Origin of the sequence: Aeromicrobium sp. Root472D3, from assembly GCF_001426485.1 — a bacterium.
Classification (GTDB): domain Bacteria; phylum Actinomycetota; class Actinomycetes; order Propionibacteriales; family Nocardioidaceae; genus Aeromicrobium.
Genome location: NZ_LMET01000001.1, coordinates 332 through 54,464 on the forward strand (window position 1 = coordinate 332; position 54,133 = coordinate 54,464).

61 protein-coding genes and 1 tRNA gene (1 of these 62 only partly in view) are annotated in these 54,133 nt (G+C 72.3%); 34 read left to right on the forward strand and 28 right to left on the reverse strand.

Translation table 11 applies throughout. The features are described 5' to 3' along the window. From ASD10_RS00005 to ASD10_RS00020, 4 genes are all read left to right on the forward strand, one after another. Positions 1-286 (forward strand): hypothetical protein (locus ASD10_RS00005; protein WP_200938104.1); only part of this gene is annotated, 286 nt, incomplete at its 5' end. A 150-nt stretch (positions 287-436) separates the two neighbouring features. Beyond that, a complete protein-coding gene (locus ASD10_RS00010; RefSeq protein ID WP_056602833.1) occupies positions 437-2,242 on the forward strand; it encodes an Ig-like domain-containing protein in 1,806 nt (601 codons plus the stop codon). A 74-nt stretch (positions 2,243-2,316) separates the two neighbouring features. After that, positions 2,317-3,060, forward strand: coding sequence for a response regulator transcription factor (locus ASD10_RS00015; RefSeq protein ID WP_056609716.1), 744 nt, complete (start codon positions 2,317-2,319; stop codon positions 3,058-3,060). Next, positions 3,053-4,291 (forward strand): HAMP domain-containing sensor histidine kinase, encoded by a 1,239-nt coding sequence (locus tag ASD10_RS00020; RefSeq protein ID WP_082555915.1) that lies wholly within the window; start codon positions 3,053-3,055, stop codon positions 4,289-4,291. The genes ASD10_RS00015 and ASD10_RS00020 overlap by 8 nt, the downstream gene beginning before the upstream one ends. A 9-nt stretch (positions 4,292-4,300) precedes the next feature. Here ASD10_RS00020 and ASD10_RS00025 read toward each other — a convergent pair whose 3' ends face one another. Both ASD10_RS00025 and ASD10_RS00030 read right to left on the reverse strand, forming a co-directional pair. Then, positions 4,301-4,729 carry a VOC family protein gene (locus ASD10_RS00025; protein ID WP_056602839.1) on the reverse strand — a complete coding sequence of 143 codons (429 nt, stop codon included), beginning with the start codon at positions 4,727-4,729 and terminating at the stop codon, positions 4,301-4,303. 73 nt (positions 4,730-4,802) lie between these two features. Further along, positions 4,803-5,630: a class I SAM-dependent methyltransferase gene (locus ASD10_RS00030; protein WP_056602842.1), complete on the reverse strand. Its 828-nt coding sequence runs from the start codon at positions 5,628-5,630 to the stop codon at positions 4,803-4,805. 47 nt (positions 5,631-5,677) lie between these two features. On the opposite strand from ASD10_RS00030, the gene ASD10_RS00035 reads away from it, so the two are divergent. Next, the gene (locus ASD10_RS00035) at positions 5,678-6,235 is read left to right on the forward strand and encodes a helix-turn-helix domain-containing protein (RefSeq protein WP_056602845.1); all 558 of its coding nucleotides are present in this window, start codon (positions 5,678-5,680) and stop codon (positions 6,233-6,235) included. Positions 6,236-6,238: 3 nt separating this feature from the next. Here the strand turns inward: ASD10_RS00035 and ASD10_RS00040 are convergent, their stop codons facing one another. Continuing rightward, complete coding sequence (locus tag ASD10_RS00040; RefSeq protein WP_056602847.1) at positions 6,239-6,649, reverse strand: DUF1761 domain-containing protein; 411 nt, start codon at positions 6,647-6,649, stop codon at positions 6,239-6,241. Positions 6,650-6,741: 92 nt separating this feature from the next. Here ASD10_RS00040 and ASD10_RS00045 point away from each other — a divergent pair, with 92 nt between their 5' ends. The 3 genes from ASD10_RS00045 (at position 6,742) to ASD10_RS00055 (ending at position 8,853) form a co-directional block, all read left to right on the forward strand. Beyond that, complete coding sequence (locus tag ASD10_RS00045; RefSeq protein WP_056602850.1) at positions 6,742-7,716, forward strand: YafY family protein; 975 nt, start codon at positions 6,742-6,744, stop codon at positions 7,714-7,716. A 121-nt stretch (positions 7,717-7,837) separates the two neighbouring features. After that, positions 7,838-7,913: transfer RNA gene (locus ASD10_RS00050), tRNA-Lys, on the forward strand. Between the two features lie 265 nt (positions 7,914-8,178). Continuing rightward, positions 8,179-8,853, forward strand: a complete 675-nt coding sequence (locus ASD10_RS00055) for a GAF and ANTAR domain-containing protein (RefSeq protein WP_056602852.1) — start codon at positions 8,179-8,181, stop codon at positions 8,851-8,853. 17 nt (positions 8,854-8,870) lie between these two features. Here ASD10_RS00055 and ASD10_RS00060 read toward each other — a convergent pair whose 3' ends face one another. The 4 genes from ASD10_RS00060 to ASD10_RS00075 all read right to left on the reverse strand — a co-directional run bounded on the left by ASD10_RS00060 (position 8,871) and on the right by ASD10_RS00075 (position 13,516). Further along, entirely contained in the window at positions 8,871-9,485 is a 615-nt protein-coding gene (locus ASD10_RS00060) for a trimeric intracellular cation channel family protein (protein WP_056602855.1), read from the reverse strand. 67 nt (positions 9,486-9,552) lie between these two features. Continuing rightward, positions 9,553-10,989 carry a carboxyl transferase domain-containing protein gene (locus tag ASD10_RS00065; RefSeq protein ID WP_056602858.1) on the reverse strand — a complete coding sequence of 479 codons (1,437 nt, stop codon included), beginning with the start codon at positions 10,987-10,989 and terminating at the stop codon, positions 9,553-9,555. Further along, positions 10,986-12,194, reverse strand: coding sequence for a CaiB/BaiF CoA-transferase family protein (locus tag ASD10_RS00070; protein WP_056609718.1), 1,209 nt, complete (start codon positions 12,192-12,194; stop codon positions 10,986-10,988). The genes ASD10_RS00065 and ASD10_RS00070 overlap by 4 nt, the downstream gene beginning before the upstream one ends. Positions 12,195-12,199: 5 nt before the next feature. Further along, entirely contained in the window at positions 12,200-13,516 is a 1,317-nt protein-coding gene (locus ASD10_RS00075) for an SLC13 family permease (protein ID WP_056602861.1), read from the reverse strand. A 118-nt stretch (positions 13,517-13,634) separates the two neighbouring features. Between ASD10_RS00075 and ASD10_RS00080 the strand changes: the two genes are divergently transcribed. Beyond that, positions 13,635-14,345: a FadR/GntR family transcriptional regulator gene (locus ASD10_RS00080; protein WP_056602864.1), complete on the forward strand. Its 711-nt coding sequence runs from the start codon at positions 13,635-13,637 to the stop codon at positions 14,343-14,345. Positions 14,346-14,354: 9 nt separating this feature from the next. Continuing rightward, positions 14,355-15,125: a sulfite exporter TauE/SafE family protein gene (locus ASD10_RS00085; RefSeq protein ID WP_056602866.1), complete on the forward strand. Its 771-nt coding sequence runs from the start codon at positions 14,355-14,357 to the stop codon at positions 15,123-15,125. A gap of 309 nt (positions 15,126-15,434) precedes the next feature. On the opposite strand, the gene ASD10_RS18535 is transcribed toward ASD10_RS00085, so the two are convergent. After that, positions 15,435-15,914 (reverse strand): hypothetical protein, encoded by a 480-nt coding sequence (locus tag ASD10_RS18535; protein ID WP_056602869.1) that lies wholly within the window; start codon positions 15,912-15,914, stop codon positions 15,435-15,437. Continuing rightward, positions 15,905-16,483 (reverse strand): RNA polymerase sigma factor, encoded by a 579-nt coding sequence (locus ASD10_RS18160; protein WP_235501722.1) that lies wholly within the window; start codon positions 16,481-16,483, stop codon positions 15,905-15,907. Before ASD10_RS18160 ends, ASD10_RS18535 begins: the two co-directional genes overlap by 10 nt. Before the next feature lie 151 nt (positions 16,484-16,634). On the opposite strand from ASD10_RS18160, the gene ASD10_RS00100 reads away from it, so the two are divergent. The 9 genes from ASD10_RS00100 (at position 16,635) to ASD10_RS18540 (ending at position 19,809) form a co-directional block, all read left to right on the forward strand. Then, positions 16,635-17,129: an Asp23/Gls24 family envelope stress response protein gene (locus tag ASD10_RS00100; protein ID WP_056602872.1), complete on the forward strand. Its 495-nt coding sequence runs from the start codon at positions 16,635-16,637 to the stop codon at positions 17,127-17,129. Further along, positions 17,119-17,421, forward strand: a complete 303-nt coding sequence (locus ASD10_RS00105) for a hypothetical protein (protein ID WP_056602874.1) — start codon at positions 17,119-17,121, stop codon at positions 17,419-17,421. Before ASD10_RS00100 ends, ASD10_RS00105 begins: the two co-directional genes overlap by 11 nt. Then, positions 17,418-17,705: a hypothetical protein gene (locus tag ASD10_RS00110; protein ID WP_056602877.1), complete on the forward strand. Its 288-nt coding sequence runs from the start codon at positions 17,418-17,420 to the stop codon at positions 17,703-17,705. Before ASD10_RS00105 ends, ASD10_RS00110 begins: the two co-directional genes overlap by 4 nt. Positions 17,706-17,721: 16 nt before the next feature. Then, entirely contained in the window at positions 17,722-17,898 is a 177-nt protein-coding gene (locus tag ASD10_RS18165; protein WP_082555917.1) for a DUF2273 domain-containing protein, read from the forward strand. Further along, positions 17,891-18,283, forward strand: a complete 393-nt coding sequence (locus tag ASD10_RS00115; protein WP_056602880.1) for an Asp23/Gls24 family envelope stress response protein — start codon at positions 17,891-17,893, stop codon at positions 18,281-18,283. The genes ASD10_RS18165 and ASD10_RS00115 overlap by 8 nt, the downstream gene beginning before the upstream one ends. Then, complete coding sequence (locus ASD10_RS00120) at positions 18,280-18,807, forward strand: DUF6286 domain-containing protein (protein WP_056602883.1); 528 nt, start codon at positions 18,280-18,282, stop codon at positions 18,805-18,807. Before ASD10_RS00115 ends, ASD10_RS00120 begins: the two co-directional genes overlap by 4 nt. Then, a complete protein-coding gene (locus tag ASD10_RS00125) occupies positions 18,797-19,384 on the forward strand; it encodes a hypothetical protein (RefSeq protein ID WP_056602886.1) in 588 nt (195 codons plus the stop codon). Before ASD10_RS00120 ends, ASD10_RS00125 begins: the two co-directional genes overlap by 11 nt. Before the next feature lie 30 nt (positions 19,385-19,414). Beyond that, positions 19,415-19,588 carry a CsbD family protein gene (locus ASD10_RS18170; protein ID WP_082555918.1) on the forward strand — a complete coding sequence of 58 codons (174 nt, stop codon included), beginning with the start codon at positions 19,415-19,417 and terminating at the stop codon, positions 19,586-19,588. Between the two features lie 80 nt (positions 19,589-19,668). Then, positions 19,669-19,809, forward strand: coding sequence for a hypothetical protein (locus ASD10_RS18540; protein WP_157432389.1), 141 nt, complete (start codon positions 19,669-19,671; stop codon positions 19,807-19,809). An 18-nt stretch (positions 19,810-19,827) separates the two neighbouring features. Here the strand turns inward: ASD10_RS18540 and ASD10_RS00130 are convergent, their stop codons facing one another. From ASD10_RS00130 to ASD10_RS00140, 3 genes are read right to left on the reverse strand one after another with little or no spacing between them, the layout of a single operon-like run. After that, positions 19,828-20,922: an NADH:flavin oxidoreductase/NADH oxidase gene (locus tag ASD10_RS00130; protein ID WP_056602889.1), complete on the reverse strand. Its 1,095-nt coding sequence runs from the start codon at positions 20,920-20,922 to the stop codon at positions 19,828-19,830. Positions 20,923-20,953: 31 nt separating this feature from the next. Beyond that, positions 20,954-22,003, reverse strand: coding sequence for a 3-hydroxyacyl-CoA dehydrogenase (locus ASD10_RS00135; RefSeq protein WP_082556226.1), 1,050 nt, complete (start codon positions 22,001-22,003; stop codon positions 20,954-20,956). 2 nt (positions 22,004-22,005) lie between these two features. Continuing rightward, positions 22,006-22,944 carry a dihydrodipicolinate synthase family protein gene (locus tag ASD10_RS00140; protein WP_056602892.1) on the reverse strand — a complete coding sequence of 313 codons (939 nt, stop codon included), beginning with the start codon at positions 22,942-22,944 and terminating at the stop codon, positions 22,006-22,008. 58 nt (positions 22,945-23,002) lie between these two features. On the opposite strand from ASD10_RS00140, the gene ASD10_RS00145 reads away from it, so the two are divergent. Then, positions 23,003-24,166, forward strand: a complete 1,164-nt coding sequence (locus ASD10_RS00145) for an FAD-binding oxidoreductase (RefSeq protein ID WP_162248805.1) — start codon at positions 23,003-23,005, stop codon at positions 24,164-24,166. 39 nt (positions 24,167-24,205) lie between these two features. Here ASD10_RS00145 and ASD10_RS00150 read toward each other — a convergent pair whose 3' ends face one another. The 6 genes from ASD10_RS00150 to ASD10_RS00175 form a co-directional block, all read right to left on the reverse strand. Beyond that, positions 24,206-24,442 carry a hypothetical protein gene (locus ASD10_RS00150; protein ID WP_056602899.1) on the reverse strand — a complete coding sequence of 79 codons (237 nt, stop codon included), beginning with the start codon at positions 24,440-24,442 and terminating at the stop codon, positions 24,206-24,208. A gap of 138 nt (positions 24,443-24,580) precedes the next feature. Next, entirely contained in the window at positions 24,581-26,320 is a 1,740-nt protein-coding gene (locus ASD10_RS00155; RefSeq protein ID WP_082555920.1) for an FAD-dependent oxidoreductase, read from the reverse strand. Further along, positions 26,317-27,870 carry an aminomethyl-transferring glycine dehydrogenase subunit GcvPB gene (gene gcvPB, locus ASD10_RS00160; protein ID WP_056602904.1) on the reverse strand — a complete coding sequence of 518 codons (1,554 nt, stop codon included), beginning with the start codon at positions 27,868-27,870 and terminating at the stop codon, positions 26,317-26,319. Before gcvPB ends, ASD10_RS00155 begins: the two co-directional genes overlap by 4 nt. Continuing rightward, a complete protein-coding gene (gcvPA, locus tag ASD10_RS00165; protein WP_056602909.1) occupies positions 27,867-29,261 on the reverse strand; it encodes an aminomethyl-transferring glycine dehydrogenase subunit GcvPA in 1,395 nt (464 codons plus the stop codon). The genes gcvPB and gcvPA overlap by 4 nt, the downstream gene beginning before the upstream one ends. Positions 29,262-29,292: 31 nt before the next feature. After that, positions 29,293-30,468 (reverse strand): ATP-NAD kinase family protein, encoded by a 1,176-nt coding sequence (locus ASD10_RS00170; RefSeq protein WP_056602912.1) that lies wholly within the window; start codon positions 30,466-30,468, stop codon positions 29,293-29,295. A gap of 2 nt (positions 30,469-30,470) precedes the next feature. Next, entirely contained in the window at positions 30,471-31,832 is a 1,362-nt protein-coding gene (locus tag ASD10_RS00175) for an aminotransferase (protein ID WP_056602915.1), read from the reverse strand. Positions 31,833-31,933: 101 nt separating this feature from the next. Here ASD10_RS00175 and ASD10_RS00180 point away from each other — a divergent pair, with 101 nt between their 5' ends. The 3 genes from ASD10_RS00180 (at position 31,934) to ASD10_RS00190 (ending at position 35,041) form a co-directional block, all read left to right on the forward strand. Beyond that, positions 31,934-33,406: an NAD-dependent succinate-semialdehyde dehydrogenase gene (locus ASD10_RS00180; RefSeq protein ID WP_284148564.1), complete on the forward strand. Its 1,473-nt coding sequence runs from the start codon at positions 31,934-31,936 to the stop codon at positions 33,404-33,406. Further along, a complete protein-coding gene (locus tag ASD10_RS00185) occupies positions 33,403-34,167 on the forward strand; it encodes an SDR family NAD(P)-dependent oxidoreductase (protein WP_056602919.1) in 765 nt (254 codons plus the stop codon). The genes ASD10_RS00180 and ASD10_RS00185 overlap by 4 nt, the downstream gene beginning before the upstream one ends. A 70-nt stretch (positions 34,168-34,237) precedes the next feature. Further along, a complete protein-coding gene (locus ASD10_RS00190) occupies positions 34,238-35,041 on the forward strand; it encodes an IclR family transcriptional regulator C-terminal domain-containing protein (RefSeq protein WP_056602925.1) in 804 nt (267 codons plus the stop codon). Positions 35,042-35,053: 12 nt separating this feature from the next. Here the strand turns inward: ASD10_RS00190 and ASD10_RS00195 are convergent, their stop codons facing one another. Beyond that, positions 35,054-35,854 (reverse strand): amino acid ABC transporter ATP-binding protein, encoded by an 801-nt coding sequence (locus ASD10_RS00195; RefSeq protein ID WP_056602927.1) that lies wholly within the window; start codon positions 35,852-35,854, stop codon positions 35,054-35,056. After that, positions 35,854-36,822 (reverse strand): amino acid ABC transporter permease, encoded by a 969-nt coding sequence (locus ASD10_RS00200; RefSeq protein WP_082555921.1) that lies wholly within the window; start codon positions 36,820-36,822, stop codon positions 35,854-35,856. Before ASD10_RS00200 ends, ASD10_RS00195 begins: the two co-directional genes overlap by 1 nt. A gap of 239 nt (positions 36,823-37,061) precedes the next feature. Here ASD10_RS00200 and ASD10_RS00205 point away from each other — a divergent pair, with 239 nt between their 5' ends. From ASD10_RS00205 to ASD10_RS00220, 5 genes are all read left to right on the forward strand, one after another. Then, entirely contained in the window at positions 37,062-38,015 is a 954-nt protein-coding gene (locus ASD10_RS00205; RefSeq protein WP_082555922.1) for a transporter substrate-binding domain-containing protein, read from the forward strand. A 71-nt stretch (positions 38,016-38,086) separates the two neighbouring features. Beyond that, a complete protein-coding gene (locus ASD10_RS00210; protein ID WP_056602936.1) occupies positions 38,087-38,854 on the forward strand; it encodes an SDR family NAD(P)-dependent oxidoreductase in 768 nt (255 codons plus the stop codon). Positions 38,855-38,955: 101 nt separating this feature from the next. Continuing rightward, positions 38,956-40,401, forward strand: a complete 1,446-nt coding sequence (locus ASD10_RS00215; RefSeq protein WP_056602939.1) for an LCP family protein — start codon at positions 38,956-38,958, stop codon at positions 40,399-40,401. A gap of 125 nt (positions 40,402-40,526) precedes the next feature. Further along, entirely contained in the window at positions 40,527-40,655 is a 129-nt protein-coding gene (locus tag ASD10_RS19465; RefSeq protein WP_255355077.1) for a hypothetical protein, read from the forward strand. Then, positions 40,652-41,026, forward strand: a complete 375-nt coding sequence (locus tag ASD10_RS00220; RefSeq protein ID WP_056602942.1) for a VOC family protein — start codon at positions 40,652-40,654, stop codon at positions 41,024-41,026. The genes ASD10_RS19465 and ASD10_RS00220 overlap by 4 nt, the downstream gene beginning before the upstream one ends. A 20-nt stretch (positions 41,027-41,046) precedes the next feature. On the opposite strand, the gene ASD10_RS00225 is transcribed toward ASD10_RS00220, so the two are convergent. Then, complete coding sequence (locus tag ASD10_RS00225; protein WP_056602945.1) at positions 41,047-42,675, reverse strand: amidohydrolase; 1,629 nt, start codon at positions 42,673-42,675, stop codon at positions 41,047-41,049. 66 nt (positions 42,676-42,741) lie between these two features. Between ASD10_RS00225 and ASD10_RS00230 the strand changes: the two genes are divergently transcribed. From ASD10_RS00230 to ASD10_RS00250, 5 genes are read left to right on the forward strand one after another with little or no spacing between them, the layout of a single operon-like run. Next, positions 42,742-43,701, forward strand: a complete 960-nt coding sequence (locus ASD10_RS00230; protein ID WP_056602948.1) for a sensor domain-containing diguanylate cyclase — start codon at positions 42,742-42,744, stop codon at positions 43,699-43,701. Positions 43,702-43,747: 46 nt separating this feature from the next. After that, positions 43,748-44,410, forward strand: coding sequence for a lysoplasmalogenase (locus tag ASD10_RS00235; protein ID WP_056602951.1), 663 nt, complete (start codon positions 43,748-43,750; stop codon positions 44,408-44,410). 9 nt (positions 44,411-44,419) lie between these two features. Beyond that, on the forward strand, positions 44,420-45,181 hold the full coding sequence (locus tag ASD10_RS00240; protein WP_235501723.1) for a 1-acyl-sn-glycerol-3-phosphate acyltransferase: 762 nt from the start codon (positions 44,420-44,422) through the stop codon (positions 45,179-45,181). A 25-nt stretch (positions 45,182-45,206) separates the two neighbouring features. Then, entirely contained in the window at positions 45,207-46,052 is an 846-nt protein-coding gene (locus ASD10_RS00245) for an alpha/beta fold hydrolase (RefSeq protein WP_056602954.1), read from the forward strand. After that, a complete protein-coding gene (locus tag ASD10_RS00250) occupies positions 46,049-46,600 on the forward strand; it encodes a hypothetical protein (protein ID WP_056602957.1) in 552 nt (183 codons plus the stop codon). The genes ASD10_RS00245 and ASD10_RS00250 overlap by 4 nt, the downstream gene beginning before the upstream one ends. On the opposite strand, the gene ASD10_RS00255 is transcribed toward ASD10_RS00250, so the two are convergent. Next, positions 46,590-47,429, reverse strand: a complete 840-nt coding sequence (locus ASD10_RS00255; protein WP_082555923.1) for an exonuclease domain-containing protein — start codon at positions 47,427-47,429, stop codon at positions 46,590-46,592. The two genes, ASD10_RS00250 and ASD10_RS00255, sit on opposite strands and share 11 nt — an antisense overlap. 107 nt (positions 47,430-47,536) lie before the next feature. On the opposite strand from ASD10_RS00255, the gene ASD10_RS00260 reads away from it, so the two are divergent. Continuing rightward, on the forward strand, positions 47,537-48,070 hold the full coding sequence (locus tag ASD10_RS00260) for a hypothetical protein (RefSeq protein WP_157432390.1): 534 nt from the start codon (positions 47,537-47,539) through the stop codon (positions 48,068-48,070). Between the two features lie 33 nt (positions 48,071-48,103). Here ASD10_RS00260 and ASD10_RS00265 read toward each other — a convergent pair whose 3' ends face one another. The 6 genes from ASD10_RS00265 to ASD10_RS00290 all read right to left on the reverse strand — a co-directional run. Continuing rightward, positions 48,104-48,817 carry a gamma-glutamyl-gamma-aminobutyrate hydrolase family protein gene (locus tag ASD10_RS00265; RefSeq protein WP_056602965.1) on the reverse strand — a complete coding sequence of 238 codons (714 nt, stop codon included), beginning with the start codon at positions 48,815-48,817 and terminating at the stop codon, positions 48,104-48,106. Beyond that, on the reverse strand, positions 48,814-49,581 hold the full coding sequence (locus ASD10_RS00270) for a 3-oxoacyl-ACP reductase (protein ID WP_056602968.1): 768 nt from the start codon (positions 49,579-49,581) through the stop codon (positions 48,814-48,816). The genes ASD10_RS00265 and ASD10_RS00270 overlap by 4 nt, the downstream gene beginning before the upstream one ends. Before the next feature lie 44 nt (positions 49,582-49,625). Then, the gene (locus ASD10_RS00275; RefSeq protein WP_056602971.1) at positions 49,626-50,978 is read right to left on the reverse strand and encodes an aldehyde dehydrogenase; all 1,353 of its coding nucleotides are present in this window, start codon (positions 50,976-50,978) and stop codon (positions 49,626-49,628) included. A gap of 121 nt (positions 50,979-51,099) precedes the next feature. Beyond that, positions 51,100-52,470: a glutamine synthetase family protein gene (locus ASD10_RS00280; RefSeq protein WP_056602973.1), complete on the reverse strand. Its 1,371-nt coding sequence runs from the start codon at positions 52,468-52,470 to the stop codon at positions 51,100-51,102. Between the two features lie 58 nt (positions 52,471-52,528). Then, the gene (locus tag ASD10_RS00285; RefSeq protein WP_056602976.1) at positions 52,529-53,251 is read right to left on the reverse strand and encodes a FadR/GntR family transcriptional regulator; all 723 of its coding nucleotides are present in this window, start codon (positions 53,249-53,251) and stop codon (positions 52,529-52,531) included. A 54-nt stretch (positions 53,252-53,305) separates the two neighbouring features. Further along, positions 53,306-54,133, reverse strand: the 3' portion of a protein-coding gene (locus tag ASD10_RS00290; protein ID WP_056602979.1) for an amino acid permease. It continues 708 nt past the right edge of the window; the window shows 828 of its 1,536 coding nt (coding positions 709-1,536); the start codon falls outside the window, past its right edge — the gene reads right to left on this strand; its stop codon occupies positions 53,306-53,308.

Here is a 54,133-nt window from a genome sequence, read left to right on the forward strand (position 1 = left end):
CTTCTCGCTGACCGAGACCTCGTCGGCCAACGCCTTCACGGCCACCAACCTGACGATGACGATCACCAACACGACGACCAACAAGGTCGTCTACACCGGCACCTTCGGCGGCCTCGTCGACGGCACCAAGAACGACCTCGGCCTCGTGGCCCCCGGCGTCTCGAACGACTACACGTTCAGCGTCAAGCTCGACCAGGCCACCCCCAACACCGACCAGGGCAAGACCGCCTCGGCCGCGTACCAGTGGGACTCGGTCCAGGCCGACGCCACCACGACCAACCAGTAGCCCCAGACCTGCCGGCCTCTCCCAGGCCGGCGCGGACCGTGCCGTCGACCTCCCCCGGGTCGGCGGCACTTCTGCGTCCGTCCGCAGTTGTGGAGGAGATCGGGAGATCGTGTGGAGATCGCGTGGATCGGCTCTTCCTAGGCTTGAGCCATGAAGTCGACGACGCCCCGGCACCGTGAGGTGGCAGCCCGCACGCACCGGCTGCCGCTGCTGGTCGTCGCGCTGCTCGTCGTCGTCGCCGCCGTCGCCATGACGGGCTCGTCGTCCGCCTCGTTCGTCGCGAGCACCGGCTCCACCGGCACCGTCAGCGCCGCCGCCGACTGGACGCCCCCGACCGTCGCCGTCACCGCTCCCGCCGCGGGCACCGCCGTCAAGGGCACCGTCTCGGTCACCGCCTCCGCGACGGACGCCGACTCCGGCGTCGCGACCGTCACCGTCCAGCGCGCCGCCGCCGGCACCTCGACCTGGACGACGATCTGCACCACGTCGACCGCGCCGTACACCTGCAGCTGGAGCACGACGGCGCTCGCCGACGGCGGCCACGACCTGCGCGCGGTGGCCGTCGACAAGGCGGGCAACTCCGCCACGTCCGCGTCGGTCCGCACCACGGTCGCCAACAACCTGACCGTCGTCCTGGCCCGTCCGGGCGACATCCTCCGCGGGAACGTCACCACCACGACGACCGTCAGCGACGCGGGCTCGCTCACCCCCTCGGTGCGCGTCGAGTACGCACCGGCCGGCACGACCACCTGGACGACGCTGTGCACCGCGGCCTCCGCCCCCTACACCTGCTCGGCCAGCACGACGTCGCTGGCCAACGGCACCTACGACCTGCGATCGGTCGCGGTGGCCGGTGGCACGACGTACGCCTCGGCCACCGTCGCGGGCGTCGTCGTCGACAACCTCGCGCCGTCGGTCACGATGACCGACCCGGGCTCGCCCCTCAAGGGCACCAAGACGTTCGCCGCGAGCGCGTCCGACGCGCACTCCGGTGTCGCGAAGGTCGTCGTCCAGGCCTCGACCGGCTCGGGCTGGTCCGACCTCTGCACCGTCTCGAGCGCGCCCTACTCCTGCTCGGTCGACACCACGACGCTGACCAACGGCACCTACTCCTTCCGCGCCGTCGCCACCGACCGCGCCGGCAACAGCACGACGTCGGCCGTCGTCGCCAACCGCGTCGTGCAGAACACCGTCTCGTCGGTGACGCTGACGGCACCCGGCGCGTACCTGAAGGGCAGCGTCACCCTGAACGCGACCGCCACGTCGACCGGGACGATCGCCTCGGTCAGGATCCAGCGATCGGTCGCCGGCGCCGGCACCTGGACCGACATCTGCACCGACACGACGTCGCCCTACTCGTGCTCGTTCGCCACCACGCAGGTCGCCGACGGCACCTACGACCTGCGCGCCGTGGTCACCGACTCCGACGGGCTCACCACGCCGTCCGCGGTCGTCACGAACCGCGTCGTCGACAACACGCCGGGCAAGGGCGTCGACATCCAGACGACCAACGGCGGCACCGCAGGACGCATCGACGCCGGCGACACGGTGGTCTTCACCTTCAGCGAGCAGATGGACCTCAGCTCGATCTACAGCGGCTGGTCCGGCTCGGCGACGTCCGGGACGCAGCGGGTCCGCGGCGGACTGTTCAGCACGGACGTCATGGACATCAGCGCACCGACAGGTGTCCGCCTCGGCACCGTCGACCTGAACGCCAACTTCGCGACGATCTTCGCCGACGCCCTCAGCGACGTCTCGATCTCGGCGGCCACGGTCACGGTCGACGGTGTCGCCCGCACCGTCGTCACCGTCCGGGTGCTCACGTCGAGCGGCCTGCAGGCCACGACGCCGGCCAACCTGGTGTGGCGACCGTCCGGGTCGGTCCTCGACCTGGCCGGCAACACGATGAGCACGGCCGCCGTCACCGAGTCCGGCCCCCTGGACCTGGACTTCTGATGACGACCACGACGACCGAGGGCGCAGTCGCCGACTCGACCTCCGCGGACGACGACCCCCGTATGCTCTCTGAGATGCCCCACCTCGTGCTCCTGGTCGAGGACGACGACCAGATCGCCGCTCCGCTCATCCGCACCCTCGAGCGTGAGGACTACGTCGTCGAACGGGTCGCGGCCGGGCTTCCCGCCGTCGACCGGGTGCAGGCCGGCGGCGTCGACCTGGTGCTGCTCGACCTCGGGCTGCCCGACGTCGACGGGCTCGAGGTGTGCCGTCGCATCCGGGCGAACGGCTACCTCGGGGGCGTCCTGATCCTGACCGCCCGCGGCGGCGAGCTCGACCGCGTCGTCGGCCTCGACGTCGGCGCCGACGACTACCTCGCCAAGCCCTTCGGCCTGGCCGAGCTGCTGGCGCGCACCCGCGCCCTGCTGCGCCGCGCGGCTCCCTCCGCCGACGCCACCCCGGCGGCCGCGCCCGCGACGGCAGCGCCGGCCGCGGCACCCGCCCCGGCCGCCGCGGGCGACCTGCGGGTCGACACCGACGCGCGACGCGTGTGGGTCGGCGCCGACGAGCTGGTCGTGACGGCCAAGGAGTTCGACGTCCTGGCACTGCTGGGCTCGAGCCCGGGCGCGGTCTTCACCCGCGAGCGCGTCATGGACGACGTGTGGGACGAGAACTGGTTCGGCTCGACCAAGACGCTCGACACCACGATCGGCCGGCTGCGGCAGAAGCTCGAGGACAGCGGCACGTCCGCCCGCATCGTCACGGTGCGGGGGGTCGGGTTCCGGTTGGAGAGCGGCGGGGACGGGAGCGATGCGTAGCCGCCTGGTCGTGACGCTGGTCGCCCTGACGGCCGTCATCCTCGTGGTGTTCGGCGTGGTCCGCGGCTTCTCGACCGCCGACCTCGTGCGCGACCAGCAGCGCGACGGCCTGCGCGAGTCGACCTCGCTCGCGTCCGTCGCGATCGCGGCCCAGGAGCGTGGACCCGACGGCGTCACGGCCGACTTCCTCGCGACGCTCGCCGGACGTGACCGCGTCGTCACGTACGTCGACCCCGCGGGGTCGTCGACGGTCGGCGGGACGGACGACGTCGGGCCCGACGACCTCAGCGCCAGCGCCGCCGTCGACGGTGGCGGACGCGTCACCCTCACCGAGTCGGGCTCCGTCCAGTCCGAGCGGGTCCGGGACGCGCTGCTCCCGCTGGTCCTGCTCACGGTGGCCCTGGCGATCGTCGCCGCGCTGGTCGGCACCCTGCTGGCTCGTCGCTTCGCCCGCCCGTTCCGGCGCCTCGCCGACGATGCCGCCCGCATCGGCGACGGGCACTTCGACACGGAGGTGCACCGGTCGAGGATCAAGGAGGCCGACGACCTCGGCACGGCCCTGCGCCGCGCCGCCGGCCAGCTCGGCACCCTGGTCGAGCGGGAGCGCGAGCTCAGCGTCGTCGCGTCGCACGAGCTGCGCACACCCCTGACGGCGCTGCGGCTCTCGCTCGAGGACCTCACGCTGTGGCCGCAGACGCCGCCCGACGTCGCCGAGGAGCTGCAGCACAGCCTGGCCGAGGTCGACCGGCTCAGCGGTGTCGTCACGTCGCTGCTGGAGCGCGGCGACGGCAGCCACCTCGGCACCGTCACGCAGACCGATCTCGCGGCGCTCGCCGAGCAGACCGCCGCTCGGTGGGCCGACCGGGCGCGCGCCGCCGGACGCACGGTCCACGCCGGGCCGTCGGACGACATCTCGCTGCCGATCGTCCGGGCGTCGGTCGACCAGATCCTCGACGCCCTGGTCGAGCGCGCCCTCGCCGACGGCACCGGCGACGTCACGATCGACGCGGTCCGCCTCAGCACGCACGCGCGGCTGCGGGTGCTCGACGAGAGCCACCGGACGCTCGCGACCGGCATCGTCCAGGCGGCGCCGGCCGGTCAGACCGGCACCGGCCTGGTCGCCGCGGCGACGCAGGCCGAGTCGCTCGGCGGCTTCGTCGGGGTGGAGGACGCCGCGACGACGGGCCTGGTGCTGGCGCTGCCCTGGCCGCGCCGCCGCATCGACGCCTGACCGCTCCGGTCAGGCGGTCGGGGCGCTGAGCTCGAGGGCGATGTTGTCGGGGTCGCGGAACTCGAGGATCGCGGTGCCGGCCTCGCCGAGGTCCTTGATGCCCTCGTGGGCGATGCCGAGCTCGTCGAGCACCTTCACGGCGTCCTCGAGGGCCGCCAGGTCGGCGACCGTGAAGCTCAGGTGGTCGAGGCCCGTGCGGTCCTCGTGGAAGTGGTCGTCGCCGGGTGCGACCGGGCGCAGGCCGAGCAGCCCGCCGCCGAAGCTGTAGATCACGCCGCCGAACAGGAACGCGAGCTCCTCCTTGGTCTTCTCGTCGGGGTTCGGCGGCAGCTCGAACGCGACGTCGAAGCCGAACACGGAGTCGTAGAACGAGCGCGAGACGTCGATGTCGCGGACGGTCAGGCGGACGTGGTTGTAGTCGTTCACTGCGACGGGCATGGTGCTCCTGGTGCTGGGGTCTGGGTTCCCTCCCACGTTCGCACGGGGCCGACGTTCCCGCCCGACCAAACCGTCACCCGGGACGGCGGGCCGACCAGAGGGTGCGGGTGCCGCGCACCCAGAGGTCGCCGAGCCCCCGGACGCTGCGGGGCCCGTCGCCCACGAGGTCCTCGAGCGCCGAGCGGTCCGCCTCGTCGAGCCGTGGTGCGGCGACGTGACCGATCCGCCGCAGCTCGAGCGCTGCGTACTCGCCCGCCGGCCCGTCCGCGGGCAGGTCGTGGTCGATCGACAGCGTCCGGGTCGCGACGTCGTCGAAGCCGGTCGACGCCAGCGCGGCCGTCCAGTCGGGCCGGTGGGCCGGCGTCGCCCCCGCGGCGTCGCGCAGCCGCTGCTCGAACCCGGCCAGCCCGCGCGGCAGCACCATCGAGGGCGCGTCCATCTCGACGACCACCAGCAGCCCACCGGGTCGGAGGGCGTCGAGCAGGTTGCCGAACGCGCGGACGGGATCGGCAGCCTCGTGCAGCGCCATCGACGACCAGGCGACGTCGGCCCGTCCGAGGTCCGGGGTGTCGGAGCCGACGTCGGCGAGCAGGGTCGAGACGCGGTCGGCCAGACCGGCGGACGCAGCTCGCTCGCGCACGCGCTGCAGCATCTGCTCGTCGACGTCCACCGCCACGACCTCGGCCGTCGAGAACCGCTCGGCGAGGGCGACCGACCCCGTGCCCGTCCCGGCGCCGACGTCGAGGACGCGGCGCACCGGCACGGCGCCGTCGGCCAGGTCGGCGACCGCCGCGACGGCCTCCGTCAGCAGGTGGGCGTGCACCTCGGCGTCGAGGTCGAGCAGTCGGGGCAGCAGCGCGCGCTGCGGGTGGTCGTGGCCGTGGTCGTGTCCGTGGGGCATGCTCCCAGCCTAGACACGGCTTGCGCCTGAGACATACGATCTTGCGTATGGAGCAAGACGCCGAACGGCTAGTCCGGCTGCGCATCCGCGCGCTCCGCACGGCCCGCGGATGGTCGCTCGACACCCTGGCCGGGCGGGCGCACCTCAGCCCGTCCAACCTCAGCCGCATCGAGACCGGCAGCCGCCGCATCGCCCTCGACCAGCTGATCCCGATCGCGAGGGCCCTCGACACGACGCTCGACCAGCTCGTCGAGTCGCACGCCGACGAGGACGTCGTGATCCGCCCGCAGCAGGACGAGCGGCGCGGCATGACGATCTGGGCCCTCGCCCACGAGCGCACGCCGAACGAGCTGACGGTCGCGAAGATGCGGATCACCAAGCCCGCGCCGCCCCTCGACGAGGCCGCCGTGCACCCGGGCCGCGACTGGTTCACGGTGCTGTCGGGCACCGCCGAGCTGCGGCTCGGCGACCGGCTCGTGGTGGTCGAGGCCGGCAGCGCCGCCGAGTTCTCGACCATGACGCCCCACGCGATCGGCGCGCACGGCGGACACCCCGTCGAGATCCTCAGCATCCTGACGCAGGACGGTCGCCAGGCCCACACGTAGCGATCAGGCGAGCAGCTGCACGATGACGGCCGTGACGAGACCGCTCACCACGAAGTACGGGGCGTTGATCAGCCCGTACAGCATCGGCCGCGGGACGTTCGGGTTGATCGCGATGGTGAACGTCATCGGCGTCAGGTAGCCGACGCCGACGATCGTGCCGAACACGAGTGCGTCGCCCATCGAGTCGACGTCGAGCGTGGCCATCAACAGCGCACTGGCGACGACGATCACGATGCTGCACGCGATGGGTCCCGCATACGTCAACGCACCCGATGCGGGCGGCTGCCCCTCGCGGCCGAGCGCGACGGCGTAGGGCTTCGGGACGACGGCACCGAAGTACACACCCCCGAGGACGGCGAGCGCGATGGTGGCGAGGAGGACGGCGATCCAGTCGATCGAGGCGAGGTCGAACATGTGGTGCTCCGGTTCTGCAGGATGATGGGACGACCTCATCGTCGCGGGGGTAGCGGTCAGCTTCGGTCCTCTTCTCCTGCGATGATCGACAGATGCTGCGGACGTCCGAACGACTGCTGTCACTCCTCTCGCTGCTGCAGGCGCGGCGCGACTGGCCCGGCGCGCTGCTCGCCGAGCGGCTCGACGTCAGCCCCCGAACGGTGCGTCGCGACGTCGACCGGCTGCGTGAGCTCGGCTACCCGGTCGCCGCGGCCAAGGGACCCGACGGCGGCTACCGCCTCGAGGCCGGCAGCGAGCTGCCGCCCCTGCTGTTCGACGACGAGCAGGCCGTGGCGCTGACCGTGGCGCTGCAGCTCGCGATGACCAGCGGGGCCGGCATCGAGGAGAGCGCGGCCCGCGCGCTGACCACCGTCCGCCAGGTGATGCCGTCGCGGCTGAGGCACCGCGTCGACTCGTTGACCGTCACGGCCGTCCGACGTCCTTCGGTCCGGACCGAGGCGCCGGTGGAACCCGCGACGCTGACGACGATCGGCGCGGCGGTGCACGCCCGCGAGACCTTGAGGTTCGACTACGCCGCGTCCAGCTCGTCGGCCTCCGGGCCGCCGCGCCGGGCGGAGCCCCACCACCTGGTCACGTGGGGCGCCCGGTGGTACCTCGTCGCCTGGGATCTCGACCGAAACGACTGGCGCACGTTCCGCGTCGACCGCATGACACCGCGCATCCCCAACGGACCGCGCTTCACTCCACGCGAGGTGCCGGGCGGCGACGTCTCCGCGTACGTCGCCAGCACGTTCCGCGGCAGCACCGATCCCTCAGGGGGGTGGCCCTGCCGAGGCGAGGTCGTGCTCGACCTGCCCGCCGCCGACGTCGCGACGTACCTGGCCGACGGCGTCGTCGAGCCCGTCGGCGACGACCGCTGCCGCCTGACCACGGGCGCGTGGTCGTGGGTCGGGCTCGCTGCGACGATCGCCCGCTTCGACGCCGACGTCGAGGTCGTCGGCCCGCCCGAGCTCGCCGACGCCTTCGCCACCCTCGCCCGGCGCTTCGCCGCCGCCGGCGGTGCCTGAGCCACCCGTCGATCTCGTGACACGTGCCCGGCCACCGCCCCGCGAGCCGGACAGGCGCGACGCACGACGCCGGCCTCTGCGATACTCGACCTGGACGCGCGGGAGACCTCTTCCCCGTCCCGGGCCTCTAGCTCAATTGGCAGAGCAGCGGACTTTTAATCCGCGGGTTGTCGGTTCGAGTCCGACGGGGCCCACCACCTCAGACCTGAACGAACACCGCTCCGACTCGCATCGGCGGCGCACGCGTGAAGCGGACAGGGAGCGAATCACTCGAGCAGCCGCGGCAGTGTGAATGATCCGCGCGTGGGTATGCAACTTCACAGGAGATGGCAGGGCCTAGGACCTTCCGTCATCCAGGTGCCGGGGTTCAGAACCGTGCCTCGGCGCCGCGACTCCTTGCGATAAAGTCGTGGACGCAAGTCCTGAAGGCGGCTTGCGGCCCTCCACACGAATACCGGGACGATGACAACCCCCGAAGACCACCCCCTCGCAGGACTCGTCTCCTCGCTCATCGAGACCAACACGCTCGACGCCACCGTGGACCAGATCGTCCAGTTCGCCCAGGAGACCATCGGGGCCGATCACGCAGGCATCACGATCATCAAGCCCAGGAAGAAGGGCTTCGACACGATCGCGCCGACAGACCAGGTCGTCCGGGACGTCGACGAGCTGCAGCACGAGCTTCGCGAGGGACCGTGCGTCCAAGCAGCCAGTGAGAGCCACACCCTCTGGTCCGACGACATCCGCGTCGACCCTCGTTGGCCCAGCTGGGGACCCGTCGCTGCCGAACGCGGACTGCACAGCGTCCTGTCCGTCGAGCTGCACAGCCGCGGCCAGCGCATCGGGGCGATGAACCTGTACGGCGAACGACACCAGCAGTTCAGCCGCGACGATGCCTTGACTGCCCGCCTCTTCGCCTACCACGCGGCCTCAGCGCTGGCTGCGGACAGACGCGAGAAGGACCTCGAGCTCGCGCTCGACAACCGAGGTCTGATCGGCCAAGCGCAAGGCATCCTGATGGAACGATTCGGCATCAACGCCGACCAGGCGTTCAACGTCCTGCGCCGCTATTCTCAAGACCGAAACGTCAAGGTCTCCATCGTCGCCCGCGACCTGGTCCGAGACCGAGACCTCTAGGACCGACCGCGTGACGGTCAGATCGATCCGCGCGCCCGCGGCGCCGACCACCCGCGGAACATCGCGGCTAGGCGCCAGACCAGGCACGTGGCCGAGGCGACGACGAACAGGAACGACGGCCACTCCTGCGTCGCGACGACCGCCGCCATGACCGAGCCGACCAAGGCCGGGACGGCGTAGAGGTCTCCCTCGAAGATCACGGGCACCCGGTTCGAGAGCACGTCGCGCATGATGCCGCCGCCGACCGCCGAGACCAGCCCCAGCAGCGACGCGGGCAGGACGCCGAGCCCCGCGTCGACCCCGATGATCGCGCCGGTGACGCAGAACAGCGACAGGCCGATCGCGTCGAGCACCAGGATCGGACGCTCGCGACGTCCGATTCGCCCCGACGAGGTGAAGACGACGGCGGCCGCCGCGAGCGCCGACAACAGGTATCCCCAGCTCTCGAAGGCGACCGGCGGGTTGTCGCCGATCACGACGTCGCGCGCGACTCCCCCGCCGAGCCCCGTGATGAGCGCGAGCACCGCGATCCCGAAGACGTCGAGCCGCAGGCGGACGGCGACGAGCGCCCCCGACATCGCGAAGATGAAGATGCCGACGTGCTCGAGCGTCACGATCACCGCGTGCGTCATCGCGACGTCACCGCACGGACGGAGGGGGCGGACATGTCGCCATCATGTCCGCCCCCTCACCGCCGTGTCAGACCGGGATCGACGTCCGCTCGCGCAGGTGCGCCGCGACCTCGGCGGCCACGGCCCGTCCGAACGACGCGGGGTCGTCGTCGTCCGGCTCGGCCACGAGATGGTGGACCGACCCGTCCTCGAACATGTCGATCGCGCTGACGCGCTGCACCTGCGCCATCTCGGGGGCGTGCTCGACGTCGCCGTGCACGATCGCGCTGGCCCCCTCGGGCGGCAGCGGCGACAGCCACGAGTTCTCGGTCGCGACCACGACGTCCGCCGGCAGCAGCGCCAGCGCCCCGCCCCCGCAGCCCTGCCCGAGCAGCACCGACACGGTGGGCACCCTCATGGTCGACATCAGGCTGATGCAGCGCGCGATCTCACCCGCGACCGCACCCTCCTCGGCCCTCGCCGACAGCTCGGCACCGGGCGTGTCGATGAACGACACGAGCGGCAGCCCGAGCTCGTTGGCCAGCCGCATGCCGCGACGCGCCTCGCGCAGCGCCGCCGGACCCATCGGCGTCTCGGGCGTCTGCTTGGCACGGTCCTGGCCGATCACGATGCACGGCTGGCCGTCGAGGCGCGCCAGGGCGACGATCATCGCCGAGTCGCGCTCGCCCTTCTCGGTGCCCTGCAGCCGCACCGTGACGTCGCTGCCGTGCCGCAGCACGTCGCGGACGCCGCCGCGGTCGGACCGCCGGGTCAGCTCGATCGACTCCCACGTCGACCGCCGGCGCACGACCGCGTCGGTGCGACGCTCGCGCGTCGACCCCGTGGCGGGGTCGACCAGGATGCTGAGCGCCTGGTCGACGAGCTCGGGCAGCAGACCGGGCTCGACCACGGCGTCGAGGATGCCGCGGTGCGCGAGGTTGTCGGACGTCTGCACGCCGGCCGGGAACGGCCGCCCCTCGAGCAGCTCGTAGACCTTCGGCCCGAGGAAGCCGATCAGGGCGTCCGGCTCGGCGATCGTGATGTGCCCCAGCGACCCCCACGACGCGAACACGCCGCCGGTCGTGGGGTGCCGCAGGTAGACGAGGTAGGGCAGGCCGGCTCCCTTGTGGTCCATCAGCGCGCGCGAGATGTCGACCATGTGGACGAACGCGGGCGTCCCCTCCTGCATGCGGGTGCCGCCCGACGCCGTCGTGGCGAGGATCGGCAGCCCCTCGGCCGTCGCCCGCCGCACGGCCGCGACGATGCGCAGCGCCGCGGCCCGCCCGATCGAGCCGGCGAGGAACCGGAACTCGTTGACGACGACGGCGACGGGCCGTCCGCGCATGAGCCCGCGCCCGGTCAGGATCGACTCGTCGGTGCCCGCGCGCTCGGCCGCCGACTCGAGGTCCTGGCGGTACTGGTCACCCACGCCGGAGTGGTCGACGGGCTCGTCCCACGACGTGAACGACCCCTCGTCGAGCACCAGGTCGAGCAGCTCCTGGCCCGTCAGGCGCTTGGCGCTCACTCGTCCTCCTCCAGCCACGCGCGGATCGCGTCGCCGTGCTCGCCGAGCGTCGGCGGGGCCAGGTGCTCGGTGGTCGTCCGCTCGTCACCGTCCCCCGCGAAGAATCGCAGCGGCGGACCGGGCAGCGTCAGCCGGCCCAGCGTGCTGTGCTCGACGTCGATCAGCAGGCCCTGGCTCCTCGTCTGGTCCCACTCGTAGACCTCGTCGATCGAGCGCACCTTGCCGGCGGGGATGCCGATCACCGAGAGCCGCTCGAGCAGGTCGGCGGCCTTCCAGTCGGCGAACACCTCCTCGACCAGCGCGATGACCCGCTCGCGGTCGCCGGCCCGCTCGGGGTTCGTCGCGATGCCCTCGGTGTCGGGATCGAGGCCGAAGCCCTGGCAGAAGTCGTGCCACAGGCCCTCGCTGCCGACCGCGATCTGCACGGCCCCGTCGGCGCAGCGGAACAGACCGTACGGCGAGATCGACGGGTGGTGGTTGCCGATCGCCCGGCCGACCTGGCCCGCGATCGTCCACTTGGTGCCCTGGAACCCGTGGACGCCGACGGTCGCGGCCAGCAGCGACGTGCGCACGACGGTGCCGACGCCGGTCGACTCCCGCTCGTGCAGCGCGGCCAGCACGCCGTAGGCGCCGTACATGCCGGCGAGGATGTCCGAGATCGGCGTGCCGACCTTCTGCGGGTCGTCGGGGCCGGAGCCCGTGATCGACATCAGGCCCGCCTCGCCCTGGGCGATCTGGTCGTAGCCGGCGCGACCGCCCTCGGGCCCGTCGTGGCCGAAGCCCGTGATCGACAGGACGACCAGGCGCGGGTTCAGCTCCTGCAGGGCCTCGATGCCGAGGCCCAGCCGCTCGAGCACGCCGGTGCGGAAGTTCTCGACCAGCACGTCGGCCCGGGCCGCGAGGGCCAGGAACGTCGCCCTGTCGTCGTCGCCGCGCAGGTCGAGCGCGATCGACTCCTTGTTGCGGTTGGCCGACAGGAAGTACGTCGACTCACGCCCCTCGTCGGCGGGCTCGCCGGTGTGACCGTCGTCGGACGGCCAGCGGAACGGCGGCCCCCAGCCGCGGGTGTCGTCACCCCCGCGGGGGGTCTCGACCTTGACGATGCGGGCACCGAGGTCGCCCATCATCATCGTGGCGTGGGGGCCCGCGAGGGCACGGGACAGGTCGAGGACGAGGACGTCGCTGAGGGGTCCGTTGCGTGTCATGGCGGTCACCAGCCCGGGAGGATGAAGGCGGCCCAGACGAGCAGCGGTCCGACGGCGACGACGATCATGCTGTACGTCAGGATCTGCTTGTAAAACGTCTGCTCGCTGATCGTGTCGGGACGGTTGGCCAGCATCAGCGCACCATTGGTCGAGAACGGGCTGACGTCGACGATCGTCGAGGCGATCGCGAGGGCCGCGACCAGCGCGATCGCGCTGATGCCGTGCTCGGCGATGATCGGCAGCGCGATGGGGATGATGATCGGCAGCAGCGCGGTCGACGACGCGAAGGCCGACACGACGCCTCCGACGTAGCAGAGGATCAGGGCGCCGATGGCGGCTGCACCGAGCCCGGCGGCCCACTTGCCGACGAACTCGGGCGAGCCGGCCTGCGTCAGGATCGCGGCGTACGTGCTGACGCCCGCGACGAGCAGGACCGTCGGCCACGCGATCGCGCGGACCGCGTCGGTGTGCGACTTCGGTGCCAGCATGTTGAGGATGACGGCGGCGGTGATCGACACGAAGCCGATGTTCTTGTCGAAGGCGAGGGCGACGACCGCGACGCCCACGAAGGCGACGAGCGTCAGGACCTGGTCCATGCGCACGCCGGTGGCCTGCGTGCCGGTGGGGGCGTTCGTGCCGTACCCGCGGGCCGGCACCTGAGCGCCGCCGGCGTGCAGGTCGTTGACGATCTCGTCGTTGTCGGGGTCGATGCGCTGCGACATCAGCTGGCGTCCGCCGAGCAGGACGAACAGGATCGCGGCCATGATCAGGTTGACGGCCAGGCTGGAGAGGAACAGCGTCATCTCGCCGACCTCGAGGCCGTTGTCGCGCATGACCGAGTTCGTGATGACGCCGTAGATGCTGATGGGCGAGAAGCCGCCGCCCTGCGCGCCGTGGACGACGAACATGCCCATCATCAGGGGGTTGATCTTGTACTTGCCGGCGAACCCGAGGGCGATCGGACCGATGATCGCGCACGCGGCGGGGCTCGCCGCGCCGATGCCGGTCAGCAGCGCCGTGACGCCGAACATGACCCACGGGATCAGGGCGACGCGCCCACCGACGAGCTGCACCGCCTTGGTCACGATCAGGTCGACCGTGCCGTTGTTCTTCGCGATCGCGAAGAGGTAGGTCACGCCGATCAACGTCAGGATCAGGTCACCGCTGACACCCGCGAGGATCTCCTTCTCGTCGAGGTTCAGCGAGTACATGCCGACGAGCCACGCGGCGACGTACGCCAGGGCTCCCATGTTGATCGGCAACGCCGTCCCGATGGCGAACAGTGCCACCAGGGCGATGATGGCCACCCATTCCGGTCCCATGAGGACTCCTTCTGCTGCGGACGCCGCGCCATCAGGCAGTAATGTGATCGGCGTCACCCTGTTTGGACTAGTGGCCTAGCCAATAGGTCTGTGGGCCTTTTGTCAATACGCTGACGACATGAGCGATCGTCAGCCCGGTCTCCAGCCCCTCGCCCGCACGCGCCTGTACGAGCAGGTCGCGCAGCAGATCATGGGCTGGGTCGCCGAGAACGACCTCACGACGGGCGACCGCCTGCTGCCCGAGCGCGAGCTCGCGACCCGCCTCGGCGTCAGCCGCGCGACCGTGAGCCAGGCGCTCGTGGCCCTCGAGGTCGTCGGCGTCGTGGCGGTAAGACACGGCGACGGCGCCGTCCTGACCGACGCGAGCGGATCGGCGAAGGTGCTCGACGCGCTCCGCGCCCACGCCAAGCGCCTGCCCGACATCATCGACGCCCGCGACGCGCTCGAGACCAAGATCGCGGCCCTCGCCGCATCCCGTCGCACCGAGCCCGACCTCGCCGCGATCGACGCCGCCCTCGACGTGATGGAGGCCGACATCGACGCCGGCGGGCGCGGCGTCGAGGGCGACGAGCTGTTCCACGCGGCGATCACCGCGGCCGCCCACTCGTCGCTGCTGGAGAAGATGATGCAGGAGATCAGCGAGCTGATCCTCGAGACGCGGATCGAGTCGTTGTCGCAGCCCGGACGTCCGCGCGACTCGCTGTCGGCTCACCGCCGGATCGCCGACGCGATCCGCCTCGGCGACCCCGACCTGGCCGCTGCCGCGATGCACCACCACGTCGCGCAGGTCAGCGACGTCGCGATCCTGCGCGACGCCCCCCGCGACTGAGGAGGGCCCGTGGACCTCTCGACCCTCGACCACCTCGCGGTCATCGGCGCCGGCTTCGGCGCCGGTGTCGTCGCGGCGTCCGTCGGCGTCGCCTCGCTCGTGAGCTTCCCCGTGCTGCTGGCGCTCGGCCTCCCCCCGGTGACGGCCAATGCGTCCAACACCGTCGGGCTGGTGCCGGGCGGGCTCAGCGGGTCGTTCGGCTACCGCCGCGAGCTGCGGATGCACCCCCGGGTGACCGCCGCGGTGGTCGTGACGAGCGCCGTCGGCGCCGTCGCGGGGGCGGTGCTGCTGCTCGCGCTGTCGCCGGACGTCTTCGAGTCGCTCGTGCCGTGGCTCATCCTGTTCGCGTGCCTGCTCGTGGGGTTCCAGCCGGTCGTCGCGCGCCGCCTCCGCGAGCGCCGCACCGGGCCGCAGGAGGACCGGCTGCTGCCGTCGACGCCGACGACCGCGGCGCTCGGTGCGGCCGGCGTCTACGGCGGGTACTTCGGCGCCGGGCAGGGCGTCATGGTCGTCGCGGTGCTGGGTCTGGGGCTCGACATCGACCTCAAGGTCGTCAACGGGCTCAAGACCGTCGCGTGCCTGGCCGCCAACGTCGTCGCGACCGTGGTCTTCGTCGTCGCCGCCGACCTCGACTGGACCGTCATCGGCCTGCTCGGCATCGGATCGGTCGTCGGCGGCTACGTCGGTTCACGCATCGGGCGCCTGCTGCCGGACGCGCTGTTCCGCGGCCTCGTGGTGGTGGGTGGCTCGGCGGCGGCGATCGCCCTCATGCTCACCTGACCCCGGCGACCGCGCCCCGCCCTCGTTCGCCAGGGAGCGCAGCGACCGTGAGGGCGGAGCCCGAGGCGAACCACAGCGATCAGGCTTGCGTCAGGTCGCCTCGCTTCGCTCACGGTCGGCCGCGGGCGGCCTCCCTGGCGACCGCATGCCCTCGTTCGCCAGGGAGCGGAGCGACCGTGAGGGCGGAGCCCGAGGCGAACCACACCGATCAGGCTCGCGTCACGACGCCGCCCCCACTCGCTAGCGCTCNNACGGCCTCCCTGGCGACCGTGAGGGCGGGGGCGGGCGGCCTCCCTGGCGACCGGTCGGCTACTCGGTGTGGGGGTCGCCGTCGACGACGTCGACGACGTCGATCGCGATGTCGCGCTCGGGGTCGAAGTCGGGGTCGTGACCCAGCAGCTCGTGGACGACGGCCGCCGCGGCCGTGCGCGCGGCGCGCCCCTCGGCCTGCAGGTCGAGCCCGTAGCGGCACACCAGCGCGATGCGGATCGCGGTGCACCGGTCGTCGTCGACCTCGATGTCGACCGAGTCGGCCGCCCTGTCAGGGGTGTCGACGGCGTCGCGCAGACGCGGCGCGAGGATGCGCCCCGAGACCCGGACGACCGAGCCGCGCGCGTCCCGCTCTGCCCGCCCGTCGGCGGTGAACGAGATGACCGCCGACGCGGGCGTGACGAGCGTCCGCACGCGGTCCATGACCGACTGCGAGACCTCGACCCACCCCGTCTCGGTCTCGTCGCGCAGCGCGATCGTCGCGCGCTCGAGAGGATCGGGTGTCTGCTCTACCGCCATTGCGCCATCCTCTCCGCCAGGTTCCTGCGGCCTCGGTGCAGCTGGCCCCTGACGCTGTCGGGCGTCATGGCAAGGGTAGTCGCGATGTCGTCGTAACTCATCTCCTCCAGCTCCCGCAGCAGCCACACGGCCCGCTGCTGGTGCGGCAACTCGGCCAGCGCGGCCTGCAGCGCCGCGACGAGCTCCTTGTCCATGACGTCCTGCAGGGGGTCACGGTTCGCGGGAGGTGCGACCGCCGCGAGGAAGTCGTCCGCGACGGGTGTCGGGCGCCGCTTGCGCTGCAGGTCGACGGCCCGGCGCGACACCAGGCTGAACAGCCACGTCCGCAGCGACGACCTGGCCTCGAACGTCTCGATGTTCTTCCACGCCGAGATGAACGCCTCCTGCACGACCTCGCCCGCGTCGGTGCGGTCACCGCCGACCATCCGGATCGCGAACCGGTACATGCCCGGGCCGTGCCGGTGGATGATCGCGTCGAAGGCCGACCGGTCACCGAGCCGCACCCGGCGGACCAGGACGTGGTCGGCCGGCTCCGTGTCCGACGCGTCGCCGGCTGAGTCGTCCAGCACGCACACATCGTGTCGGCGGTGCCGGGGGTCCGCCACTCGAACGCCGCACCCCCCGCACGACGCTGTGACCCAGATCACGACACGGCCGGCGTGACGATCGGCCACCTCGCGACGACCAACAGATGTTCGTTCAACCGAAAGGCAACCAGACATGGCCGACACCACCACGACCTCCGCCGCGAAGACGACCTCTCCGGCGACGACGTCCAGCACGACCTCCACCGAGGTCGTCAAGGCCGAGGCCACCGGTCCCCTCGCCTCGCAGCAGGGACGCACCTCGATCGCCGACACCGTCGTGTCGAAGATCGCCGGCATCGCGACGCGCGAGGTCAGCGGCGTCCACGACCTCGGCGGCAACACCGCCCGTGCCGTCGGAGCGCTCCGCGAGCGCATCCCGGGATCGCGCACCAACCTGAGCCAGGGCGTCAACGTCGAGGTCGGCGAGCGCCAGGCGGCCGTCGACGTCGACCTGATCGCCGAGTACGGCGTCTCGATCGCCGAGCTGGCGTCGGGCGTGCGTCGCAACGTCATCGGCTCGGTCGAGCGCATGACGGGCCTGGAGGTCACCGAGGTCAACATCACGGTCCTCGACGTGCACCTCGAGGGCGACGACAGCGACCAGCCCAGCGAGTCCCGTGTCGAGTGACGCGGCACCGGCCCCCGACGCCGCCGAGGCCATCGCGTCGGCCACGCTCGCCGTGGCCGGTGTGAGCGCGCTGCACGCGGGCGTCGTGGGCGAGGTCGCGACCTACCTGCCGGGCCGCCGGGTCAACGGCGTCCGCCTGCGGGACGACTCGTGCGAGGTGCACATCGTCCTCGAGTGGGGCAGCCCGGTCGTCGCGACCGCCGACGACGTCCGCACCGCGATCGAGCCGCTCGTCGACGTGCCCGTGCACGTCACGGTCGAGGACGTCGCGGGCCCCGGGGACACGCTGTGACACCGCCGCCCGGCGACCCGGCCGACCGCCTCGCGGCGCACCGGGCGGCGCGTCGGGCGGCGATCAAGCAGCACCATCCCGACCGCGGCGGCAGCAGCGACGAGCTGCGCCGCGCGCTCGACCGGCTCGACGCCCCACTGGGACGCACGTCCCAGATCACACCCATCCGACCCGACGCCCGCTCCGAAGCACGGGTGGATGGGGTGCTGCGCACCGCGATCCACCGGCTCCGCCGCCTCCTCCCGAGGCGCCTGCCCGGCTCGCGTCGCTACATCCAACTCTGAAGCCAAGGACCATCGCATGAAGCTCTCCATCATCGGCCTGTTCGCGGGCCTGCTCCTGGCCATCGCCATCGCGATCGGCGGGTTCGGCGCCTTCCTCGGCGCCGTCGTGCTCGGCGTCATCGGTCTCGCCGCCGGCGCCCACCTCGACGGCGACATCGATCTCACGAGCATCCTGAGGGGCCGACGTGAGTGACACGATCGAAGCTCCCGCGGGCCTGGCGCCCGCCGAGGAGCGCGGCACCCTCGACGTCCGCACCAAGGCGCTCGAGCACCTCGTCGCACACGCCGCCCTGCAGGTGCCGGGGTGCGTCGCACGTCCCGCCGGGCTCCACCCGCTGACCCGCAGCCTGCCGTCCGCGTCCGTGACGTTCCGCGGCTCCGTCGCGGTCGCCGACCTGCACGCCGCGGCCACCTGGCCGTGCCGCGTGCAGGAGCTCGCGACGACGATCCGCGACACGGTCCGCGCCGAGGCCTCCCGCCTGTCGGGCACCGACATCGGTCGCGTCGACGTCACGCTGCACGTCGTGCCCGTCGACGAGGCCGTCGGGGCCACGACGTCGCAGCGGAGGGTCCTGTGAGCCCCCGCGTCGCGCCGCCCACCGGCCGCCCCGCGGCATCAGGCGCGTCCCTGCTGCTGGGGACCGCCCTGATCGGCCTCGCCGTCGTCTCGGTGCACGACCTCGCGGTCGACCGTGGCTGGGCCGGCGGCCCGTCGTGGACGGGATCGCTGCTGGACGCGGCGGACGGCCTGACGGCCGGCACCGGCGTCGTGATCACCGCGGTCGCCGCCGTCGTCGTCGGCCTGGTCCTGCTCGTCGCCGCGCTCAAGCCCGCCCCGCGGACGCACGAGAGCACGCCCGGCCCGTCGGACGTGTGGGTCACCCGCAAGGCCATCCGGGCCGTCGCCGTCGGCGCCGCCGAGGACACCGCGGGTGTCGCGGCCGCCCGAGCCACCCACCGGCGCGGACGCGTCGTCGTGACGGTGCAGTCCGACCGACCCGACGCCGCCACGCACGTCGAGACGTCCGTGCGCGAGGCCCTCGCGGGCCTCACGACGCACGACGTCGCCATCAGGACCACGGAGGTGAAGCATGACGCGTAGGCTCGCAGCGATCGACCGGACGGTCACGGCCCTGGTGGGTCTCGCCCTGATCGCCGGAGGGGTGGCCCTGCTCGACTGGCGCTACCGCTGGTTCGGCACCTGGAGCGACAGTGTCTCGACGGCCCGGCTCGACGACGTCGAGTCGAGCGCCTGGTGGCCGTGGGTCTTCGCCCTCGGCGGCGTGGTCCTGGGTCTCGTCGGCCTGCTCTGGCTGCTGTCGCACGCGCCCCGACCCGGCGAGAAGGCGGTCCGGCTGCCGGACGCGTCCGACCGCGCCGGCAGCGTCCACGTCGACCTCAGCGGCGTCGCCAAGGCCGTCGCGGCCGACTTCGAGGCCCGCACCAACGTCACCCACGTCAAGGGCACGGCCCGCCGCCAGGGACGCACCCACGTCATCGAGCTGCGCGGCCAGCTCGACCCCCACGTCACCGGAGGCGACATCGAGTCCGCCGCCAGCCGGTGCACCCACGACGTCTCGGACGCCTTCCCCGACGGCCACACGGTCTGCCGAGTCCTCCTCGGCCACGACCACCGTCGGAGCGGGCGCACCCGGGCGAGCGCACACCGCGTGCGCTGAACCACCACCACACCATCGAAGGAGAACATCATGGGTATCGCTGACAAGGCCAAGAACGCCGCCGAGGACCTCGCCGGAAAGGCCAAGGAGGTCGTCGGGGACGTCACGAACAACGACGAGCTCAAGGCCGAAGGCAAGAAGGACCAGGCGACGTCGTCCGTCAAGGACGCCGGCGAGAACGTCAAGGACGCCTTCAAGAAGTAGTCACACCGGCACCACCGCGTGGCGGGGACGGCGATCCGTCCCCGCCTCGTCCACTTCCCACCGAACGAGAGTCATCAGACATGGCACACCCCAAGCGCAACCTCTTCACCGTCCTCGGCTGGATCGTCTGGAAGGCCCTGGCCCTGGTCGGCCTGCCGATCGCCCGCAAGAAGCTCGACGAGCGCCGCAGCAACCGCAGCCTGCGCCGCGGTCGTCGCTAGCCGACCCGGGGAACCCGCCTACCGACCGGGCCGCAGGACGGCCCGGCGGTACTGGGCGGGGAACAGCGCCGACCCGTCGACGTCGAGCTCGCGCGAGGCCCGCAGCGGCCAGCGCGGCTCGCGCAGGGCCGCGCGTCCCAACAGGACGACGTCGGACTCCCCCTCGTCGAGGATGTCCTGGGCGTCGCGCGGGTCGGTGATCAGCCCCACCGCACCCGTGGGGATGTCGGTCGCCCGACGGATGCGCCCGGCGAGGCCCACCTGGTAGCGCGGCCCGACCGGGATCTCCTGGTGCTCGACCGCCCCGCCGGACGAGACGTCGACGAGGTCGACGCCGGCGTCCGCGAGCATCTGCACGAGCTCGACCGACTGGTCCGGGTCCCACCCGCCGTCGGCCCAGTCGGTCGCCGAGATGCGCAGCAGCAGCGCCGCACCGGCCGGCAGCACCGCGCGGACCGCCGCGACGACCTCGCGCAGCAGGCGGCTGCGGCCCTCGAGGTCGCCGCCGTACTCGTCGTCGCGGTGGTTGATCAGCGGTGACAGGAACTCGTGGAGCAGGTAGCCGTGCGCCGCGTGGATCTCGACGCCGTCGAAGCCCGCCAGCACGGCGCGACGGGCGCCCTCGGCGAACAGCGACGGCATCGCGCGCACCTCGTCGACGCCCAGCGCGCGGCACGGCGCGAGCGAGCCGAACGACCCGACGCTCGGGCCGACCGTCTCCCACCCGCCCTCGGCCGCCTCGACCGTGCCGGTGCGTCCGCTCAGGTCGGAGTGCGTCGACGCCTTGCGGCCGGCGTGCGCCAGCTGCATCACGATGCGGGTGTCGTGCTCGTGCGCGAACTCCACGACCGGGCGCCAGCTGTCGACGTGCTCGTCCGACCAGATGCCGGCGTCCTCGGGGCTGATGCGTCCCTCGGGCACGACGGACGTCGCCTCCGTGACGACCAACCCGAAGCCGCCCGTCGCGAACGCGCCGTAGTGCACGCGGTGCCACGCGGTCGGGTGGCCGTCGCGGGCCAGGCAGCTGTACTGGCACATGGGGGCGACCCAGACGCGGTTGCGCACGTCCACCCCGCCGACGGCGACGGAGGAGAACAGGGAGGTGGCGGACATCGAGGTGCTTCCTTCGGTCGGACGGAGCGGGTCAGGTGGCGGCGGGAGCCGTGGCGGCGGCGACGGCGGGGGCGGGGGCGACCCCGTTCAGCGGGTTGTCGAAGCCGCGCATCAGCGCCGCGATCGCGATCATGGTGCGGTCGCGCTCACGGACGTTGTCGGCCCAGTCGTCGTGCGGGAGGCTCTGCTCGATCTCGCGGGCCACGCGGTCGACGGTATCGGGTGTCCACGGGTCCTCCGTGGAGCGCTCGATGCCCAGCCGTGCGTACACGCGGCCGTGCAGCTCGGCGTGCTGCCGCAGCCCCCCGCGCGTGTTGAGCTCGTTGGTCGCGAACGGTCCCATGACCGCCCACCGACGGCCGAGACCCTCCCGCACGATGGTGTCGACGTCGACGGGCGACACGACGCCGTCCCGCACGAGGCAGTACGCCTCGCGCAGCAGCGCACCCTGCAGCCGGTTGAAGACGAAGCCCTCGATCTCCCTCGTCAGCACGACCGGGGCCATCTCGAGCGACTCGACCATCGAGACGGCATTCGCCACCGTCTCGGAGGACGTGAAGGGCGCCGGCACGATCTCGGCGACCCGCAGGAAGTACGGCGGGTTGCCGGGGTGCACGACGAGGCAGCGGTCGCGTCCGGGCAGCCCGTCGGCGAAGCGCGACGCCATGATGGTCGAGGTCGAGCTGGCCAGGACGGTGCCGGGCGACGTGGCGGCGTCGAGTGCGGCGAACAGCGAGCGCTTGGCGCCGACCTCCTCGAGGATGCACTCCTGCACGTACGACACCCCGGCGACGGCCTCCTCGAGGCTCGCGCAGGCCCGCACCCGGCCGATGACCGTCGACACGTCCCCGGCGACCAGCCCGACGAGGGCCATCTGCTCGATCGTGTCGGCGACCTCCTCGACCGACGCGTCGAGGCGACGCGGGTCGAGGTCGAACAGGCGCACGGAGCGGCCGGCGCACGCGAACACGACGGCCCACGCCACACCGATGCTGCCGGCACCGACAACGGCGACGGGATCGGCGGCGCCGCGGCCCGCCGACCGGTCCCCCGCGGAGGTGTCCTCGTTGACGAGGCTCACGGTCACACGCCGATCTGCTGCGCGTAGTCGTCGATCTCGCCGAGGACGGCCATGATGCGGGCGGCCTTCTCGTCGCCCTCGGGACCGATCTGGTCGAAGCGCGTGATGGGTGCCCGGACCGGACCGACGGGGTGACCCTGGCGGCGGGCGAGCTCCTTGGAGTACGCCTGGTGGCCGTACGTCGGGTGGCCCTCGGCGATGATCGCGTCGAACCGGTGGATCAGGTCGTCGATGTGGCGGGCCTCGTCGATGCGGCCGGCCTCGAGCAGCCCCCACATGCCGGCGGACGCGCGGGGGATGTAGTTGCCGTACGGGTTGACGTATCCCTTGGCACCGAGCAGGTACGAGTCGACGGGCTTCTCGCCGGCGTAGACGATCATGTCGTCGCCCGCGAGCTCGACGACCTCGCCGACGCGCTCGACCTCCTGCGACGACTCCTTGATGTACGACACGGTCGGGAACGCCTTGGCGAGACGGGCCACGAGGGCAGCGCTCATGTCGACGTTGGTCGTGACGGGGTTGTTGTAGAGCATGATCGGCAGGTCGACGGCGTCCGTGATGGCCTCGTAGTACCAGAAGACCTCGTCGTCGGTCGGCGTGTAGTAGTACGGCGGCGCGATCATCAGGCCGTCGGCGCCGAGCTCGGCGGCGTCGCGGGCCGCCTCGATCGCGAACGGCGTGAAGGCGTTGGTGGCACCCACGAGCACGGGGATGCGTCCGTCGATGTGTCGCACGGTCTCGTCGACCAGGAGGCGCCGCTCGTCACGGGTCAGCGTGAGGAACTCGCCCGTCGAGCCGAGCATGATGATGCCGGGCACGCCGGACTCGAGCTGCCAGTCCAGGAACCCCTTCAACCGCGAGACGTCGATGGCGCTGGCGTCGTCGGTGAAGGGGGTGACGGCAACGGTGTAGCTGCCTTCGAAAGCCTGCGGCGTTGTCATGGTGACCTCTCTGCGAACACTTGTACGTTCTGTGAACACCTACGATACGATGAGAAGCATGCAAGAGGGAACACCGGCGCCAGAAGTTTTCGATGTCGTCGTGATCGGTGGCGGCGCCACCGGTGCCGCGACGGCGTACTACGCGAGCCGCGACGGCGCGCGCGTCCTGCTCCTCGACCGCAACGACCTCAACACCGAGGCCTCGGGGCGCAACGCGGGCAGCCTGCACGGCCAGATCCAGCACGAGCCGTTCCTGCACATGGGCGACGACTGGGCCCGTGACTGGTTGCCGGCCCTGGCCTTCCTCGCCGACTCGCTCGCCGTCTGGGACGGCCTGTCGGCCGAGCTGGGCGTCGACCTCGAGGTCAAGAAGAAGGGCGGGCTGCTGCTCGCCGACCGGCCCGACCAGCTGCCCGACATCGAGCGCAAGGTCGCGTTCGAGCGCTCGATCGGCATCGACAGCCGCATGCTGACCCGCGACGAGGTCGTGGCGCTCGCGCCGTGGGTCTCCGACGAGGTCGTGGGCGGCGAGCTGTGCCCCATCGAGGGCAAGGCCAACCCGCTGCTGACGGCCCCCGCGTTCGCCCGGGCCGCGCTGCGGCACGGCGCCACGGTGCGCACGGGCGTGTCGGTCTCGGGGCTGGAGGAGACGTCCGGGGGCCTCCACCGCGTCGTGACGACCGACGGCTCGTTCGACACCCGCAGCGTCGTCATCTGCACCGGCGACACGATGCCGGTGTTCGGCGAGATGCTCGGCATCAACCTGCCCGTCACGAGCGAGGCCGTGCAGGTCAGCGTGACCGAGCGCATCGAGCCCCTCGTCGACCACCTGGTCTACTACGCGGGCGGCAAGCTGACGTTCAAGCAGGCCACGACCGGCACGCTGCTGATCGGCGGCGGCTGGCCCGCACGGCGCGACGCCGACGGAGCCTGGGTGCTCAACCCCGACTCGCTGCGCGAGAACCTCGCGATCGCCGTGCGCATCGCCCCGACGATCTCGTCGGTCAAGCTGCTGCGCACGTGGGTCGGGGTCGGCAACGGGACGCCCGACCAGCGGCCCATCCTCGGCGAGGTGCCGAGCCACCCGGGCGTCTTCGTGGGCATCTACCCCTACATGGGATTCACCGCGAGCCCCCTGATGGGGCAGACGCTCGCGGCGCTCGCGGCCGGTCGCGACCCGGGCCGCGACCTGACGCCGTTCGACCCGCTGCGCTTCAGCTGACGCCGGGCCGCGGACGTCCGCGGCGGCCGGTCGCCCGGCTCAGTAGTAGTAGTAGAACGACCACACGTTGTTGGCGATCTTGTGGCACGAGAGGTAGATCCTGTACCCCTGCAGCTGCATCTGGCGCTGCCCGTACTGACACGTGCGCAGCGACGAGAAGTTCACGTTCGCCGCATTCGCCTCGGCCGGCGTGGCCCCGACCAGCCCGACACCCGCGGCCAGTGTCAGGCCGGCGACGGCGCCGGTGATGCGTGTCGTGGTGCGTGTCCTGGTCATGTGAACTCCCCCGAGCAGGTCCGTCCCTCAGACGGCTTCCAGTGCGTCGAGCCTAGAGCAGGAGCACGTCCGCCGGCCAGCACGGCGCGACGGTGACGTCGGAGCAGGACGGCTCGGCGACCACCGGCCACGCGTGCGTCACCCCACCGGCGACGACGTCTCGGGAGGGTTGGCGACGTCGACCAGCCGCACCGGCTTGACCGGCGCCTGGGGCGCGAAGCCCGTCCGCTCCCCCGCCGGCCGCCCCGTCGTGCGCGCGCCCAGGGCGCTCAGCACGGGGCCGCAGTAGCGGCCCTGGCACTTGCCCATGCCGACGCGGGTGAGCCGCTTGACCGCGCCCGCGCTCGTCACGCCGTCCTCGAGCCCGGCCGCCATCTCGCCGAGCGTGATGTTCTCGCAGCGGCACACGACGGTGTCGTCCGCCGCGAGCTCGTCGGTCAGCACGGGTGCGCCGAACAGCCGCAGCATCGCGTCCTGGAACCTCAGGTGCCGGGCGGCACGCCGCCGGTCGGCCGCGGGCGGACGACCGTCCGCGCCGGACAGGTCGAGCGCGACGGCCGACCCCGCGAGACGGCCCTGGGCCTGCGCGAACTTGGCACCCTGCACCCGGGCGCTGTCGCCGATGACCCACACGTCGGGCCGTGACGTGCGGCCCGAGTCGTCGGTCCGCGTGACCAGGGCGCCGCGGTCGGCGTCGAAGACGTGCTCGCACCCCAGCGACCGCGCCAGGTCGTTGCTCGGGACGAACCCGTAGCCGAGGCACACCGCGTCGACGTCGAACGTCCGCTCACGACCCGTCGGACATCCGTCGCGGTCGAGCCGGCGGACGACCGCCCGGCGCACGCCGTCGACGGGATCGCCCTCGAGGGCCGTGACCGCCGAACCGGTCACGAGCGGGACGCGCCGCCGCACCAGCGAGGCGAGGTAGCGCATGCCGTCGCGCATCAGGCCCGGCGACGCCACGGCCATCGCGGCGACCGCACCGCCACGGGTCGGCTGCATGATGCGGCCGAGCTCGACCAGGCCGACGACCTCGGCGCCCGACCGGGCCAGCTCGTACGCGAGCTGGATGTTGAGCGGTCCGTTGCCCGCGACGAGGATCCGCGAGCCGGCCGTGACCTGGTACGACCGCAGGAGGCTCTGACCGGCCCCCGTCGTCATGACGCCCGGCAGGGTCCACCCCGGCACGGGGACGCCCCGCTCGTAGGCGCCCGTCGCGATGACCAGGCGCCGCGGACGGATGACCCACCGCTGCCCGTCGGAGCGCGCGACGACGTGATCGGTGTCGAACGCGGCCCACACCGTGGTGCCGAGCAGGATCGTGGCACCCGACGCCTGCACCTCGGCCACGAGCGCGCGTCCCGCCCTGAACTGGGCGTCGAGGCGCTGCTCGTCGAGGCTGAACGCCTTGCTGGGCTGCTTGTAGTACTGGCCGCCGAGCGACGACCGGTCGTCGACCAGCACGACGTCGAGACCCTGCCGCGCCAGCTCGGCGGTCGCGGCGAGGCCCGACGGCCCACCCCCGACGACCAGCACGTCGGGCGTCAGCTCGGACTGCGGCGTCGACTCGACCTCCACGAAGGCGTCGAGGGGTGGCCGGACCGGCTGCGCCCGGACGTCCATGCCGTCGGCCGCCGGGGTCATGCACGCCAGCACGCCGCCGTCGCCGTCGACCGACACGGTGCACTCGTGGCACACGCCCATGCCGCACCAGACGCCGCGGCGTCCGGCCGACTCGTCGTCGCGCATGCCCCGCGACCCCGCCGCGACCATCGCCGAGGCGATCGTGTCGCTCGCGGTCACGGGGACCGTCTCGCCGTGCACCGACATCTCGCCGCCGTCGTCGGCCGGGCCCACGCCCGGGAGGTGCACCCTCATGCCGTCACTCCCCCGCGCGCCGCACGGGTGCCGTGCTTGCGGACGTACGCCCGCCACGTCGTCGCCCACCGGTCGGGGTCGTCGAGCCCGCTCGGGTCGATCTTCGCGACGACCTGCCGGTGCGGGGCGGTGCGCACCAGCTCGGGGTCGGTCCGCGCCTCGTCGAGCACGTGCGCCAGCACGTCGATCCACGTGTCGATGTCCTCCTTCGACCACATCTCGCCCGCCTCGGGCGTGAACGGCTCGGGGACGATCCACGGCTCGTGGCTCAGCCACATCGCGTCGATGCCGAAGTCGGACATGCGGTTCTGGACGTCGACGGCCGTCACGCCGGTCTCGGCGGTGATCTCGGCCATCGAGAACCGCGTCATCTCGAGCCGGGGGTCGCCGAGCCCGGGCAGCGACCGCGTCACGCCGGGCACCCGGAGGATCCGCTGCTCCATGTAGTTGTTGGCCAGGACCGACAGGTCGGCGGCCTCGCGCAGCCCGTCGGTGCCCATGGCGCGCAGCCAGCTGTACGCCTTGACGAGCTGGTGGACGTTGCCGAGGTACTCGCGCACGCGGCCCACGCCCTGCTCGGGCTCCTCCAGCACGAACGCGCCGTCGACCTCCGCGATGACGGGCCCGGGCAGGAAGCGCGCCAGCTCGGCGGAGCAGCCGTACGCGCCGACGGCCGGACCGCCTCCGCCCTTCGGGACGCCGAACGTCTTGTGCAGCATGAACATGCACGCGTCGAAGCCCAGGGCGGCGGCCTGCACGCGCGTCATGACGCCGTTGAAGTTGGCGTGGTCGTAGAAGCACAGCCCGCCGACCTCGTGGACGGCCTCGACCCACTCCTTGACGTGCGGGTTGTAGATGCCCATGTCGTCGGGGTTGTTGACCATCAGGGCGGCGGTCTGCGGGCCGATGGCGGCCTTGAGCGCCTCGAGCGACGGGTAGCCGTCCTCCTCGACGGGCAGCGTCACGACCTCGAAGCCGGCGGCCGCGGCGGTCGCGGGGTTGCACGGGTGCGCCTGCGCCGTCGTGACGATCTGCCGCCGCTGCGCCAGCTCGCCCCTCGACGCGTGGTACGCCCGCGTGACGCACACGTGCAGGAACGCCGCGTCGGCGCCGCCACCGGGCTGGAAGCTGAACGCGTCCATGCCCGACAGGTTCTTCAGGCCCTCGCCGAGGGCGTGGACGATGCCCAGCAGCCCCTGGTAGGTCGACGGGTCCTGGCGCGGGTGCACCGCCGCGACCTCGGGACGGGCGACGACGGCCTCGTTGACGCTCGGGTTGTGCTTCATGGTGCACGTGCCGAACAGGCTGATGCCCATCATGCCGAGCGTCTCCTGCGCCAGGTGCAGGTAGTGGCGGCGGGCCTCGTACTCGGCCAGCTCCGGCAGCTCCGGCGGCGCGGTGCGCAGCAGCGACTCCGGCAGCAGCGGCGCGTCGTCGGCGTCGTCGGACCACGGCGCGGGTGGCACGAAGCCGCGACGGCCCGGCGCCCCGAGCTCGAGGACGACGGGCTCGTCCCACACGGGCGCGTGGTAGCGGCGGGTGACGCTCATGCGCAGATCTCCTTCAGTGCGTCGACGAGCTCGCGCACGTCGTCCTCGGTGTGGATCTCGGTGATGCAGTACAGCGCGCAGCCGTCGAGGGCCGCGTGGCTGCCGGTCAGGTCGTGCCCGCCGAGGATGCCCCGCGCGAGCAGGGCGGCGTCGATCTCGGCGACGGTCAGCGAGGTCGCCGTGAAGTCGACGACGAGCTCCTTGAACGCCCGGTCGGCGTGGCGGACCGTCACGCCCGGCACCTCGGCGATCAGGGCCGCCGCGGCGCGGACGTTGCGGACGAGCGTCGTGCCCAGGTCGGCGAAGCCCTGCGGCCCGAGCAGCGTCATGTAGACCGCGGCGCGGACGGCCCACAGGTACACGGAGTTGCCGGTCCAGTCCTTCGCGAGCTCACGGGAGCCGTACGAGCTCTGCTCGAACAGCGTCATGCCGAACGCCAGCTCGCCCGGCCGGGTCGTCGGGGCGGCGCTGACCTGCAGGGTCGGGAACTGCCGCGCGTACCGCTCGTCGTCGCGCGTCGCGATGAACCCCCCGACCCCGCCACCGGCGTTGAGCGGGATGCCGAGCGGCTGGATCGAGCCCACGACGATGTCGGCGCCGAACGACCCGGGCGGGCGGAGGACGCCGAGCGACGTCGGGTCGACCGACACCACGGCCTCGGCGCCGACCGAGTGGGCCAGCTCGACGGCGGCCTGCACCTCGTGCTCGACGACGCCCCAGGCGTTGGGGGTCTCGACGTAGACCGCCGCGACCCGGTCGTCGACCAGCCCGCGCAGCGCCTCGAGGTCGAGCGTGCCGGTCGCCGGGTCGACGGGGATCTCGCGCACCGTGATCGAGCCCGGCAGGTCGGGCGAGCCGCAGTACGTGTCGATGACCCGGCGACGCTCGGGGTCGACGGTGTCGGGCACCAGCACGACGTCGCGGTCCGTCAGACGGGCCGCCATCCGCAGGGCGTGCCCCGTCGCGCAGCCCCAGCTGTAGACGGGCAGGCCGACGAACTCGGTGTCGAGCAGCGCGCCGAGCTGCGACGAGAACTCGAACCAGATCTGGTTGCGTCCGTGGTCGGAGCTGGGCGTGCCCCACACCGACGTCGCGATCTCGGGGCGGGCCGCCACCTCGTCGCACAGCGACGGGACGTAGTGGTTCCAGTAGCCGCCGCCGAGGAACGACAGGTGCGTCTGGGTCGAGACCGTGCCGCGCAGGCGCCGGTCGAGCTCGCGCCGCAGGGCGGCCTCCGAGACGATGCCGGGCACGTCGGTCGTCACGCCGGCCCGGTGGTCGGCCGGGATCTGGTCGAAGAGCGACTCGACGTCGTCGATCCCCAGGGCGCTCATCATCGCGGCGCGGCTGCCGGCGGCCGAGTTGGCCATGTAGGGGTGCACCTGGTTCATGACGATGCGGTCCTTCCGTGGGGGTCGTGCGCTACGCGAGCGCGGGGATGTCGATCGAGGGGGCGGCGGAGCTGACGATCCGCATCATGGTCGTGCGTCCCGGCCCGACGTGGACCGGACGGTAGCCGTCCAGGCCGCGGACGGGCTCGGCGTCGCCGAGGTCGACGTGCAGCACGGGTGGGCTGAGCGATGCGAGCTTGGAGGCCGCCGCGACGACGTGCAGGCGGTCGGGCCCGACGCGGTCGAGCACGCGGGCGCTGAGCTCGTGGTTGCCGCGACCGAGCAGGAAGCCCTGCCCGCCGACCACGCCGAGCAGCACGTGGGTGGCGGGGTCGGCGGCGGCGTCGAAGACCTGGCGCTCGGTCGCGTCGCGCACCGCCGAGCCGTCGGCCGCCACGACGTCGACGCCGTGGACCGTCGACGTCAGGCCGAGCCCGCGCGCGACGTCGGCGACCGTGGCGCCGGGGCCCAGCACCCACTGCGCGCCGGGGCCCGCGGTGTCGCGCAGCTGGCGGCCGACGGCCTCGAGCATCGACGGGTCGGGCACCGCGGACGTCCGCTTCGCGCCCTGCAGCAGGGCGCGGGCGACCGGCACCCGCACCGACCCGGTGACCTGCGGTCCGTCGCCGTCGCCGCCCACGACGTCGAGCAGGTCGCACGACTCGGACCGCACGCGCCCCTCGACCACCGCGAGCAGCAGGTCACCGGCGGCCTCGGGGGTGCGGGCGAAGACGCCCGAGTGCATCTTGACGCCGGCCGGCACGCCGACGACCAGCGTCGTGCCGACGTGGCCGGCCAGGTCGGTCGCGGTGCCGTCGCCGCCCGAGAACAGCAGGCAGTCGACGCCGAGGTCGAGGCCCACGACCGCCCGTGCCGCCGCGACGGTGTCGGACACCGTGGTGGGGCCCGACGCGGCCCGACCGACCACGCGGTGGTCGAGCCCCATGTCGGCCAGCAGGTCGGCCCCCAGCGCTCCGGGGGCCGTCACGAACCGGGTGCCGCGCGGGAGACGGTCGGTGGCCCGCGCGAGGGCACGGCGCATGCGGTCGGTCGCACGACCGGCCTCGAGCGCCTCGCGGTGCTGGCGGTCGTCGAGGTCGGCGGTGCCGTGCATCGCACGCGGCCCGCCGTAGCCGGCGATCGGGTTGACCAGCACGCCGATCACCCGCCCGCCGACCACCTCGTCGCCACCGACCGCCCGCGCCATGGTCAGGCCTTCACCGCGACGGACTCGGCGGCCCGCCTCACGCCGTCGACCATGGCCCGGATCTCGTCCTCCGTCGTCGTGAACGGCGGCGAGAACGAGACCGTGTCAGCCGCCGGGAGGGCACGGGTCACGACGCCGTTCTCGAGCGACGCCCGGGTCACGGCGGCACTGAACTGGCCCACCGCGTCGAACGGCGTGCGCGACGCCGGGTCCTTGACGAACTCGACCGCCGCGACCAGGCCGGTGCCACGGATCTCCGCGACGTTCGGGTGGTCGGCGAAGGCGCTGCGCAGCTCGGAGTGCAGCAGGGTGCCGAGGTCGCCGGCCCGCTGCACGAGCCCGTCGCGCTCGATGATGTCGAGGTTCGTCATGGCGGCCGCCGCGGCGAGCGGGTGCGCCGAGTAGGTGTAGCCGTGGCCGAAAGCGCCGTAGCGGCTCGACCCCTCGACGATGACGTCCCACACCTTGCTGCCGACGAGGCACGCCGAGAGCGGGACGTAGGCCGACGTGATGCCCTTGGCCACGGTCATGAGGTCGGGGCGCGCACCGACCGCGGTGCTGCCGAACTCGACGCCGAGGCGTCCGAAGCCGCAGACGACCTCGTCGGCGATCAGCAGCACGTCGTGCGTGTCGAGCACCTTCTGGATCTCGGGGAAGTACGTCTCCGGCGGGACGATGACGCCGCCGGCGGCCATGACCGGCTCGGCGATGAAGGCCGCGACGGTGTCGGGGCCCTCGGCCACGATCAGGTCGTCGAGCTCCTGCGCGAGGGTGCGGGCGAACTCCTCGTCGGTCGCGCCGGGCTCGCGCTCCCACAGGCGGTGGGGCGGGCGGACGTGCCGGATCATCGGCAGCGGCAGGTCGAAGCCGTCGTGCAGGTTCGCCAGGCCCGTGAGGCCGCCCGACAGCACCGTCACGCCGTGGTAGCCGCGGTGCCGCGAGATGATCTTCTTCTTCTCGGGGCGTCCCAGCAGGTTGTTGTAGTACCAGACGAGCTTGGCCTGCGTGTCGTTCGCGTCGGAGCCGGAGTTGCCGAAGAACACCTTGGCCATCGGCACGGGCGCCATCTGGATCAGGCGCTCGGCGAGGCGCGCGGGGGCCTCGGTGCCCATCGACGAGAAGGCGTGGAAGTACGGCAGCTTCGAGGCCTGGCGGTGCAGCGCGTCGGCCATCTCGGGGTGCGAGTAGCCGATGTTGACGCACCACAGCCCCGCCATGGCGTCGAGGTAGCGGCGACCGTCGGCGTCGACGACGGTCGAGCCGTGCGCCTCGACGATCGAGATCGGCGGACCCGACTGCTGGTGCGTGGCCAGCACGGTGAACGGGTGGAAGACGTAGTCCCGGTCCAGGTCGGCGATCGACATGGGCACCTCTCTTTCGTTCGAAGGGCGAACTTATGGTCGCTAGACGAACGTACCCGCTAGAGTGGACGACGTCCACCGTTCTCCGACGACGATTGGGTTCCATGATGACCAGTGCCACCGAACGGTCCGAGGCCTCGGGCCTGCTCAGGACCGACCTCTACATCGACGGGCAGTGGCGCGCCGGCGGCGACGGCGTGCGCACCGACGTCGTCGACCCCTCGACCGGCGAGCTCGTCGCCCGGGTGGCCGACGCGACGCGCGACGACGTCCTCGAGACCGTCGCGGTCGCCGAGCGCGCCTTCGTCGAGTGGTCGCGCCGCCCCGCCCCCGAGCGGTCGCGGATCCTGCGGCGCTGGTTCGACCTGATCGTCGAGGAGGCCGACGCCCTGGCCGAGATCCTGACCGCCGAGCAGGGCAAGCCCCTCGCTGAGGCCCGCGGCGAGATCATCTACGGGGCCGGCTTCGTCGAGTGGTACGCCGAGGAGGCCAAGCGCGTCTACGGCGAGATCATCCCGCCGAACGTCGACGGCCGGCGCATCCAGGTCACGCGCAGCGCGATCGGCGTCACGTGCGCCATCACGCCGTGGAACTTCCCCTCGGCGATGATCCTGCGCAAGGTCGCCCCCGCCCTCGCGGCCGGGTGCACCATGATCGTCAAGCCGGCCAGCGAGACGCCGCTGTCGGCCTTCGCGCTGGCCGAGCTGGCACACCGCGCCGGCGTCCCGGCGGGCGTCCTGAACGTGGTCCACGGCGACGCCGCGATGATCGGCGACGTGCTGACGACCCACGAGTCGGTGCGGGCGCTGAGCTTCACCGGCTCGACCGCGATCGGCAAGCTGCTGATGAAGCAGTCGAGCAGCACCGTCAAGAAGCTCGCACTCGAGCTCGGCGGCAACGCGCCGCTCATCGTGTTCGACGACGCCGACCTCGACGAGGCCGTGAAGGGCGCCGTGGCGTCGAAGTTCCGCAACGCCGGCCAGACGTGCGTGTGCGCCAACCGCATCCTCGTCCAGGACGGCATCCACGACCGCTTCGTCGAGGCGTTCACGGCCGCCGTGCGCGAGCTCAAGGTCGGCGACGGGCGCGACCCGGAGTCGACGCAGGGGCCGCTGATCTCGCAGGCCGCGGTCGACAAGGTCTCGGCGCACGTCGCCGACGCCGTCGACAAGGGCGCGACGGTGCTGCTCGGAGGGCACCCCCACGAGCTGGGCGGCACGTACTTCGAGCCGACGGTGCTCGACGGCGCGCGCCCCGACATGGTCATCGCCCACGAGGAGACGTTCGGGCCCGTCGCGCCGATCTTCACCTTCTCGACCGAGGACGAGGCCGTCGCGATGGCCAACGACACGCCCTTCGGGCTCGCCGCCTACTTCTTCAGCCACGACCTCGGCCGCGTGACGCGCGTCAGCGAGGCGCTCGAGTTCGGCGTCGTCGGCGTCAACACGGGCCTCATCTCCTACGAGGGGGCGCCGTTCGGCGGGGTCAAGCAGTCGGGCCTCGGGCGCGAGGGCAGCAGCCACGGCCTCGACGAGTTCACCGAGCTGAAGTACGTGTGCGTGGAGGGGATCCGATGAACGACCTGACGGGCAAGACCATCCTGCTGACCGGCGCCTCGCGCGGCGTCGGACGGGCGATCGCCGAGCGGCTCGCCGGCACGGGGGCGACGCTCGTCGCCCACTACAACAGCAGCCGCGAGGGCGCCGACGAGGCGACGCGGGGATTCGCCTCCGACCGCGTGCACCTGCTGCCCGCCGACCTGAGCCACCCCGAGGGTGCCGCGGGTCTCTGGGCCGCGACCCTCGAGGCCGTGGGCCGCGTCGACGCGGTCGTCCTCAACGCCGGCATCATGCCGAAGGTCGAGATCGACGCCCCCGACGCGGAGTGGGACGACACGTTCCGCACGGCCCTGCAGGTCAACACGTTGAGCCCCGCCGACCTCACGCGCCGCGCCGCCGAGCACTTCGCGGACCACGGCGAGGGGGTCGTGGTGGGCATCAGCAGCTGGGTGACGCACCGCGGCGCCGGGCACCCGAACCTCGCGACGTACGCCGCGTCGAAGGCCGCGTACGCCGCCCTGCTCAAGACCGTCGCGCGCGCGTACGCGCCGCGCGGCGTGCTGACGTACCTGATCGCCCCCGGCGCCGTCGACACCGAGATGACGGCGTCGTCCTCGCTCGACCGCGGCGGGCTCGACGAGATCCGCCGCACCCTCGCGATGGGCGAGCTCGTGCCGCCCGAGGAGATCGCCGAGCTCGTGGCCGTCCTGTGCGAGGGACGTCTGCGGCACCTCAGCGGCGCGACCCTCGACGTCAACGGTGCGTCGTACGTGCGGTGACGGATTCTTGCCATCGGCAGGCCGACACACTATGTTCGCCCTGCGAACCACCGTGCCCCTAGGAGGCAGCATGCCCCAGACCGAGACGGACGCGGCCGACGACCGTCGTCCCGGCGAGTTCGTCCAGTCGCTCGACCGAGGCCTGGCCGTCATCCGGGCGTTCTCCGACGACAACGACATGCTGACCCTGGCCGAGGTCGCCAAGATCGCGGGCCTCAGCCGGGCGTCCGCGCGGCGGTTCCTGCTGACGCTCGAGACCCTCGGCTACGTCGGGTACCGGCAGAACCGGTTCTACCTGCGGCCGCGCGTGCTCGACCTCGGCTACGCGTTCCTGTCGTCGTCGTCGAGCGTCGAGGTCACGCAGGACCACCTCGACAAGCTCTCGGCCCGCATCGGCGAGTCGTGCTCGGCGTGCGAGTACGACGACGGCGACATCGTCTACATCGCCCGTGCGGCGGCCGACCGCATCATGACGATCCGCCTGAGCGTCGGACGTCGCCTGCCGGCGTTCTGCACGTCGACCGGGCGCGTGCTGCTGTCGTCGTTCACCGACGACCAGCTCGACGAGTACTTCGCGACCTATCCGCGCGAGAGCTTCACGGCGCAGACCATCACCGACGAGGGCGAGCTGCGCGAGCGCCTCGCCGAGGTGCGCGAGCGCGGCTGGTCGATCAACAACCAGGAGCTCGAGCTCGGGGCCCGCTCGATCGCCGCGCCCGTGGCGGACGCCACCGGCCGGTTCGTCAACGCCGTCAACATCTCGGTGCCGACGTCACGCGTGTCGGTCGAGCAGCTCGTCGACGAGTTCCTGCCCGAGCTCCTGTCGACCACGGCGCAGATCGGCGCCGACATCTCGCACCTCCGGCTCAGCTGAGACCGGCGGCGCTCAGACCGCGGGTCGGGTCTCGCGGTCGCCGGCGCTGCCGATGCGCGACAGGAACCGCTGCGTGCGCTCCTCCTGCGGGTCGTCGATGACCTGGGCCGCGGGGCCCTGCTCGATGATCTTGCCGCCGTCGACGAACACGACGCGGTCGGCCACGTCGCGGGCGAACTCGATCTCGTGGGTCACGATCAGCATCGTGAGACCCTCGTCGGCCAGCAGCTTCATGACCGACAGCACCTCGCCGACGGTCTCGGGGTCGAGCGCCGACGTCGGCTCGTCGAACAGCATGACCTTGGGACGCATCGCCAGCGCGCGGGCGATCGCGACGCGCTGCTGCTGGCCGCCCGACAGCTGGCGGGGGTAGGCGTCCTCCTTGCCCTCGAGGCGCACGTGGGCGAGGAGCTCACGGGCCCGCTTCTCGGCGTCGGCCTTCGGCTGCCCCGCGACGCGGATCGGCGCCTCGACGATGTTCTCGAGCACCGTCATGTGGCCGAACAGGTTGAACGACTGGAAGACCATGCCGATCGACGAGCGCTGGCGCGCGAGGTCGGCGACCGGGACGTCGACGAGCCTGCCCTTGCGCTCCTGCACGCCGATCAGCTCGCCGTCGACCCGGATCGTGCCGTGGTCGGGCTTCTCGAGGAAGTTGACGCAGCGCAGCAGCGTGCTCTTGCCCGAGCCGGACGGGCCGATGATGCAGACGACCTCACCGGCGTCGACCTCGAGGTCGACCCCGTCGAGGACGCGCAGCGATCCGTAGCGCTTGCACAGCTGGTCGATCCTGACGAGCGGGTCGGCGGTCATCAGATGGTCTCCTCGTGGCTGAAGAACTTCTCGGTGGGCTTGCGCCGCTGCGGCAACCGGTCACGCCACGTGACGGGGGCGTTGCGGGTCGCGCCCTTGGCGAACTTTCGCTCGATGAAGTACTGGGCGATGTTCAGGATCGTGGTCAGGACGAGGTACCAGATGCTCGCCACGACCAGCAGCGGGATGGTCTCGAACGTGCGGGCGTAGATGACCTGCACGGTGTAGAGGAGCTCGTTCATCGAGATGATGCTGACCAGGCTCGTGCCCTTGAGCATCGAGATGACCTGGTTGCCCGTGGGCGGCACGATGACGCGCATGGCCTGCGGGAGGATGATGCGGCGCATCGACTGGCGGCGCGTCATGCCGAGCGCGGCCGACGCCTCGGTCTGTCCGTGGTCGACCGACAGGATGCCGGCGCGGAAGATCTCGGCCATGTAGGCGCCCTCGCACAGCCCCAGTCCGAGGGTCGCGGCGACGAGCGGCGTGATGAGGTCGTTGGTCGAGCCGCTGACGAGGTCCGGGCCGAACGGGATGCCGATCGACAGCTCCGGCAGGAAGCTCGCGAGGTTGTACCAGAACAGGATCTGGACGAGGACCGGCGTGCCGCGGAAGACCCAGATGTACGCGCCCGAGACCGCGTTGAGGACGATGCTCGGCGAGAGCCGCATGAGGGCGAGGACGAGGCCGATCAGGCAGCCCAGCACCATCGCGATGACGGTGAGCTGGATCGTGCGGGCGACACCGGCCAGCACGTCGCCGTCGAACATGTACGACCACACCACGGACCACTGGAGGCTGTCGGACGACAGGAAGGTCGCGACGACCTGGAAGGCCAGCAGCAGGACGATGATCTTCGCCGCCCAGGCCAGCACGGTGCCCACGAGCGGCGACCGGCGCGAGCGGACCGGCGTCATCGAGTCGTCGCCCGGCTCGGCGGGTCGTGTCGCTGTCGTGGTTCGATTCATCGGGTCGCCCCGTTACCTGAGTCACACGTCATACCCACAACCTAAGCAGAGTCGAGCCGTTCGTCAAGCGACCATTCGTTCGCTTAACGAACACTTAACACCGTTCGGGACGGAAATCCCTTGACAGTGGTGACCGCGGATGTACACACTTCGAACGTCTGGTCGCACAGCGAACACGATCAGTCCCTCCGATCTCGGGGTAGTCGGCGGCAACAACCCATTCATCAGGAGAAAGACCCATGGCATCTCTGCGATCCAGCAGTGCTCGTAAGGCGATCGTGTCCCTCGCGACCGCGGCCGTCATGACCGCCGTTCTCGGGGCGTGCGGCAGCGGATCCGACAGCGACGGAGGCAACGCCTCCTCCGGAGGCAGCGGCGCCGACAAGGGGGTCACCGTCGCCGGCGTCACCATCACCAAGGACGACGACCTCGCGGCCATGGTGCCCAAGGACGTCGCCGACAAGGGCGAGCTGACCGCGATCGTCTACGACAACGCGCCCGCCGACACGTTCGTCGACGAGGACGGCAAGATCACGGGCTGGGGCCCCGAGTTCGGCGAGGCCGTCTCGGCGCTGCTCGGCCTCAAGTGGGCCCCCGAGGCGTCCGGAGCGTTCGACACCTTCATCCCCAGCATCCAGAACGGCCGCTACATCACCGGCCCGTGGGCGTCGCTGACGGTCCTGCCCGAGCGTCTCAAGGTCGTCGACATCGTCGCCGTCCACGAGAACTCGACGGGCGTCATGACGAACGAGGACAGCGACCTCACGATCTCGACCCCCGAGGACCTGTGCGGCCTGAACGTCGCGGCCCTCGCCGGCTCGTCGTTCATCTCGCAGCTCGAGGAGGTCAGCACGACCTGCACCGACGCCGGGAAGAAGGCGCCGACCGTCAAGGCGTACCCGCAGCAGGCCGCGGCCCAGCTCGCCGTCAAGAACGGCCGCGCCGACGCCTTCGCCACCGCCAAGGGACAGCTCGCCTGGCTCCTGCGCGAGACCAAGGGCTTCAAGCTGCAGCCGCTCGACTACCAGCCCGCCCTCGAGGGCATCGGCGTCTCGAAGACGTCCGGCATGACCGAGCCCATCGCCGCCGCGATGGACAAGCTCATGGAGGACGGCACGTACGAGACGATCCTGAAGAAGTGGGACGTCGACTTCGGCCTGCTCGACAAGTCGCAGATCAACCCCACCAGCTGACCCCCGCACCACCCTCGACGTGGCCGGGCGAAGACCTCTTCGCCCGGCCACGTCCGTCTGATCGGAGACCCATGGACTACTCGAAGCTGTTCGACCTCACGGGTCGCCGCGCCGTCGTGATCGGCGGGGGACGCGGCATCGGACGCGAGACGGCCCTGGCGCTCGCGGCGCACGGCGCCGACGTCACGGTGGCCGACGTCGACCAGTCGCTGCTCGACGAGACGGCCTCCCAGCACGCCGGCATGGCGACGTACCGGGTCGACGTCCTCGAGCCCGGCGCCCTCCTGGCGATGGCCGACGAGATCGGCACCACCGACGTCCTCGTGCACCTGCCCGCCCGCGGCGCCCGCAAGCCGCTCGTCGACCTGACGATGCAGGAGGTCAACGACGTGCTGCAGCTCAACCTCGTGTCGTGCTGGGACGCGATCCGCAGCTTCGCCCCCGCCATGGCCGAGCGCGGCAGCGGCTCTATCATCGCGTTCTCGTCGATCCGCGCGACGCTCATCGAGCCCGGTCAGGGGATCTACGGCGTCTCCAAGGCCGGCGTCGCGCAGCTGGTCCGCGGCGCCGCGTCCGAGCTGAGCCCCCGCGGCGTGCGGGTCAACGCGATCGCCCCCGGCGTCGTCGAGACGCCGCTGACGCAGAGCCTGCGGTCGAACCGGGAGTGGTACGACGCGTACTCGCAGAAGAACGCGCTGGGTCGCTGGGCGCAGCCGTCCGAGATCGCCGGCGCCTCGGTGTTCCTCGCGTCCGAGGCGGCGTCGTACGTCACCGGCAGCGTGCTCACGGTCGACGGCGGGTGGACCGTCGTCGACGGTCGCTACGACCCTCCCCTGTGAGCGGGACGACGACACGTGCGGGGCAGATCACGCGCCATTCCTAGCCTCTGCTCAGGTTGTGCTCGTACTCTGGAAGTTCTGCCGACACCAGGAGCCCACGAGTGACGACCCCCGACCCCGCGCCGACGGACACCGCGCCGAAGCGCCGACGCGAGCCCTCGCGACGCCGCATCCTCGTGCGCCGCGCCCTGCTCGGCGTCGGCGTGCTGGTGCTGGTGCTGGGCGTCGGCGCCGCCGCGGCGATCTGGAAGCTGCAGGGCAACATCGACAAGGCACCGCTGACCGAGTCGGTCGTCAAGGACAAGACCCCCAAGGGCGCCATGAACATCCTGTTCATCGGCTCGGACTCCCGCGACCTCGGCACCGACGAGTACGGCAAGGGCACCGGCTCGCAGCGCAGCGACGCCCTGATGCTGGTGCACTTCTCGAAGGGCAACACCCGCATCGACGCGGTGCAGATCCCCCGCGACACCCTGCTCGACCTCCCGGCGTGCGAGGACACCGGCAGCGGTGCCTTCGCCGGCGGCACCGACCAGATGATCAACGCGGCCCTCGACGGTGGCCCCGCGTGCTCGGTCAAGGCCGTCGAGACCTTGAGCGACGTGCGCATCGACCACTTCGTGCAGCTCGACTTCGACGGCTTCGCCTCGATGGTCAACGCCCTCGGTGGCGTCAACGTGTGCCTCGACGAGGCGCTGGTCGACAAGGACGCCAAGCTCGACCTGCCCGCCGGCGAGCAGAAGATCAAGGGCAAGGACGCGCTCGCGCTGGCCCGCACCCGTCACGCCGTCGGCGACGGCAGCGACATCGGCCGCCTCGGCCACCAGCAGGTCGTGATGTCGTCGATCATCAACCAGGCGCGCAGCACGAGCGTCCTCACCCGGCCCGACAAGCTCTTCAAGTTCGTCAACGCGCTCACGAGCTCGATCACGGTCGACGAGGGCATCTCGTCGATCCCCGACCTGACGGGCCTGGCCAAGCGGGCGCGCGAGGTGCCCGACTCGGGCATCACGTTCGTGACGATGCCCAACGGCGCGGCCCCGCAGGACGTCAACCGCGTCGTCAAGACCGATGACGCCGACACGATCTTCAAGGCCATCAAGAAGGACCAGGAGATGCCGGTCGAGGGCGAGGAGTCGACCGACGCCGACGGGGACAGCGGCAGCGGCAGCGGCTCGGGGGACGGCACCGGGACCAGCGACCCGCGCTCGACGCCCGTCCGGGTGCTCAACGCGGCGCAGACGTCGGGGCTCGGCACCTCGGCGCAGACCGCGATGACGGGGCTCGGCTACACCGTCAGCGGCGTCGCGACGGCGCAGAGGCCCGCGACCGCGACCCGCATCTTCGTCGACGGCACGCCCCAGGCGCAGGCCACCGCCGAGGCCATCAACGCCGACTTCGGCTTCGGGGCCGAGATCGTGCGGCAGGACATCACGGGCGTGTGGCTCATCATCGGCGCCGACCGCATCGAGGCCGGCACCGACCCGGTCAAGCCCAAGCCCGTCAAGGCCACGAGCCGCAAGGCCACCGACTCCCTCTGCGTCTGAGCCCCGGTCGCCGCGGTCGCTGTTTCCCGGGTTCACCCCGGCTTCCGCGCGTCCCGTGCGCCGGATCCGGGGTGAACCCGGGAAACCGCGGGGTTGCGGCGGCGCGCGGCGGGTACGGAGCAGCCATGACCCAGAATCCCGAGCCCCTGACCAACCCCGGCGAGACGCCCGACCCCGACGAGGCGCCCCTGCCTCCCCTCGAGCCGAGCGTCACGAACCCCGACGCCGACGGGACGGACGCCGTCCCGTCGTGACGGCCGTCGGCAGCCTGCGCTCGATCGTCCTCGAGTGCGCGGAGCCCGCTCCGCTCGCCGAGTTCTGGGCGGCCGTGCTCGACCGCCCGGTCGTGCAGCGCGACGACGACTGGTGGGCGCTCGAGCGTCGCCCGGGCGAGGCACGCATGTGCTTCCAGGTCGTGGACGCCTTCGAGCCGCCCGCGTGGCCCGGCGAGCACGGCGAGCAGCAGGCGCACCTCGACGTCGAGGTGGACGACCTCGACGTCGCCAAGACGGCCGTGCTCGGGCTCGGCGCCCGCCGGCTGGGCGACGTCGTCGAGGAGCCGGACGACCGCCCGTGGCAGGTCTTCGCCGACCCGGCAGGGCACCCCTTCTGCCTCGTCACCTGAGCGCCGTCGCCTGACGGTCGTCAGGCCTCGAACACGAGGCGGCCGTCGACGTACGTCCGCACGACGCGGGACGACGCGATCTGGTCGTGCGGCAGGGCCAGCAGGTCGCGGTCGAGCACGACGAGGTCGGCCGCCCGACCCACCTCGATCGCGCCGGACGAGTCGTCCCGGCGACAGATCCAGGCACTGCCCCGGGTGTACGCGTCGATCGCGAGCTCGAGCGGCACCGACTCGCCGGCCAGCAGCGGCTCGAGCGCGCTGCCCGGCTCGCGGCGGGTCACGGCGACCTGGATGCCCTCGAGCGGGTCGGGCGACGACACGGGCCAGTCGCTGCCGAACACGAGCGGTGCCCCCGCGTCGACCAGCGACCGGAAGACGTACTGCTGCTCGCGCGCGACCTCACCGAGGAACGGCAGCGTCAGGTCGACCATCTGGTCGTCGAGGCACGCCCACAGGGGCTGCGCGTTGGCCGTGACGTCGAGCGCGCCGAAGCGGTCGACGTCGTCGGGGTGCACGATCTGCACGTGCGCGAGGTGGTGCCGGTTGCCCAGCCGCCCGTTGACGTCGATCGCGTGCTCGATCGCGTCGAGGCTGTCGCGCACCGCCCGGTCGCCGAGCGCGTGCAGGTGCACCTGGAAGCCCAGCGCGTCGAGCTGCTGCACGTGACGGGCCAGGTCGGCGGCCTCGATGAACGACAGGCCGACGTTCGCGGTCGCGTGGCCGTGCGCGTCGAGGTACGGCTCGATCACGGCGGCCGTGAACGTCTCGCACACGCCGTCCTGCATGATCTTGACGCTGCCGGCGTCGAGGCCCGCGGCCGCGGCACGGTCGCGGCGGGCGACCAGGTCGGCGACCTGCTCGTCACCGCGGGCGCGGTCCCACCACAGGGCCGCGACGACCTTGGCGGTCAGCGAGCCGTCGCGGAGCGCGTCGAGGTAGGTGTCGAGCGAGTCGGCCATGCCGAGCCCCTCGCCGACCAGGGCGTCCTGCCACCCGACGATGCCCAGCGAGTGCAGGTGCGCCTGCGCCGTCATGAGCGCCGCGTGCCGCTGCGCCGCGTCGGCGGGCGGCACCAGGGCGCGCACGAGCTCCATGGCGCCCTCGTGGAGGGCGCCGGTGGGCCGACCGTCGCGATCGCGCTCGATGCGTCCGTCCGACGGGTCGGGGGTCGACCCGTCGATGCCGGCCAGCCGCAGGGCCGCGGTGCTGACCCAGGCGCTGTGGTGGTCGCGGTTCGGCAGGAAGACCGGGCGGTCGCCGACGACGGCGTCGAGGAGGCGCGCCTCCGGCACGCCGCCCGGGAACGCCTCCATCGACCAGCCGCCCCCCAGCAGCCACTCGCCGCCGTCGCCGTCGACCGGGTGCGCGGCGTGGTGCTCCGCGACGACCGCCAGGTAGCCCTCGACGTCCGCGGCTCGCGAGAGGTCGCAGGCGTTCATCTCGAGGCCGGCCTGCACGGGGTGCACGTGGGCGTCGTGGAACCCGGGCAGCACCCACCCACCGCGCAGGTCGACGACCTCGCCCTCGGGCGGCAGCCCCGACCCCATGGCCGCGATCCGGCCGTCGCGCACCACGAGGGTGTCGACGTCCGGCAGCCACCGACCCCCGGCGTAGAAGTGGCCGTCGACGAAGGTCAGGTCGTGCGTCATGGGCCTCAATGTGCCAGATCGGCGGTTGACCCCGCGCGCTCGCCGCCCGCGAGGCACACTGGACCCGTGAGCACGAGGGAGCAGGTCGACGGGGCCGACACGTTCAGCACGTCCGCCGATCAGGTGATCGCCTACCTGAAGGCGCACACCCCGATCCCCGAGTGGTCGGTGTCGCGCGTCGCGGCCGGCGAGCAGGTGCACATCCACACCGGCGACAACGAGATGCTGCAGCTGGGGCGCCGCGTTCCGTGGGACGACACGTTCTGCATCCGCATGTCGAACGGCGCCGACCGCATCGTCCTCGACGCCGCCGAGCACCCTGCGTACTCCGACCTGCCCGACGCGGGCGTCGTCCGGGCCTATGCCGGCACCCCCATCACGGACGACGACGGCCGCACGTTCGGCACGCTGTGCGGCGTCGGCACCGAGCCGCTCGGCGGCTTCGACGAGATCGACGCCGACCTGATCGAGCTCATGGCCGGCCTGCTCTCGTCGCAGCTCAAGCTGGCCCGCATCGCCGACCGCGCACGGCGCACCGCCGACCTCGCCCGGGCGCTGGCGCAGACCGACGCCCTGACGGGGCTGGTCAACCGCCGCGGGTGGGACCTCCTCGTCGAGGACGCCGACCGTCGCATCACCGCCTACGGCGACCCCGTCGCGATCGCGGTCATCGACCTCGACGGCCTCAAGACCCTCAACGACCTCGAGGGCCACGCCGCGGGCGACGAGCTCATCCGGCACGCCGGCGAGGTGCTCTCCACGGCGGCACGCGCCGGCGACCGCGTGGCCCGCTACGGCGGTGACGAGTTCGCGATCCTGTCGAACAACGTCGCCGTCAAGGACCTCATCGCCCACTTCGCCCGCTTCTCCGAGGCCTTGGCCGACGCCGGGATCGCGGCCTCGCTGGGGTGCGCGCCCACCAGCGCGGGAGTCGTCGACGTCGCCGGTGCGTTCGAGCTCGCGGACGCCGACATGTACGCGGCCAAGCAGACGCGCCGCGCCCGCCTCGCCGGCGAGGTCGGCTGACGCCGAACGGCCCACCAGGCGGCCCGCCGTCGGTACGGTGACGTCCATGACCGCCGTCCGGAGCCCGTGGCTCGTCGCGTTCGGGCTCGTCGCCGTCGTGCACCTGGCCCTGAACGCTGCGGGCACGACCCCGCTCGACAGCATCAGCAAGTGCCTGCTGGCCCCGCTGCTCGCGGTCTGGGTCGCCCGGCAGGGCGGTCCGCGGCTGCTGGTCGTCGCCCTGGCCCTGTGCTTCCTCGGCGACCTGTTCCTCGAGATCGACGACCTGTTCGTCGTCGGGATGGCGGCGTTCGCGGGCGCCCACGTCGCCTTCGTCACGCTGTTCGTCCGTCGCGGCGCGCTCGACCGGCTCAGGCGGCGTCCGCAGGCCGCGGTCGCCTACGCCGTCGTCGCGGTCGCGATGGTCGCGTGGTGCTGGGGCGGGCTCGAACCGGCGCTCAAGCCCGCGATCCCGGTGTACGCGGCGCTCCTGGTCGGCACCGCGACGGTCTCGCTGGCCGTCGACGTCCGGGCGGGCGTGGGCGGGGCGCTGTTCCTCGTCTCGGACGGCATCATCGCGCTGTCGCAGGCGGGTCGCATCGACGCCGACGCGACCGCCACGGGCCTGGCGATCATGACGCTGTACATCGCCGCGATCCTCCTGCTCGCGACCGGTGTCGTGCGCCGCGACGCGCGGACGCCCGCGACCACGCCCCACCGCGCCCCGTAGGCTGGGCCGGTGCCGGGCAAGGACAGGACGTACCGCTTCGTCATCGTGGTCTTCGGGATGCTGTTCCGGCTGATGGGCTACCGGTTCGACGTCCGGGGCGTCGACAACATCCCCACGTCGGGGCGCGCCGTCCTGGCGGGCAACCACATCGGCTTCCTCGACTTCACGTTCATCGGCTACGCGGCCCGCCCGCGCGGGCGCCGCATCCGCTTCATGGCCAAGACCTCGGTGTTCCAGCTGCCCGTCGTCGGACGCCTGATGCGCGCGATGCACCACGTCCCGGTCGACCGGTCGCACGGCGCGAGCGCCTACCGCCGGGGGCTCGCGCTGCTCGACGACGAGCAGGTCGTCGGCGTGTTCCCCGAGGCGACCATCAGCCGGTCGTGGCTGCTCAAGCCGTTCCGGCGGGGCGCGGCCGGTCTGGCGCTGCACCGCGACGCCCCCCTGGTGCCGGTCGTGGTGTGGGGCGGCCACCGCATCTACACCGTCGACGGCCACCGCTCCCTGCGGCGCGGCGTCCCCGTCACGATCGTCGTCGGCACCCCGCTGCGTGCCGAGCGGGGCGAGACCGTCGACGCGCTGTCGGACCGCCTGCGTGCCAGCATGGAGCTGCTGCTGGCCGAGGCCATCGACACCTACCCCGAGAGCCCCCGCGACGAGGACGACCGGTGGTGGCTGCCGCACGACCGGGGCGGAGCGGCACCCGATCCGAGGACCGCGGCCGTGCTCGACCGCGAGGCCGTGGCCCGCATCGGCGAGACCTTCGAGTGACACCCGGACGACACGAGGAGACACCATGACGTACGACTCCACCACCCCCGTCACCGTGGGCGAGCTGACCTTCGACGTCCGGTTCGCCGGGCCCGACGACGGCGAGCCCGTGATCCTGCTGCACGGCTTCCCCGAGACGTCGCTGTCGTGGACGCAGGTCGCGCCGCAGCTGGCCGACGCCGGGCTGCGGGTCGTGGCCCTCGACCAGCGGGGCTACTCCCCCGGCGCGCGCCCCGAGGGGGTCGAGGCCTACACGACCGACCTGCTGGTGCAGGACGTCATCGGCGTCGCCGACGCCCTCGGCATCGGCGACTTCGACGTCGTGGGCCACGACTGGGGCGCCGTCGTGGCGTGGCTGACGGCGGCCGCCCACCCCGAGCGCGTCCGGACGCTCACCGCGGTGTCGGTGCCGCACCTGCGCGCCTACAACGAGGCCCTGCGCAACGACCCCGACCAGCGCGAGAAGGGCGCCTACATGCAGGTGTTCCGGCAGGAGGGCGTCGCCGAGGACCTCCTGCTGGCCGACGGGGCCCGCCGCCTCGGCGCGATCTACGGCGACGCCGTACCGACGCCGCTGGCGGCCCGGTACGTCGCACACCTGGGCGAGCCGGGAGCCCTGACCGCGGCGCTCAACTGGTACCGGGCCATGACGGCCGAGCTCGCCTCGGCGCCGCGCACCGTCGTCCCGACGACGTTCGTGTGGGGCGAGCACGACCAGGCGATCGGCCGCGTGCCGGCCGAGGCGTGCGGCGACTTCGTCGACGCCGACTACCGCTTCGTCGAGCTGACCGACATCGGCCACTGGGTGCCCGAGCAGGCACCCGACGCCCTCGCCGCGGCGGTCCTCGACCGGGTGCGCGCACGGGCATGAGCACCGGCGGCACCGGGGGCGCCCTGCCGTGGCCGGCGTGGATCGTCGAGGCGCTGACGGCGTCCGGCGGATCGGCGACGCCCCTGCAGGTGTCGCGTCACGTGTGGGCCCACCGCCGGGCCGAGCTCGAGGGGTCAGGCGACCTGTTCCACTCCTGGCAGCTCGACCTGCGCGAGGCGGCCGCGGGCATGGCCGCCTCGGGCCTGCTGTCGACCGTCGACGACGCGTGGGTCGTGGCCGACGAGTCAGCGGCGCGGGCGCTGGCGGCCAGGCGGTCGGGCTGGGACGCCGACGAGGTCGCGGTGGCCGTCGCGGCCTACGTCTCGCTGCTGCGCGACCGCGACGAGGGGCGGCCCCTGCACCACCGCGAGGCCGTCAAGGCGGTGGGCGAGCGCACCGGACGTCCGGTGTCGGCGGTCGAGAGCCTGTTCGCGAACGTCTCGGCGGTCGTGCAGGAGCACGGCGTCGAGCCCGTGGCGGCGTACGCGCCACGGTCGAACGTGCCGCGCGGCGTACGGCCGGCGGTGCGGGAGGCCCTCAGCCCGTGAGGACCGTCGCCCCGACGCGCGCCAGCGGCCAGCCCTGCGGGTCGTCGAGCGAGCGGCCGACGCGACGGGCGTAGTCGTTCCAGTCGTCGGCGCGGTCGGCGAACCAGCCGCGCTGTCGATCCATCAGGTCGGCGAGGGTCCCGGAGGCGACGGCCGGGTGGCGGCGGCCGATCTCGTGCGCGATCTCGCGCGCCGCCCGTGCGTCCGCCGTCGCGTCGTGGGCGTGGTCGAGCGGCACGCCGTAGTAGGCGGCGACGTCGGTGAGGCGTCGCGGCCCCAGCCCGCCGCGCTCGATGCCCCAGTCGACGACGTACGGGTCGACGACCAGGAGCCGCTGCCAGTCGGGCTGGCCGACACCCCAGCGCTCGGCCTCGGCCCGCAGCATCGTCAGGTCGTAGGCGGCGTTGTAGACGACCAGACCGACACCCCGGTCGACGAGGTCCTGCACCCAGGCCGCGATGCGGGCGATCGCCTCGACGGACGACGGTGCGCCCGCCAGCACCTCGGCGGTGAGGCCGTGGACCGCGGCGGACGCCGGCGGGATCTCGACACCGGCGTCGACGAGCCCCGTGACGTCGTCGCCGCGGTCGCCCAGCAGCGCGTAGCTGAGGACCCGGTCGGTCAGCGGGTCGACCCCCGTCGTCTCGAAGTCGAGGGACGCGAGCGGGGCCTGGTGCCAGCCGGGGTGGTCGCCGCGGGCCGGCGGGCGCGGGGTGCAGCCGAGGCAGATCGTGCGCCAGCTGCCCGGCAGGCCGATCAGGCGTCCCGCCGCGATCGCGACCGCGATGCCGCACACGGCACACACCCCGGCATACCTGTTGGCTCTCATCGACGGCCTCCTGGCGCTGGTCGCTCCGTGCTCGTTCCCGGATGACTCACGCTAGCCGCGCGCCCCGACACGTCCGGTGCGCGACACGCGACGTGTACCGTCGCGGCATGCGCCGCGTCCTCGTCCTCCTGGCGGCCCTCGCGCTGCTGGCCGGGTGCGCGGACGGCGACGAGCCGACCGTCTCCGCGGCGAGGCTGGCGCAGCAGCAGGACCGCGTCGACTCCGTCGCGCAGCGCGTGGTGGGAGCGCTCGTGACCGGCACGGGCGCCCAGCCGCCGAGCGCCGACAGCCTGGGGCGGGGCCTCTACACGGGCTGCGACGACGGCGACCCCGACGAGGCGGCGTACTTCGTCGACACCTTCGTGACGTACGACGTCCGCCCTCCCGAGCAGGCCGCCGACGACGTGGCGCGGGCGCTGCGCGACGGCGATCTGGAGGTGTCGACGCTCGAGACGTCGCGCAGCCGGATGCTCGTCGTCGACGGGCTGACGGTCGACGTGTCGTCGCAGGAGAAGCGCGGCGGATCGGCCGGTCAGAACATCTTCGTCAGCACCGACTGCCTCCGGATCGGCGAGAAGGCCATCGCCGCCTTCAACGCCCGCAACGGCCGCGACGTCCCCACTCCCTCAGCCCGGCGGTGACCTAGCGACCTGTCGAGCGCCGTGACACGTCGCTCAGTCACCGCCCCGGACGGCCGCGGCGACGAGGGCACGGAACAGCCCGGCGTCCTCGCGCGTCTCGGGGTGCCACTGCACCGCGAGCCGGAACCGGTGGCCCGGGTGCTCCATCGCCTCGAGGGTCCCGTCGGCCGCGCGGGCGGCGGGGACGAAGCCGGGGTGGTCGACCACCGCCTGGTGGTGGTGGCAGCGCACCGCGCCCGTGTCGCCGATCGCGGCGGCCAGCCGGGTGCCCGCCAGCACGTCGACGTCGACCTCGCCGAACGCGGCCCCGCCCGGCGAGTGCCGGCTCGAGCCGACGATGTCGGGCACGTGCTGCTCGAGCGTCCCGCCCGCATGGACGGCCATGACCTGCATGCCGCGGCAGATGCCGAGCACCGGCAGGTCGGCCGGTGCCGCGTCGAGCAGCGCGAGCTCCCAGGCGTCGCGGTCCTCGCGCCACGCCGCCGTCCGGGCGTGCGGCTCGGCGTCGTACCGCGACGGGTCGACGTCCGCCCCGCCCGAGATCAGCAGGCCGTCGAGCCGCGCGACCACGGCGGACGCCGCGGCGGCCGGGCCGGGCGGCAGCAGCACCGGCACCCCGCCGGCCCGCTCGACCGATCGGGCGTAGGTCGCGGGCAGGACGTCGGCCAGCTCGTCCCACACGCCCCACCGCGCCTGCTCCCGGTAGGTCGAGATCCCGATCAGCGGCGTCACGACTGCGTCGCTCACAGCGGGGTGACGTACGCCCCGGAGATGCCGCCGTCGACCAGGAACGTCGACGCCGTGATGAACGACGACTCGTCGGAGGCCAGGAACAGCACGGCGTTGGCCATCTCGACGGGCTCGGCGAACCGTCCGACCGGGACGTGCACGAGCCGCCGCGCGGCCCGCTCGGGATCGGACGCGAACAGCTCCTGCAGCAGCGGGGTGTTGACCGGGCCGGGGCACAGCGCGTTGACCCGGACGCCCTCGCGGGCGAACTGCACGCCCAGCTCGCGCGACATCGACAGCACGCCGCCCTTCGAGGCCGAGTACGAGATCTGCGACGTCGCCGCTCCCATGACCGCGACGAACGAGGCCGTGTTGATGATCGAGCCCGACTTCTGCTCGAGCATGTAGGGCAGGGCGGCCTTGCAGCACAGGTAGACGCTGGTCAGGTTGACGTCCTGCACGCGCTTCCACGCCTCGAGGTCGGTGTCGAGGATCGAGTCGTCCTCCGGCGGGCTGATGCCGGCGTTGTTGAACGCGATGTCGACCGAGCCGTAGGTGTCCTTCGCGGTCCGGAACAGCGCGTCGACCTGCTCCTTGTCGGTGACGTCGACGTGCACGTAGGTTCCGCCGACCTCCTTCGCGACCTCGGCCCCCTTGGCGTCGTCGAGGTCGCCGATCACGACCTTGCCGCCCTCCTCGGCGAACCGGCGGACCGTCGCCAGTCCGATGCCCGATGCGCCGCCCGTGACGACGGCGGTCTTGCCTGCGATGCGTCCTGCCATGTGATGGTGCCCCTTGCTGGTCGGAGATGTCTCGTCGCTGATGACTACTCGTTCGAAAAGAAGATGTTCTTGACCTCGGTGAAGCCGTGCGGGGCGTCGGGCCCCAGCTCGCGGCCGATGCCCGACTGCTTGAAGCCGCCGAACGGCGTCCAGTAGCGGACCGATGAGTGCGAGTTGACGCTGAGCGCGCCCGCCTCGACGGCCCTCGAGACGCGCAGCGCCCGTCCGACGTCGCGCGTGAAGATCGAGCCCGACAGCCCGAGCTCGGTGTCGTTCGCGAGCCGCACGGCGTCCTCCTCGTCGTCGAACGGCATGACCGCCACGACGGGCCCGAAGACCTCTTCGCGCCAGATCGGCTGCGACGGGTCGTCGGCCAGCACGACGGTCGGGGCGAACCAGTAGCCCGGGCCGTCGGGACGCGAGCCCTCGAACGCGACCTCGGCCGCGTCGACGTGGCCCGCGACGCGCGCGTGCTGCGTGGCCGAGATCAACGGACCCATCTCGCTGCTCCGGTCGGCCGGGTCGAGCACCCTGACGGCCTTGACGGCGGGCTCGAGCAGCGACACGAACTCGTCGTACGCCGAGCGCTGCACCAGGATGCGCGAGCGGGCGCAGCAGTCCTGGCCCGCGTTGTCGAACACGGCGGACGGCGCGGACGCGGCCGCCCTCGCCAGGTCGGAGTCGGCGAAGACGATGTTGGCGCTCTTGCCGCCGAGCTCGAGCGTCACGCGCTTCACCTGGTCGGCGCAGCCGCGCATGATCTGCTGGCCGACCGCGGTCGAGCCCGTGAAGCACACCTTGCGGACGGCGGGGTGCGTCACGAAGCGCTCGCCGACGACCGGGCCACGTCCCGGGAGCACCGTGAGGACCCCCTCGGGGAGCCCCGCCTCGCGGCCGAGCTCGCCGAGCCGGATCGCGGTCAGGGGGGTCAGCTCGGCCGGCTTGAGCACGACGGTGTTGCCGGCGGCCAGCGCGGGGGCGAACCCCCAGCCGGCGATCGGCATCGGGAAGTTCCACGGGACGATGATGCCGACGACCCCGAGAGGCTCGTGGAACGTCACGTCGATGCCGCCGGCGACCGGGATCTGGTGCCCGGTCAGCCGCTCGGGCGCGGCGGAGTAGTAGTTCAGGACGTCGCGGACGTTGCCCGCCTCCCACGTCGCGTTGCCCCACGTGTGGCCCGCGTTGCGGACCTCGATCTCCGCGAGCTCGTCGACGGCGTCGTCGACGAGGGCCGCGAACCGGCGCAGCAGCCGCGCCTTCTCGCCGGGCGCGACGTCGCGCCACGCCGGGTACGCCGCGGCGGCCCGCTCGATCGCCGCGTCGGTCGCGGCCAGGTCGGCCATCTCGACCTCCGCGACGACCTCCTCGGTCGCCGGATTCACCACGCTGTACATGTCACTCACGTCTTCACTCTCCTATGTTCTGAAACCGCGTCCCGACCATGGGCCGAGCGAAGCGAGGCAAGCTCCCGCGCGGAGCGCGGCAGCGACGAAGTCGCTGGACCGGCGAAGCCGGTCAGAGCCGTTCGAAGCCGCGCTTCAGCTCCCAGTCGGTGACGGCGGCGTCGAAGGCCCTGAGCTCGACGTCGGCCATGGTCGTGTAGTGGTCGACGACCTCGTCGCCGAGCACGGCGCGGGCGATCGCGGAGCCGTGGAACGCCTCGCGGGCCTCGCGCAGCGTCGTCGGGACCTTGGGCTTGCCCGACGCGTACGCGTTGCCGGTCTGCTCGGGCTCGAGCTCGAGGCCGTGCTCGATGCCGTACAGCCCGCCGCCGAGCATCGCCGCCAGCGCCAGGTACGGGTTCGCGTCGCCGCCCGGCACCCGGTTCTCGAGCCGCGCGCTGGGCCCGTGACCCACCAGGCGGACGGCGCAGGTGCGGTTGTCGAGGCCCCAGGCGATCGCCGTCGGGGCGAACGAGCCGTCCGCGAACCGCTTGTACGAGTTGACGTTGGGCGCGTAGAGCAGCGTGAAGTCGCGCATCGTCGCGAGGATGCCGGCGAGGAACTGGTCGTAGACCGTGCTGCGGGCTCCGCCGTCCGGGCCCTCGTCCCAGAACGCGAGCCCGCCGTCGGCGTCGCGCAGCGACAGGTGGACGTGGCACGAGTTGCCCTCGCGCTCGTCGTACTTGGCCATGAACGTCAGGGCCTTGCCGTGCTGCGCCGCGATCTCCTTGGCGACGGTCTTGTAGACCGCGTGGTTGTCGGCGGTGACCACGACGTCGTCGTAGAGGAAGCCGATCTCGTGCTGCCCGAAGTTGCACTCGCCCTTGGCCCCCTCGACGTTCATGCCCGCGGCGTACATCGTGTTGCGGATGTCGCGCAGCAACGGCTCGACCCGCGTCGTGCCGAGGATCGAGTAGTCGACGTTGTACTGGTTCGCGGCCGGCAGGCCCCGGTACTCGTCGCGCCACGCCTGCTCGTACGTCGTGTCGAACAGGATGAACTCGAGCTCGGTGCCGGCCAGGGCGACGTAGCCCGCCTCGGCGGCCTTGGCGACCTGGGCCTGCAGGATCGTCCGTGGCGACTGCACGACGGGGCTGTGGTCGAGCCACACCAGGTCGCACTGGACCATGACGGTCGCCGGCAGGTGCTCGAGCCGGCGGATCGTGTCGAAGTCGATCGCGAACTCCATGTCGCCGTAGCCCTTCTCCCACGAGCTCATGGCGTACCCGTCGACGGTGTTCATGTCGACGTCGACGCTCAGCAGGTAGTTGCAGCCCTCCGTCCCCTGCTCGACCACGACGTCGAGGAAGTACGCGGCGTGCAGGCGCTTGCCCTGGAGCCGGCCCTGCATGTCGGTGAAGGCGACGACGACGGTGTCGACGTGGCCCTCGGCGATCTGCACGCGGAGCTGCTCGAGCGTCAGGAGGTTCTGGTGCCGGGTCATGTCGGTGCCACTTCCGTCCGGGGGTGGGTCTTCTGGGGAGGGGTCGTGCGGGGACGGGTCACAGCAGCCCCCTGAGCAGGGCGGCGGTGTCGTCGCAGTGGCGCTCCATCGTCAGGCGTGCCGCGTCGGCGTCGCCGTCGAGGATCGCCTGCACGATCGCCCCGTGCTGCTCGCGCGAGTGCTCGATGTTGCGGTCGAGCACCGGGATCGCGTCGAGCATGTCGTGCAGGCACATCTGCACCGTCGTGACGGCGTCGAGGGCCATCGGCGACCCCGTCAGCGACGCGATCGCGAGGTGCAGCTGCGAGTCGGCCTGCCGGTGCAGCGCCTTGCTGGTGGCCTGGTCGACCTTGGCCAGGGCCGCGCGCAGCATCGACGTCTGCGCGTCGCCGAGCCCGAGCTCGGCGACGGCCTGGGCGGCCCCGGGCTCGACGATGCGGCGGAACTCGAGGGCGTCGAGCAGCTCGTCACGCGGACGCTGCAGGGTGCGCGACCCCGGCTCGTCGGGCCGGTGGTCGACGACCGTGCCCCCACCCCGTCCGCGCCGGGTCACGACGAGTCCCGCCTCGCGCAGCGCCGCGATGGCCTCGCGCAGGGTCGCCCGCGAGACGCCCATGTGCTCGGCGAGCTCGCGCTCGGGCGGCAGCGTGCTGCCCTGCTCGTAGACCCCGAGACGGATGGACGTCGCGAGCCGCTCGACGCACGCCTCGAACGCGTGGTGCCCCCGCACGGGGCGCAGCACCGCGGCCGCGAGGTGCTCGTCCAGCAGGATGTCGCTCACGACGCCCTCCGTCCCATGGCGGTCTCGAACTCCGGTCTGGTTCCGAACCTTATCTCAGTCCTTGAAGGCGTCGGTGACCGCCGAGTCGATCGTCATCTTCGGGCCCGTGAACCACTTCTTGGCCGACACCTGCCACCAGATCGCCAGCACGATCAGCGTGCCGCCGGTCAGGATCGGCGCGTAGTTGACGGCGCTCCAGCTGAAGTCGTCCGAGAAGATCCACCCGGCCGGCACGAACGGCAGGATGAAGTAGACCGAGATGATCGCGATCTCGGCGACCGCCAGCAGGTTCATCCACTTGTACTTCTGGCCGTTGTTCCAGCTGCCGGGCACGAAGTCGTCGCCCATCTTCCAGCGCAGGAAGATCGGGATCGCGAAGGCCAGGTACAGGCCGATCACGGCGACCGAGGTGACGGCGTAGAAGGCGATCGGGACACCGCCGATGCTCTTGAGCGCCGGCAGCGTGATGATGACGCCGGTGACCGCCACGAACGTCACGGCGTTGGCGGGCACCTTCGTGCGGGGGTTGACCTTGGCCCACAGCCGCGAGCCGGGGATCGCACCGTCGCGGCTGAACGCGAACGTCATGCGCGAGGCGCTCGTCAGGCACGCGACGGCGCAGAAGAACTGCCCGGCCGTCGAGATCGCGAGGATCATGAAGTGCCAGCCCTCGGGCAGCGCCTGGCCGAAGATCACGTCGACAGCGCCGAAGCCGTCCGTGACGCCCTGCGGGTCCTGCACCGCGAACAGGAACGCCAGCAGCAGGAGGTAGCCGCCGATCGCGGAGTACGCGATCGAGCGCCAGATGCCCTTCGCCGCGCCCTCCGCGGCACCCTGCGTCTCCTCGGCGAGGTGGGCGGACGCGTCGAAGCCCGTGATCGT

Excerpts from the sequence above, each read along its gene's own strand:
- ASD10_RS00060 (WP_056602855.1), bottom strand. The coding sequence starts at position 9,485 with ATGACGCACGCGGTGATCGTGACGCTCGAGCACGTCGGCATCTTCATC.
- ASD10_RS00150 (WP_056602899.1), bottom strand. The coding sequence starts at position 24,442 with ATGACCAGGACACGCACCACGACACGCATCACCGGCGCCGTCGCCGGC.
- ASD10_RS00020 (WP_082555915.1), top strand. The coding sequence starts at position 3,053 with ATGCGTAGCCGCCTGGTCGTGACGCTGGTCGCCCTGACGGCCGTCATC.
- ASD10_RS00100 (WP_056602872.1), top strand. The coding sequence starts at position 16,635 with ATGGCCGACACCACCACGACCTCCGCCGCGAAGACGACCTCTCCGGCG.
- ASD10_RS00225 (WP_056602945.1), bottom strand. The coding sequence starts at position 42,675 with ATGACGCACGACCTGACCTTCGTCGACGGCCACTTCTACGCCGGGGGT.
- ASD10_RS00245 (WP_056602954.1), top strand. The coding sequence starts at position 45,207 with ATGACGTACGACTCCACCACCCCCGTCACCGTGGGCGAGCTGACCTTC.
- ASD10_RS00185 (WP_056602919.1), top strand. The coding sequence starts at position 33,403 with ATGAACGACCTGACGGGCAAGACCATCCTGCTGACCGGCGCCTCGCGC.
- ASD10_RS18170 (WP_082555918.1), top strand. The coding sequence starts at position 19,415 with ATGGGTATCGCTGACAAGGCCAAGAACGCCGCCGAGGACCTCGCCGGA.
- ASD10_RS00025 (WP_056602839.1), bottom strand. The coding sequence starts at position 4,729 with ATGCCCGTCGCAGTGAACGACTACAACCACGTCCGCCTGACCGTCCGC.
- ASD10_RS00075 (WP_056602861.1), bottom strand. The coding sequence starts at position 13,516 with ATGGGACCGGAATGGGTGGCCATCATCGCCCTGGTGGCACTGTTCGCC.
- ASD10_RS00210 (WP_056602936.1), top strand. The coding sequence starts at position 38,087 with ATGGACTACTCGAAGCTGTTCGACCTCACGGGTCGCCGCGCCGTCGTG.
- ASD10_RS18165 (WP_082555917.1), top strand. The coding sequence starts at position 17,722 with ATGAAGCTCTCCATCATCGGCCTGTTCGCGGGCCTGCTCCTGGCCATC.
- ASD10_RS00260 (WP_157432390.1), top strand. The coding sequence starts at position 47,537 with ATGCGCCGCGTCCTCGTCCTCCTGGCGGCCCTCGCGCTGCTGGCCGGG.
- ASD10_RS19465 (WP_255355077.1), top strand. The coding sequence starts at position 40,527 with ATGACCCAGAATCCCGAGCCCCTGACCAACCCCGGCGAGACGCCCGAC.
- ASD10_RS00175 (WP_056602915.1), bottom strand. The coding sequence starts at position 31,832 with ATGTCGATCGCCGACCTGGACCGGGACTACGTCTTCCACCCGTTCACC.
- ASD10_RS00270 (WP_056602968.1), bottom strand. The coding sequence starts at position 49,581 with ATGGCAGGACGCATCGCAGGCAAGACCGCCGTCGTCACGGGCGGCGCA.
- ASD10_RS00125 (WP_056602886.1), top strand. The coding sequence starts at position 18,797 with ATGACGCGTAGGCTCGCAGCGATCGACCGGACGGTCACGGCCCTGGTG.
- ASD10_RS00170 (WP_056602912.1), bottom strand. The coding sequence starts at position 30,468 with ATGGCGCGGGCGGTCGGTGGCGACGAGGTGGTCGGCGGGCGGGTGATC.
- ASD10_RS00200 (WP_082555921.1), bottom strand. The coding sequence starts at position 36,822 with ATGAATCGAACCACGACAGCGACACGACCCGCCGAGCCGGGCGACGAC.
- ASD10_RS18540 (WP_157432389.1), top strand. The coding sequence starts at position 19,669 with ATGGCACACCCCAAGCGCAACCTCTTCACCGTCCTCGGCTGGATCGTC.
- ASD10_RS00275 (WP_056602971.1), bottom strand. The coding sequence starts at position 50,978 with ATGTACAGCGTGGTGAATCCGGCGACCGAGGAGGTCGTCGCGGAGGTC.
- ASD10_RS00280 (WP_056602973.1), bottom strand. The coding sequence starts at position 52,470 with ATGACCCGGCACCAGAACCTCCTGACGCTCGAGCAGCTCCGCGTGCAG.
- ASD10_RS00035 (WP_056602845.1), top strand. The coding sequence starts at position 5,678 with ATGGAGCAAGACGCCGAACGGCTAGTCCGGCTGCGCATCCGCGCGCTC.
- ASD10_RS00190 (WP_056602925.1), top strand. The coding sequence starts at position 34,238 with ATGCCCCAGACCGAGACGGACGCGGCCGACGACCGTCGTCCCGGCGAG.
- ASD10_RS00030 (WP_056602842.1), bottom strand. The coding sequence starts at position 5,630 with ATGCCCCACGGACACGACCACGGCCACGACCACCCGCAGCGCGCGCTG.
- ASD10_RS00145 (WP_162248805.1), top strand. The coding sequence starts at position 23,003 with ATGCAAGAGGGAACACCGGCGCCAGAAGTTTTCGATGTCGTCGTGATC.
- ASD10_RS00155 (WP_082555920.1), bottom strand. The coding sequence starts at position 26,320 with ATGAGGGTGCACCTCCCGGGCGTGGGCCCGGCCGACGACGGCGGCGAG.
- ASD10_RS00045 (WP_056602850.1), top strand. The coding sequence starts at position 6,742 with ATGCTGCGGACGTCCGAACGACTGCTGTCACTCCTCTCGCTGCTGCAG.
- gcvPA (WP_056602909.1), bottom strand. The coding sequence starts at position 29,261 with ATGAACCAGGTGCACCCCTACATGGCCAACTCGGCCGCCGGCAGCCGC.
- ASD10_RS00130 (WP_056602889.1), bottom strand. The coding sequence starts at position 20,922 with ATGTCCGCCACCTCCCTGTTCTCCTCCGTCGCCGTCGGCGGGGTGGAC.
- ASD10_RS00140 (WP_056602892.1), bottom strand. The coding sequence starts at position 22,944 with ATGACAACGCCGCAGGCTTTCGAAGGCAGCTACACCGTTGCCGTCACC.
- ASD10_RS00205 (WP_082555922.1), top strand. The coding sequence starts at position 37,062 with ATGGCATCTCTGCGATCCAGCAGTGCTCGTAAGGCGATCGTGTCCCTC.
- ASD10_RS00055 (WP_056602852.1), top strand. The coding sequence starts at position 8,179 with ATGACAACCCCCGAAGACCACCCCCTCGCAGGACTCGTCTCCTCGCTC.
- gcvPB (WP_056602904.1), bottom strand. The coding sequence starts at position 27,870 with ATGAGCGTCACCCGCCGCTACCACGCGCCCGTGTGGGACGAGCCCGTC.
- ASD10_RS00010 (WP_056602833.1), top strand. The coding sequence starts at position 437 with ATGAAGTCGACGACGCCCCGGCACCGTGAGGTGGCAGCCCGCACGCAC.
- ASD10_RS00070 (WP_056609718.1), bottom strand. The coding sequence starts at position 12,194 with ATGACACGCAACGGACCCCTCAGCGACGTCCTCGTCCTCGACCTGTCC.
- ASD10_RS00080 (WP_056602864.1), top strand. The coding sequence starts at position 13,635 with ATGAGCGATCGTCAGCCCGGTCTCCAGCCCCTCGCCCGCACGCGCCTG.
- ASD10_RS18535 (WP_056602869.1), bottom strand. The coding sequence starts at position 15,914 with ATGGCGGTAGAGCAGACACCCGATCCTCTCGAGCGCGCGACGATCGCG.
- ASD10_RS00255 (WP_082555923.1), bottom strand. The coding sequence starts at position 47,429 with ATGAGAGCCAACAGGTATGCCGGGGTGTGTGCCGTGTGCGGCATCGCG.
- ASD10_RS00040 (WP_056602847.1), bottom strand. The coding sequence starts at position 6,649 with ATGTTCGACCTCGCCTCGATCGACTGGATCGCCGTCCTCCTCGCCACC.
- ASD10_RS00235 (WP_056602951.1), top strand. The coding sequence starts at position 43,748 with ATGACCGCCGTCCGGAGCCCGTGGCTCGTCGCGTTCGGGCTCGTCGCC.
- ASD10_RS00195 (WP_056602927.1), bottom strand. The coding sequence starts at position 35,854 with ATGACCGCCGACCCGCTCGTCAGGATCGACCAGCTGTGCAAGCGCTAC.
- ASD10_RS00015 (WP_056609716.1), top strand. The coding sequence starts at position 2,317 with ATGCCCCACCTCGTGCTCCTGGTCGAGGACGACGACCAGATCGCCGCT.
- ASD10_RS00250 (WP_056602957.1), top strand. The coding sequence starts at position 46,049 with ATGAGCACCGGCGGCACCGGGGGCGCCCTGCCGTGGCCGGCGTGGATC.
- ASD10_RS00180 (WP_284148564.1), top strand. The coding sequence starts at position 31,934 with ATGATGACCAGTGCCACCGAACGGTCCGAGGCCTCGGGCCTGCTCAGG.